Source organism: Thiothrix nivea DSM 5205 (assembly GCF_000260135.1).
GTDB classification, from domain to species: domain Bacteria; phylum Pseudomonadota; class Gammaproteobacteria; order Thiotrichales; family Thiotrichaceae; genus Thiothrix; species Thiothrix nivea.
Window position 1 is genome coordinate 2,347,709 of record NZ_JH651384.1, and the last position, 55,042, is coordinate 2,402,750.

The 55,042-nt window shown below is 56.1% G+C and carries 61 protein-coding genes and 1 riboswitch (2 of these 62 cut by a window edge); of the genes, 27 read left to right on the forward strand and 34 right to left on the reverse strand.

Translation table 11 applies throughout. The annotated features are described in order from the left end of the window. The 4 genes from THINI_RS11820 to THINI_RS25700 form a co-directional block, all read left to right on the forward strand. Positions 1-1,039, forward strand: the 3' portion of a protein-coding gene (locus THINI_RS11820) for a glycosyltransferase family protein (RefSeq protein ID WP_002708809.1). 41 nt of this gene lie to the left of the window's left edge; the window shows 1,039 of its 1,080 coding nt (coding positions 42-1,080); the start codon falls outside the window, past its left edge; the stop codon is at positions 1,037-1,039. Between the two features lie 96 nt (positions 1,040-1,135). Beyond that, positions 1,136-1,366, forward strand: coding sequence for a hypothetical protein (locus tag THINI_RS11825; protein WP_002708810.1), 231 nt, complete (start codon positions 1,136-1,138; stop codon positions 1,364-1,366). Positions 1,367-1,385: 19 nt separating this feature from the next. Further along, positions 1,386-2,294, forward strand: coding sequence for a hypothetical protein (locus tag THINI_RS11830; protein ID WP_002708811.1), 909 nt, complete (start codon positions 1,386-1,388; stop codon positions 2,292-2,294). Positions 2,295-2,445: 151 nt separating this feature from the next. Continuing rightward, positions 2,446-3,399 carry a lytic transglycosylase gene (locus THINI_RS25700; RefSeq protein ID WP_002708812.1) on the forward strand — a complete coding sequence of 318 codons (954 nt, stop codon included), beginning with the start codon at positions 2,446-2,448 and terminating at the stop codon, positions 3,397-3,399. A gap of 18 nt (positions 3,400-3,417) precedes the next feature. On the opposite strand, the gene ppk2 is transcribed toward THINI_RS25700, so the two are convergent. The 5 genes from ppk2 to gpmI all read right to left on the reverse strand — a co-directional run bounded on the left by ppk2 (position 3,418) and on the right by gpmI (position 7,952). Beyond that, positions 3,418-4,224: a polyphosphate kinase 2 gene (ppk2, locus tag THINI_RS11840; RefSeq protein ID WP_245536693.1), complete on the reverse strand. Its 807-nt coding sequence runs from the start codon at positions 4,222-4,224 to the stop codon at positions 3,418-3,420. A 394-nt stretch (positions 4,225-4,618) separates the two neighbouring features. Next, positions 4,619-5,302, reverse strand: a complete 684-nt coding sequence (gene trmB, locus THINI_RS11845; RefSeq protein WP_002708814.1) for a tRNA (guanosine(46)-N7)-methyltransferase TrmB — start codon at positions 5,300-5,302, stop codon at positions 4,619-4,621. Positions 5,303-5,371: 69 nt separating this feature from the next. Beyond that, positions 5,372-6,154: a thiazole synthase gene (locus THINI_RS11850; RefSeq protein WP_002708815.1), complete on the reverse strand. Its 783-nt coding sequence runs from the start codon at positions 6,152-6,154 to the stop codon at positions 5,372-5,374. A gap of 23 nt (positions 6,155-6,177) precedes the next feature. Continuing rightward, a complete protein-coding gene (thiS, locus tag THINI_RS11855) occupies positions 6,178-6,381 on the reverse strand; it encodes a sulfur carrier protein ThiS (protein WP_002708816.1) in 204 nt (67 codons plus the stop codon). Then, positions 6,381-7,952, reverse strand: a complete 1,572-nt coding sequence (gpmI, locus tag THINI_RS11860) for a 2,3-bisphosphoglycerate-independent phosphoglycerate mutase (protein WP_002708817.1) — start codon at positions 7,950-7,952, stop codon at positions 6,381-6,383. The genes thiS and gpmI overlap by 1 nt, the downstream gene beginning before the upstream one ends. A gap of 172 nt (positions 7,953-8,124) precedes the next feature. Between gpmI and THINI_RS11865 the strand changes: the two genes are divergently transcribed. Next, positions 8,125-8,898 carry a BPSS1780 family membrane protein gene (locus THINI_RS11865; RefSeq protein ID WP_002708818.1) on the forward strand — a complete coding sequence of 258 codons (774 nt, stop codon included), beginning with the start codon at positions 8,125-8,127 and terminating at the stop codon, positions 8,896-8,898. A gap of 66 nt (positions 8,899-8,964) precedes the next feature. Further along, positions 8,965-9,141 (forward strand): hypothetical protein, encoded by a 177-nt coding sequence (locus THINI_RS25225; protein WP_002708819.1) that lies wholly within the window; start codon positions 8,965-8,967, stop codon positions 9,139-9,141. A 42-nt stretch (positions 9,142-9,183) separates the two neighbouring features. Here THINI_RS25225 and tatC read toward each other — a convergent pair whose 3' ends face one another. From tatC to hisA, 8 genes are read right to left on the reverse strand one after another with little or no spacing between them, the layout of a single operon-like run. Next, on the reverse strand, positions 9,184-10,254 hold the full coding sequence (gene tatC, locus THINI_RS11870) for a twin-arginine translocase subunit TatC (RefSeq protein ID WP_002708820.1): 1,071 nt from the start codon (positions 10,252-10,254) through the stop codon (positions 9,184-9,186). After that, complete coding sequence (tatB, locus tag THINI_RS11875; RefSeq protein ID WP_002708821.1) at positions 10,238-10,543, reverse strand: Sec-independent protein translocase protein TatB; 306 nt, start codon at positions 10,541-10,543, stop codon at positions 10,238-10,240. Before tatB ends, tatC begins: the two co-directional genes overlap by 17 nt. Before the next feature lie 23 nt (positions 10,544-10,566). Next, the gene (gene tatA / locus THINI_RS11880) at positions 10,567-10,803 is read right to left on the reverse strand and encodes a twin-arginine translocase TatA/TatE family subunit (protein ID WP_002708822.1); all 237 of its coding nucleotides are present in this window, start codon (positions 10,801-10,803) and stop codon (positions 10,567-10,569) included. Positions 10,804-10,820: 17 nt separating this feature from the next. Further along, positions 10,821-11,141: a phosphoribosyl-ATP diphosphatase gene (locus THINI_RS11885; RefSeq protein WP_040840613.1), complete on the reverse strand. Its 321-nt coding sequence runs from the start codon at positions 11,139-11,141 to the stop codon at positions 10,821-10,823. Positions 11,142-11,191: 50 nt separating this feature from the next. Then, complete coding sequence (locus THINI_RS11890) at positions 11,192-13,105, reverse strand: AAA family ATPase (protein WP_002708824.1); 1,914 nt, start codon at positions 13,103-13,105, stop codon at positions 11,192-11,194. Positions 13,106-13,148: 43 nt separating this feature from the next. Continuing rightward, the gene (locus tag THINI_RS11895) at positions 13,149-13,670 is read right to left on the reverse strand and encodes a hypothetical protein (protein WP_002708825.1); all 522 of its coding nucleotides are present in this window, start codon (positions 13,668-13,670) and stop codon (positions 13,149-13,151) included. Beyond that, positions 13,670-14,443 (reverse strand): imidazole glycerol phosphate synthase subunit HisF, encoded by a 774-nt coding sequence (hisF, locus tag THINI_RS11900; protein ID WP_002708826.1) that lies wholly within the window; start codon positions 14,441-14,443, stop codon positions 13,670-13,672. The genes THINI_RS11895 and hisF overlap by 1 nt, the downstream gene beginning before the upstream one ends. 1 nt (position 14,444) lies before the next feature. Further along, on the reverse strand, positions 14,445-15,179 hold the full coding sequence (gene hisA, locus THINI_RS11905; RefSeq protein WP_002708827.1) for a 1-(5-phosphoribosyl)-5-[(5-phosphoribosylamino)methylideneamino]imidazole-4-carboxamide isomerase: 735 nt from the start codon (positions 15,177-15,179) through the stop codon (positions 14,445-14,447). Positions 15,180-15,258: 79 nt separating this feature from the next. On the opposite strand from hisA, the gene queG reads away from it, so the two are divergent. Further along, positions 15,259-16,368, forward strand: a complete 1,110-nt coding sequence (queG, locus tag THINI_RS11910; RefSeq protein WP_002708828.1) for a tRNA epoxyqueuosine(34) reductase QueG — start codon at positions 15,259-15,261, stop codon at positions 16,366-16,368. 49 nt (positions 16,369-16,417) lie between these two features. Next, entirely contained in the window at positions 16,418-16,993 is a 576-nt protein-coding gene (locus tag THINI_RS11915) for a hypothetical protein (RefSeq protein WP_002708829.1), read from the forward strand. A 22-nt stretch (positions 16,994-17,015) separates the two neighbouring features. Here THINI_RS11915 and THINI_RS11920 read toward each other — a convergent pair whose 3' ends face one another. The 3 genes from THINI_RS11920 to THINI_RS11930 form a co-directional block, all read right to left on the reverse strand. Then, positions 17,016-17,582 (reverse strand): hypothetical protein, encoded by a 567-nt coding sequence (locus tag THINI_RS11920; protein ID WP_002708830.1) that lies wholly within the window; start codon positions 17,580-17,582, stop codon positions 17,016-17,018. Positions 17,583-17,606: 24 nt separating this feature from the next. After that, positions 17,607-19,424 (reverse strand): TonB-dependent receptor domain-containing protein, encoded by a 1,818-nt coding sequence (locus THINI_RS11925; RefSeq protein ID WP_002708831.1) that lies wholly within the window; start codon positions 19,422-19,424, stop codon positions 17,607-17,609. Between the two features lie 53 nt (positions 19,425-19,477). Then, positions 19,478-19,672: riboswitch (cobalamin riboswitch) on the reverse strand. A 20-nt stretch (positions 19,673-19,692) separates the two neighbouring features. Further along, complete coding sequence (locus tag THINI_RS11930; protein ID WP_002708832.1) at positions 19,693-20,520, reverse strand: metallophosphoesterase; 828 nt, start codon at positions 20,518-20,520, stop codon at positions 19,693-19,695. 177 nt (positions 20,521-20,697) lie between these two features. On the opposite strand from THINI_RS11930, the gene THINI_RS11935 reads away from it, so the two are divergent. Continuing rightward, complete coding sequence (locus tag THINI_RS11935) at positions 20,698-21,474, forward strand: TatD family hydrolase (protein ID WP_002708833.1); 777 nt, start codon at positions 20,698-20,700, stop codon at positions 21,472-21,474. Continuing rightward, positions 21,471-21,965 (forward strand): hypothetical protein, encoded by a 495-nt coding sequence (locus tag THINI_RS11940; RefSeq protein ID WP_002708834.1) that lies wholly within the window; start codon positions 21,471-21,473, stop codon positions 21,963-21,965. Before THINI_RS11935 ends, THINI_RS11940 begins: the two co-directional genes overlap by 4 nt. 3 nt (positions 21,966-21,968) lie before the next feature. On the opposite strand, the gene THINI_RS11945 is transcribed toward THINI_RS11940, so the two are convergent. The 10 genes from THINI_RS11945 to THINI_RS11990 form a co-directional block, all read right to left on the reverse strand. Continuing rightward, positions 21,969-22,649: a hypothetical protein gene (locus tag THINI_RS11945; protein WP_002708835.1), complete on the reverse strand. Its 681-nt coding sequence runs from the start codon at positions 22,647-22,649 to the stop codon at positions 21,969-21,971. 2 nt (positions 22,650-22,651) lie between these two features. Next, positions 22,652-23,383: an OmpA family protein gene (locus THINI_RS23435; protein WP_002708836.1), complete on the reverse strand. Its 732-nt coding sequence runs from the start codon at positions 23,381-23,383 to the stop codon at positions 22,652-22,654. Positions 23,384-23,546: 163 nt separating this feature from the next. Beyond that, entirely contained in the window at positions 23,547-24,596 is a 1,050-nt protein-coding gene (locus THINI_RS11955; RefSeq protein ID WP_002708837.1) for a FimV/HubP family polar landmark protein, read from the reverse strand. Positions 24,597-24,598: 2 nt separating this feature from the next. Beyond that, positions 24,599-25,345, reverse strand: a complete 747-nt coding sequence (locus tag THINI_RS11960; protein ID WP_002708838.1) for a phosphate/phosphite/phosphonate ABC transporter substrate-binding protein — start codon at positions 25,343-25,345, stop codon at positions 24,599-24,601. Between the two features lie 4 nt (positions 25,346-25,349). Beyond that, positions 25,350-25,823 (reverse strand): PAS domain-containing protein, encoded by a 474-nt coding sequence (locus THINI_RS11965; protein ID WP_211206977.1) that lies wholly within the window; start codon positions 25,821-25,823, stop codon positions 25,350-25,352. Positions 25,824-25,970: 147 nt separating this feature from the next. After that, on the reverse strand, positions 25,971-26,333 hold the full coding sequence (locus tag THINI_RS11970; protein ID WP_002708840.1) for a roadblock/LC7 domain-containing protein: 363 nt from the start codon (positions 26,331-26,333) through the stop codon (positions 25,971-25,973). 44 nt (positions 26,334-26,377) lie between these two features. Continuing rightward, positions 26,378-27,025, reverse strand: a complete 648-nt coding sequence (locus THINI_RS11975) for a hypothetical protein (RefSeq protein ID WP_002708841.1) — start codon at positions 27,023-27,025, stop codon at positions 26,378-26,380. Continuing rightward, entirely contained in the window at positions 27,025-27,567 is a 543-nt protein-coding gene (locus THINI_RS11980) for a GTP-binding protein (protein ID WP_002708842.1), read from the reverse strand. Before THINI_RS11980 ends, THINI_RS11975 begins: the two co-directional genes overlap by 1 nt. A gap of 4 nt (positions 27,568-27,571) precedes the next feature. Continuing rightward, positions 27,572-28,957, reverse strand: coding sequence for a hypothetical protein (locus THINI_RS23440; protein ID WP_002708843.1), 1,386 nt, complete (start codon positions 28,955-28,957; stop codon positions 27,572-27,574). A gap of 21 nt (positions 28,958-28,978) precedes the next feature. After that, positions 28,979-29,680, reverse strand: coding sequence for a hypothetical protein (locus tag THINI_RS11990; RefSeq protein ID WP_040839415.1), 702 nt, complete (start codon positions 29,678-29,680; stop codon positions 28,979-28,981). Between the two features lie 197 nt (positions 29,681-29,877). On the opposite strand from THINI_RS11990, the gene THINI_RS11995 reads away from it, so the two are divergent. The 10 genes from THINI_RS11995 to THINI_RS12035 all read left to right on the forward strand — a co-directional run bounded on the left by THINI_RS11995 (position 29,878) and on the right by THINI_RS12035 (position 36,412). Next, positions 29,878-30,273, forward strand: a complete 396-nt coding sequence (locus THINI_RS11995; RefSeq protein ID WP_002708845.1) for a hypothetical protein — start codon at positions 29,878-29,880, stop codon at positions 30,271-30,273. A gap of 73 nt (positions 30,274-30,346) precedes the next feature. Then, positions 30,347-30,709 (forward strand): bactofilin family protein, encoded by a 363-nt coding sequence (locus THINI_RS12000; RefSeq protein WP_002708846.1) that lies wholly within the window; start codon positions 30,347-30,349, stop codon positions 30,707-30,709. Between the two features lie 220 nt (positions 30,710-30,929). Continuing rightward, positions 30,930-31,115, forward strand: a complete 186-nt coding sequence (locus THINI_RS24325) for a hypothetical protein (protein ID WP_081485836.1) — start codon at positions 30,930-30,932, stop codon at positions 31,113-31,115. Between the two features lie 112 nt (positions 31,116-31,227). Continuing rightward, the gene (locus tag THINI_RS12005) at positions 31,228-31,545 is read left to right on the forward strand and encodes a (2Fe-2S) ferredoxin domain-containing protein (RefSeq protein WP_002708847.1); all 318 of its coding nucleotides are present in this window, start codon (positions 31,228-31,230) and stop codon (positions 31,543-31,545) included. Beyond that, on the forward strand, positions 31,542-32,399 hold the full coding sequence (ubiA, locus tag THINI_RS12010; RefSeq protein WP_002708848.1) for a 4-hydroxybenzoate octaprenyltransferase: 858 nt from the start codon (positions 31,542-31,544) through the stop codon (positions 32,397-32,399). The genes THINI_RS12005 and ubiA overlap by 4 nt, the downstream gene beginning before the upstream one ends. 53 nt (positions 32,400-32,452) lie before the next feature. Next, the gene (fabA, locus tag THINI_RS12015; protein WP_002708849.1) at positions 32,453-32,968 is read left to right on the forward strand and encodes a 3-hydroxyacyl-[acyl-carrier-protein] dehydratase FabA; all 516 of its coding nucleotides are present in this window, start codon (positions 32,453-32,455) and stop codon (positions 32,966-32,968) included. A gap of 86 nt (positions 32,969-33,054) precedes the next feature. Further along, positions 33,055-33,750 (forward strand): SIMPL domain-containing protein, encoded by a 696-nt coding sequence (locus tag THINI_RS12020; RefSeq protein ID WP_002708850.1) that lies wholly within the window; start codon positions 33,055-33,057, stop codon positions 33,748-33,750. A 55-nt stretch (positions 33,751-33,805) separates the two neighbouring features. Beyond that, positions 33,806-34,054, forward strand: a complete 249-nt coding sequence (locus tag THINI_RS12025; protein WP_002708851.1) for a type B 50S ribosomal protein L31 — start codon at positions 33,806-33,808, stop codon at positions 34,052-34,054. Positions 34,055-34,137: 83 nt separating this feature from the next. Continuing rightward, positions 34,138-35,121 carry a M48 family metalloprotease gene (locus tag THINI_RS12030; protein WP_002708852.1) on the forward strand — a complete coding sequence of 328 codons (984 nt, stop codon included), beginning with the start codon at positions 34,138-34,140 and terminating at the stop codon, positions 35,119-35,121. Positions 35,122-35,188: 67 nt separating this feature from the next. Continuing rightward, on the forward strand, positions 35,189-36,412 hold the full coding sequence (locus THINI_RS12035; protein WP_002708853.1) for a malic enzyme-like NAD(P)-binding protein: 1,224 nt from the start codon (positions 35,189-35,191) through the stop codon (positions 36,410-36,412). Here THINI_RS12035 and THINI_RS12040 read toward each other — a convergent pair. The 5 genes from THINI_RS12040 to THINI_RS12060 form a co-directional block, all read right to left on the reverse strand. Continuing rightward, entirely contained in the window at positions 36,407-37,690 is a 1,284-nt protein-coding gene (locus THINI_RS12040) for a heme biosynthesis HemY N-terminal domain-containing protein (protein WP_002708854.1), read from the reverse strand. The two genes, THINI_RS12035 and THINI_RS12040, sit on opposite strands and share 6 nt — an antisense overlap. Further along, positions 37,687-38,943 carry a uroporphyrinogen-III C-methyltransferase gene (locus THINI_RS12045; protein WP_002708855.1) on the reverse strand — a complete coding sequence of 419 codons (1,257 nt, stop codon included), beginning with the start codon at positions 38,941-38,943 and terminating at the stop codon, positions 37,687-37,689. The genes THINI_RS12040 and THINI_RS12045 overlap by 4 nt, the downstream gene beginning before the upstream one ends. After that, complete coding sequence (locus tag THINI_RS12050; protein WP_002708856.1) at positions 38,940-39,719, reverse strand: uroporphyrinogen-III synthase; 780 nt, start codon at positions 39,717-39,719, stop codon at positions 38,940-38,942. The genes THINI_RS12045 and THINI_RS12050 overlap by 4 nt, the downstream gene beginning before the upstream one ends. Continuing rightward, positions 39,712-40,641 carry a hydroxymethylbilane synthase gene (gene hemC, locus THINI_RS12055; protein ID WP_002708857.1) on the reverse strand — a complete coding sequence of 310 codons (930 nt, stop codon included), beginning with the start codon at positions 40,639-40,641 and terminating at the stop codon, positions 39,712-39,714. Before hemC ends, THINI_RS12050 begins: the two co-directional genes overlap by 8 nt. Positions 40,642-41,431: 790 nt before the next feature. Beyond that, positions 41,432-43,435, reverse strand: coding sequence for a M1 family metallopeptidase (locus THINI_RS12060; RefSeq protein WP_154724406.1), 2,004 nt, complete (start codon positions 43,433-43,435; stop codon positions 41,432-41,434). On the opposite strand from THINI_RS12060, the gene THINI_RS12065 reads away from it, so the two are divergent. Next, entirely contained in the window at positions 43,418-44,605 is a 1,188-nt protein-coding gene (locus THINI_RS12065) for a ChaN family lipoprotein (protein ID WP_002708859.1), read from the forward strand. The two genes, THINI_RS12060 and THINI_RS12065, sit on opposite strands and share 18 nt — an antisense overlap. A 41-nt stretch (positions 44,606-44,646) precedes the next feature. Here THINI_RS12065 and THINI_RS12070 read toward each other — a convergent pair whose 3' ends face one another. Both THINI_RS12070 and THINI_RS12075 read right to left on the reverse strand, forming a co-directional pair. Next, positions 44,647-45,690 carry a tRNA (5-methylaminomethyl-2-thiouridylate)-methyltransferase gene (locus THINI_RS12070; RefSeq protein ID WP_002708860.1) on the reverse strand — a complete coding sequence of 348 codons (1,044 nt, stop codon included), beginning with the start codon at positions 45,688-45,690 and terminating at the stop codon, positions 44,647-44,649. Between the two features lie 82 nt (positions 45,691-45,772). Further along, a complete protein-coding gene (locus THINI_RS12075) occupies positions 45,773-46,240 on the reverse strand; it encodes a very short patch repair endonuclease (RefSeq protein WP_002708861.1) in 468 nt (155 codons plus the stop codon). A gap of 46 nt (positions 46,241-46,286) precedes the next feature. Here THINI_RS12075 and THINI_RS12080 point away from each other — a divergent pair, with 46 nt between their 5' ends. The 5 genes from THINI_RS12080 to glyS all read left to right on the forward strand — a co-directional run bounded on the left by THINI_RS12080 (position 46,287) and on the right by glyS (position 53,004). Continuing rightward, on the forward strand, positions 46,287-47,126 hold the full coding sequence (locus tag THINI_RS12080) for a TdeIII family type II restriction endonuclease (protein WP_002708862.1): 840 nt from the start codon (positions 46,287-46,289) through the stop codon (positions 47,124-47,126). Then, positions 47,123-48,628: a DNA (cytosine-5-)-methyltransferase gene (dcm, locus tag THINI_RS12085; RefSeq protein WP_002708863.1), complete on the forward strand. Its 1,506-nt coding sequence runs from the start codon at positions 47,123-47,125 to the stop codon at positions 48,626-48,628. The genes THINI_RS12080 and dcm (THINI_RS12085) overlap by 4 nt, the downstream gene beginning before the upstream one ends. Further along, positions 48,628-49,905, forward strand: a complete 1,278-nt coding sequence (gene dcm, locus THINI_RS12090) for a DNA (cytosine-5-)-methyltransferase (RefSeq protein ID WP_002708864.1) — start codon at positions 48,628-48,630, stop codon at positions 49,903-49,905. Before dcm (THINI_RS12085) ends, dcm (THINI_RS12090) begins: the two co-directional genes overlap by 1 nt. Positions 49,906-50,032: 127 nt before the next feature. Further along, positions 50,033-50,947: a glycine--tRNA ligase subunit alpha gene (gene glyQ / locus THINI_RS12095; RefSeq protein WP_002708865.1), complete on the forward strand. Its 915-nt coding sequence runs from the start codon at positions 50,033-50,035 to the stop codon at positions 50,945-50,947. 2 nt (positions 50,948-50,949) lie between these two features. Next, positions 50,950-53,004 (forward strand): glycine--tRNA ligase subunit beta, encoded by a 2,055-nt coding sequence (gene glyS / locus THINI_RS12100; RefSeq protein ID WP_002708866.1) that lies wholly within the window; start codon positions 50,950-50,952, stop codon positions 53,002-53,004. A 1-nt stretch (position 53,005) separates the two neighbouring features. On the opposite strand, the gene thiO is transcribed toward glyS, so the two are convergent. Beyond that, complete coding sequence (gene thiO, locus THINI_RS12105) at positions 53,006-54,118, reverse strand: glycine oxidase ThiO (RefSeq protein ID WP_002708867.1); 1,113 nt, start codon at positions 54,116-54,118, stop codon at positions 53,006-53,008. Between the two features lie 110 nt (positions 54,119-54,228). Between thiO and THINI_RS12110 the strand changes: the two genes are divergently transcribed. Beyond that, positions 54,229-55,042, forward strand: partial view of a chloride channel protein gene (locus THINI_RS12110; RefSeq protein ID WP_002708868.1) — the start only. The gene runs 929 nt beyond the window's last position; the window shows 814 of its 1,743 coding nt (coding positions 1-814); the start codon lies at positions 54,229-54,231; its stop codon lies beyond the right edge, outside the window.

Sequence of the window (55,042 nt, forward strand, 5' to 3'; positions counted from 1 at the left end):
CCATGTGGCGCAAACATCCGCAGTCCTGAACGCGCTGGATTGCCGTGACATTCGCCTGACCATCCGCTCACTGACACCGGAGGCTGTGCTGCGGCGGCGCATCCATCAGCCGTTCACCCTGATCCCCTACCAGCAGGACAATGGCATGGTGATGCACGATGCGTTGCGGGTGGATGTGGCCGCCAGTCTGCGCTGGTATGAGGTATTCCACGCTGGTTACGCGCGACACAAGGCACAGGCAGCAAGCGAACTGGAGCAACTCCAGCCCGACCTGTTGTTCAGCAATGTGCCGTATTTGGGTCTGGATGCAGCGGGGGAGGTGGGTGTTCCCGCTGTGGCTCTGTGTTCGTTGAACTGGGCGGATGTGTTCCGCGCTTATTGCGGCTCCCTGCCGGGGGCGGCCAGTATCCATGCGCAAATCCTGGCTGCCTATGCGCGCGCAGATGTGTTCCTGCAACCCGTGCCATCGATGGATATGCACCCCACCCTGCGTTCCCGAGCGATTGCGCCGATTGCCTCGCTGGGGCAGCGGAACCCGGCACAATTGCGGGAAAAGGCAAACCAGCCTGATGCCACCCGTTTCGTGCTGGTGGCACTGGGCGGTGTTGGCATGGAATACCCGCTGGCGACCTGGCCGCGCCTGCCCAATGTGTGCTGGATATTCCCGGATGCTGCCCTTGCGGCTTTCGCTCGGCCTGATTGCCTGCCCGAGTCGTTATTTGGCATGAGTTACGTGGACTTGCTCTCATCCTGCGACGCGGTGATCACCAAGACCGGCTACGGCACACAAACCGAGGCGGTGGTGAACCGGGTTCCGGTGCTGTGCATCCGGCGGCCTGACTGGCCGGAGGAACCCAACCTGCCAAGCTGGCATCAGCAGCATGGCGAAATTGCTTTCACCACCTGGCAGGAGGTGCAGGCAGGCAGCTTCGCTTCCAAACTCGCGGTCTTGCTGGAAACGCCGTGGCAGCAACCGCCGGTGCTCCCCACTGGTGCTGCCGAAGCGGCGGTGGAATTGCAGTGGCGCTTGCGGGCATAAGCGGTAATTACCCTAATCCCATCAACAGTAATTGCCGAAACTGCTATATTTGGCTATTCCATTATCTATCAAACACCCATTGAATGAGGAGACGATATGGACGGCATCATCAACGAAAACATGCAAGGCATTTCCCACATCGCTGATAACCCTTACGCGCATTTGCAGAAAATTTCCGCCGAAATCGACAAGTACGATACCCGTGACAAGATTGACAGGGTACTGGATGAGCTGGATTTCATCCACGAACTGTTCGAGCCGGGGATGCAGCCGATGGTATCACAGGTCAGGGATGTGCTGATGGAGCGTTACCGGGCGCTGGGTTGACAGTGGCAGGGCGGGCGGCATGGAGATTTACGCCAAACGCTTGAACAACCCTTTCCGTGGCCTGTTGCAGGTAGTGGCCAGTGAGCAATTGCGCGCGCTCAGCTTTGACGGCAGGCAGTGGGAACTCCAGTTCCAGTGCGACATGCGCAAACTTAAGCCTAACTACCCCGGTTTCACGCCACGTTACCAGTATGCGCGTATCGGGCGCTGGGATGCGGATAACGGTTTCAAGCCTTACCCGCTTGACCCTGCCATGGATCGGGCAGCGGTGGTTAGTGCCATCGGCGAGGTGCTGGAGGTGTTGGCCAGCGTACAGGTTCCACTGCCGCAGGATGATGCGTATGAGTTATGGTTGCTGGATGAGCAGAAACACTTGCCGCTGGCGCTGCTTGCCAGTTGCCGCCAGCCCACCGAAATGGAGGGGATGCAAATGCGTCACCCTGCATGGAAATCCATCAGCGCTGCCCAGCTTGAAGTGGAAAATACGCCAGAGGAAATCCGTCGGGGAATGCCGCCCCTCAATTACCGTATCGAGGCGCTAGTGAAAAAGCGTGCAGGGCAGAATCCGGTAGCCAAGTGGTTCCGCCGCTCCGGTCATGCTGACGGGTTGGAAGTGACGGCAAATAACCAGGCCGTCAGCGCTTTACCGGCAGTGGCATTCCCTGAATGCCTGTTGCGTGAGGATTGGAATGACGCCGCCGCGCAGGATGTATGCGCCCGCTATCTGCAACGGTTGGCTCCGCAACTGCTGGTGTTGCAGGGGCTTTCCCATGCTGGGCGCGACCGGTTGGAGCAAATGGCTTATCGCCATGTCACCGAGCTAGACCAATACTTCCACCTTTACCCTGCCGTCGCCGACCCACAGCGGATGACGGCTTTTCGTGTCGAGGCGCGCTTGCGGGCAGCTTGCACCATAGGGAAAGCATGAAAATCAATCTATTTGTTTTCTTATAAATTTATAAAATAAAAATCATAATCTATTTATCAATAGAAAAAATCTTCTTGATAATCAAATTAATTTTGCTTAAAAAGCGCCCTTCATTAAGCGTATATTCATTATTTCGAAGAGTTAAACCCCTATGAAACAGGTAATGCCTTATCTGACCGGCGCTTTGCTGGCTTTTATGCTGCTAGTGTTGATGGCTGCTGATTCCAACCTCGCTGAAGCTGCCGGCAAGAAAAAACGCGCTAGCGTTGGTGGTGGTTGTCAGACCCTAAGTTCCTCCAGCCTTCATACCAAAGCTAGCCCCTATCACGCCACTATCCGTTCCGCAGCCAACCAGTACGGCGTTAACCCTAATCTGGTCAAGGCTGTGATTACGGTGGAAAGCTGCTTCCGTTCCAAGGCGCGCGGCTCACTCGGCGAAAAAGGGCTGATGCAACTGATGCCGGGCACCGCCCGTCGTTTCGACATCCAAAACGGTTACAACGCTACCCAGAATATTCATGGCGGCGCTCGCTACCTGAGTTATCTTTTGAAGCGGTATAACGGCAACATGCAGCGTGCCGTGGCAGCTTATAATGCGGGTGAAGGCCGCATCAAGCCGGGCGGCAGGATTCCCAACAAGGGTTATGTCAACAAGGTGCTGAAAGCTTACGGAAAGTTTTCCGTTGGCTCTGGCGAGAAATGGGCGGCAAGCTCCTCCACCCAGCCACCGGTCAACTTGCCTGAATATAAGGCATCTGTGTTTGAGGCACGTGATAAAAAGGAAAAAGCGATACCGTCAACAGTGGTGAAGGGGACTAACGCCAAGGCTGTTACGCAGAAAGTGAAGTGGGGCGCTGTACCGTCACATAAAACCCTTGCGTCCGCTACCCCGGCTCCTGTTCCGGCAAAAGCAACCGTCAGCAGCCCGCAAGCCAAAACCGGTTTGCCATGGAGCGACCTACATGTCCATTATCGCGCAAAAGCGGGGGATACGGTTTATGAGGTCATGCGCCAGACCGGGACGCCAGTCAAAAGCCTTATCCGCATGAATGGCCTGAAAGCGCCTTATCACATCCAAGCGGGGCAAACGCTACGGGTAAAGTAGCGTTTGCTGCCAAAAGCCTCAGCTGCTCAGGTTGGCGCGCCCAACAATCAGCGGGTCTACCGGGGTAAGGTTTTTTACATCCTTACCCTTGTAAGGCAGTTTGCCCAGCACGTAGCGCATGGCGTTCAGGCGCGCGCGCTTCTTGCAGTCGGACTTGATGATAGTCCATGGGCATTCAGCCGTATCGGTGTGGAAAAACATGGCTTCCTTGGCCTTGGTGTATTCCTCCCACTTGTCGAGGGAGGCCAGGTCGATCGGGCTGAGTTTCCACTGCTTGAGTGGGTGGATTTCGCGTTCCTTGAAGCGGCGGCGCTGCTCCTTGCGGCTGACTGAGAACCAGAACTTGATGACGTGGATGCCGCTGTTGACCAAGTGGCGCTCGAAATCAGGCGTCTGCCGCAAGAATTCCAGGTATTCTTCATCGGTGCAGAAGCCCATTACGCGCTCAACGCCGGTACGATTGTACCAGGAGCGGTCAAACAGCACGATTTCCCCCGCCGTAGGCAGATGCTGGATGTAACGCTGGAAATACCACTGGCCGCGTTCAGTTTCAGTGGGCTTTTCCAGCGCGATAACGCGCGCGCCACGCGGGTTCAGGTGTTCCATGAAACGCTTGATGGTGCCGCCTTTACCCGCTGCGTCACGGCCTTCAAACAGGATCACCACGCGCTGGCCTGTTTCACGTACCCATGCCTGTAATTTCAGAAGTTCAACCTGCAAGTGGTATTTCTGCTTTTCATAGCTCTTGCGCGACATGCGGTTTTTGTAGGGGTAAACCGCCGTGCGCCAGTTTTCCACCAGCTCCTCGTCGGGGCTGATCGGCATTTTGGTTTCCGGTTCTTGCCAGCGCAGCAATGCGGTGCGTAAGGCTTCGGCATCATCCGGTGACGCGCCAGCAAGGATGGATTCCAGCGTCTTGATGACGGCGGCTGCATCTACCGGCGGCGGTTCGGTATGGGCGAGGATGTCTTCGGCAGCAGCAACCTTGGCATCTTGCGCTTCAGCAACGGATTGCAGGACTGCGAATGTTTCCACACTCATTTCTGTTACCAGGTCTACGGTTTTATTCGCTTTGATTTCTGCTTCGTCTTTGTCCATCATTTGCTCCACATGCATCGTTGTCATTAAATCTTAATTTATAAATATTAGTGGAAACGGAGGCAAACCGCGCTGACAAATGTCACCAGTCGCTTTGTGAGGGGCTGGGCGCGGCCAGTATCTAGCACTTTTGATAGCGCAAATCCCACACCCCATGCCCCAACTTGAGGCCACGGTTTTCAAACTTGGTGAGCGGGCGCTCAAGAGGGCGCGGGGAATAGGGTGGTTCGGCGGCAAGGTTACGGAACTCTGCGCTGGCTTCCAGCACTTGCGCCATGTGTTCGGCGTAGTTTTCCCAATCGGTTGCCAGGTGGAACACGCCACCCGTGCGCAGGCGTGAGGCAATCAGGCTGACGAAATCCGGCTGCACGATGCGGCGCTTGTGGTGCTTTTTCTTGTGCCACGGGTCGGGGAAAAACAGTTGCACCCGATCCAGCGAGCCAGGCGGAATACGTTTTTGCAGGATATCCACCGCATCGGTATTCATCGCCCGCACGTTTTTCAGCCCCTGTTCACCGACGGTTTTCAGCAGGTGGCCGACGCCGGGGGTATGCACTTCGATGCCGATGAAATCGCGTTCCGGTGCGGTTGCCGCCATTTGCGCCAAAGACTCGCCGTTGCCGAAGCCGATTTCCAGTGTAACCGGTGCGGTGCGGCCAAACAGTTGAACGAAATCCAGCGGCGGATCGGCAGTTTCAATGCCGAATACTGGCCACAGGTCTTCCATGGCCTGTTCCTGCCCCTTGGTCATACGGCCTTGGCGCAGGACGAAGCTTTTGATGGTGCGGGGGTGTTGGTTTTGCATGTATGTGTTTGCTTGTGAAGAAACCCCTCCTAACCTCCCCTTATCAGGGGAGGGCTGGGGAGGGGTTCCCTAAAAAAACGTCCCGTCAATCGGTGAAGACGCCGAGGCATAACGTTTACGTGGCATCCTCCCCGCCAGGAAGGCTTCCCGCCCGGCCATAATCGCGTGTTTCATGGCCGAAGCCATCAGTACCGGGTTTTTCGCGGCGGCAATCGCAGTGTTCATCAGCACGCCATCGCAACCCAGTTCCATCGCCACCGCTGCATCGGAAGCCGTTCCCACGCCTGCATCCACCAGCACCGGCACTTTGGCGTTGCTGATGATTTCGAGGATGTTGTAAGGGTCGCGGATGCCGAGGCCGGAGCCGATCGGGGCAGCTAACGGCATCACTGCCACGCAACCGATTTCTTCCAGCTGGCGGGCAATCAGCGGGTCGGAACTGGTGTAAACCATGACGTCAAAGCCATCTTTCACCAGAATCTCCGCCGCTTTCAGGGTCTGGATGGTGTCGGGGTAAAGGGTTTTTTCGTCACCCAGCACTTCCAGTTTCACCAGCTTGTGGCCGTCGAGCAGTTCGCGTGCCAGGCGGCAGGTGCGCACGGCATCCTCGACGTTGTAACAGCCTGCGGTGTTGGGCAGCAGGGTGTAACGATCGAGCGGGATGACATCCAGCAGGTTGGGTTCATCCTTGTGCTGGCCGATGTTGGTGCGGCGGATGGCGACCGTGATGATCTGCGCGCCGCTGGCTTCGGTAGCAGCTTTAGTTTCAGCGAGATCCTTGTATTTGCCAGTGCCGACCAATAGGCGGGAGCTGTATTCCTTGCCCGCAATGGTGAGGGTATCGTTTTGCATGTCTGAGTTCCTTTCTTTTACTTTTAACCGCCACCGATGGCGTGGACGATTTCAACGGTATCGTGGGGGTTGAGCATGGCACTGTCAAACTGGCTGCGGGGAACAAGCTCCTGATTGACTTCGACCGCCAAGCGCTTGCCCTGTATTTCCAGAATGGCCAGCAATTGAGTCACCGTGGTGTCGGTGGGTACGATGTGCGGGGTTCCGTTAACCAGTATTTCCATCATCAATAGCCCTCGCCCAGGCTTTGGCCTTTGGGGATTTCTTCCAGCAGCAGGGATTTACTCTTCATCCCATCCGGTTTCGGCAAACCCATCAGGTGCAAGACGGTTGGCGCAAGGTTACTCAAGCCGCCTTCATTCGACAGCCGCCAGTTGGATTTGTCCACAATCAGGCAGGGAACCGGGTATACCGTGTGCTGGGTGTTGGGTTCGCCGGTCAGTGGGTCGATGTATTCGTCGCAGTTGCCGTGGTCAGCCGTCAGGATGAGCGAGTAATGGTTGGCAGTGGCCACGTCCAGCAAACGGCCTACTTCGCGGTCGAGTGCTTCCACAGCATGGATCACAGCGCCGGGGACGGCGGTATGCCCCACCATGTCACCATTGGCGAAATTGACCACGATGAAACAGTATTTGTCATCTTCAACCGCCTTAATGACGGTATCCGCCACTTCCTTGGCGCTCATTTCTGGTTGCAGGTCGTAGGTTTCCACCTTGGGGGATGGAATGACGATACGCTCCTCACCCGCATACGTGCGTTCGCGGCCACCGTTGAAGAAGAAAGTGACGTGGGCGTATTTCTCGGTTTCCGCGCAATGCAGTTGCTTCAGGCCAGCCAGGCTGATGGTTTGTGCCAGATTGGTAGCTGGGCGTTCCGGCGAAAAAATGACTGGTGCGAGCAAGCGCTTGTCGTATTCGGTCATGGTTGTCATGGAAACCGGCACGAAATCGCCACGGTCGAAGCCATCAAAATTATCATCGGCCAGCGCCTTGGCGGTCTGGCGGGGGCGGTCGTTGCGGAAGTTGAAGAACAGCACGGTGTCGTTGCTTTGGATGCGTTCCGCGTTCGGCATAATGCGTGGCTTGATGAATTCGTCGGTTTCACCGGCAGCGTAGGCGTCATCAATGGCTTGCAGCGGGTTGCTGGCGGGTGTGCCGATGCCGCGCACCATGGCATCCCAGGCGATTTTGGTGCGTTCCCAGCGGTTGTCGCGATCCATGGCGTAGAAGCGCCCGGTCACGGTGGCGATTTCCCCGCCAGTCGTTTCCATCACTTTCAGGACTTGTTGGATAAATTGCTTGGCAATTTTGGGGGCAGTGTCGCGCCCGTCGGTAATGGCGTGCAGTACCGGCTTGACGCCGTGTTCCTTGCAGGCTGTTAGCAAGGCGGCCAGGTGCGTCATGTGGCTGTGTACGCCGCCGTCGGATACCAGCCCAAGCAAATGCAGTGGGCGGTTGTCGGCCTTGGCGTTTTCCAGCGCGTTCAGCAGGGAATGGTTCTTGAAGAAGCTGCCGTCGTCGATGGCATCCTCAATCCGCACCAGATCCTGACGCAGGATGGAGCCGCAACCAATGGTCATATGGCCAACTTCAGAGTTGCCCATTTGCCCGTCCGGCAGGCCGACCGCGCGCCCGGAGGCTTGCAGGGTAGTGTGTGGGTACTTGCCAAAATAGCGGTCAAAGTTGGGGGTGTCTGCTTCATGTACAGCGTTGAAGCGTTTGCTAGGGTTAACCCCAAAACCGTCAAGAATCACCAAGATGGTTTTACGGCGGGGAACACTTGGGTGTCTTGTTCTCACTGTTTGCCCTCTGTTGTCATGCAGTCCGTCGTGAAGTCGCGCATTGTAGCAGGTAATGCTGTAACTTGCTTTTGGATTTGACTTTCAAAAGGTTTTACGTTAGTAAGGAAATTGTCATAAAAATAGGGTAATCATAGTAATAACAACAACTTCAACGAAAAGGGGCTGCCTCATGAATATACAAACAGTTGAATTCCGGCGCTGCTTTGCCTGGCTGGGCGCGGGTTGGTATGCATTCAAAAGTAACCTGGGTGCATGGCTGGCGCTCTCCATCGTGTTCCTGTTGGCCGTCATGTTGTTGGGGATGTTGCCGTTTATTGGCATCCCGCTGATTATGCTGTTCGTTCCCCTGCTGCTGACCGGGTTGCTGGTGACAGCCCACAAATCCCTGACCGGCTCGCTGGCGCAGGTGGAAGACATCTTGTTGGGTTTTAATGATGAACGTTTCCGGCAGCCCTTGCTGCTGCTGGGTGGCGCGATGGTGGTGGGAACGCTGTTCTTGCTGGTGATGTTTTACCCGCTGAGTTGGGAGTTGCTCAAGGCATCCTACCTCCCTGGCAGTGATACGCAAGCGAACGCAGTCTTGCTGGAGGTGGCGGAAACCTCCCCCCTTGGCCTGCTGTTGCAGTTGGGTATGGCGGGCGTGATCCTGATGGCATTCTTTTACGCAACGCCACTACTGGTGTTCGAGGGGCTGGAGCCGCTGGATGCCATCATGACCAGTTTGCAAGCCTGTTTGAAAAATGCCGTGCCCCTGGGCTTGTTCGCTATTATGGTCGTGGGCTTGGCAATACTGGCTGCGTTTGCGTTCGGGTTGGGCTATCTGGTGCTGATCCCGGTGCTGACGGGAGCCAGTTATGCCAGCTTCCGTGATGTGTTCGACCCTGTGGAAAATGCCAACCCACCCCAAGAGCACAGGGGGCAAGCACGCGTCATTGGCGAGTAGCTTGTCTTGCCTTCTCGTCCTGCTGAGCTGCTACACTGTCAGCATGAAGGTTAGGAACAGGCTTCCATGAAAATTCCCTACGGCGAGAGCAATGGTGAAGCCGGGTGGGGAGCGAAAAAGCAGGAGGGCGTGGGGCAGGTTCAGGGCTATTTGCAGTTGCCTGCCATTGCCGCCTTACCCAAGCTCAGTGCGTGGCTGATGCTGACCGATAGCGAGCGGGTAGAGGTGCTCTGCGTCGGCTAAAGTGTGTAGGAGGGGGCGTAATTCCCCCCCCCCCTGAAATACCTATTCATCATTGTGCTTGTCCTCTTCCCCTTTGCGGAAGTTCTCTTCCATCTTCTTGAACTCTTTATCCATGCGCTCAAGCTCTGCCTCCATTTCCTCGTCGGTCAGGGGGCGGAACGCTTCATCATCGGAGGATTGGGTTGCAACCGTTTCTTCGTAAGTGTAATGCTCGTCTTCCCAAACGGTGGCTGTAGCTGCCGCAGCACCTGCCGCGCTTGCCCCAGCAGCCACAGCCCCGGAGGCTTGGGCCGGATCGGATGGCGGTCTGATTTCACGCTGATATTCCGCCAACTCACGCGCTTCCTTTTCCGCACCCGCTTTTTGTATCTGCTTGTCAAACAGTCGGCTGGCCAGTAAACCAACCTCAAACAACAGCCACATCGGCACTGCCAGCATCACCTGTGACAGAACATCCGGCGGCGTCAGCAACATGCCAACGATGAAAGCGACTACCACGACGTAAGGGCGGGATTTTTCCAGTGCTTCACGGCTGGCAATGCCGGTGCTGATCAGCAGGATGGTGGCCACCGGCATTTCAAAGCCAATGCCAAACGCCATGAACATCATCATGACAAAATCGAGGTATTCGGCAATATCCGGCGTGACCGCGACATTGCTGGGCGCAAAGCCGGGCAGGATGCTGAAAATCATCGGCAGCACAGCGAAATAGGCAAACGCCATGCCGAGGTAGAACAGCACCACGCTGGACAACAACAGCGGCGTCACCAGTTTCTTTTCGTGCTGGTAAAGCCCCGGCGCGACAAACCCCCACACCTGATACAGCACGTAGGGCAGTGCCAACACAAATGCCACCATCAGCGCCAGCTTGTAGGGGATGAAAAACGGTGAAGCTACCCCAACCGCAATCAGTTTCTGCCCTTCCGGCAGTTGTCGCACCAACGGGTCAGACAGCAGGTTGTAAAGATCCTGCGCAAACGGCATCAGGATCAGGAACACGATGCCAATCGCCATCACCATGCGCAGCAAACGGTCGCGCAACTCAATCAGGTGTGCGAGGAAACCGAGTTCCTCACCGTCTTCGGCGGCTGGTGGCTTAGCGTTTTTGCTCATCGTTGGCGGGGGTAGTCGTGTCTTCGATGGAATGGCGGATGTCGTCGGTTTTTTGCTGCATCAGGTTGCGCAGTTCGCGGATTTCTTCTTCCTGCTTGTTCAGCATGGAACGCATTTCCTCGGTGCGCAATTCGCGCTCGATGTCAGCACGGGTGGTAGCGATGAAGGCGCGCGCTTTGCCAACCAAGCGACCAGCCTTACGCGCCAGTCCCGGCAGACGCTCGGGGCCAATCACCAGCAGGGCGATGACACCCACCAGCAGCATTTCGAGGAAACTGGATTCAAACATGGTTTGTACCTGTCAGTAAGGCATCAAACCTTGTCTTTTTCCTTCGCTTCCGAGTCGAACACCCGGCCACCGCCTTGCTGTGTCACTTGGTCAGCAGGTTTGTCAGTCTCTTCTTCACCATCCTTCATGGATTTCTTGAAGTTCTTGAAGGTTTCACCCAGGTCGCTGCCCATGTTGCGCAGGCGCTTGGTGCCGAACAGCAGCAGGATGATGACCAGAATCAGTAACAATGACCAAGGGCTGATACCACCTAAACCCATTTCCTTATCTCCTTGCGTTAATCTTTACGGCTGGCTTTTTCCACCAGACCCGACATGCCAAAGCGGCGTGCGAGTTCGTTCAGCACGTCGTCGGGGTGCAGGTTCTGCTGCGCCAGTAACACCAACGTATGAAACCACAAATCCGCGACCTCATACACAATCTTTTCTTTGTCGCCGTCTTTGGCTGCCATCACCGTCTCGGTGGCTTCCTCGCCAACCTTTTTCAGGATGGCATCCAGCCCCTTGTGGTAGAGCTTGGCGACGTAGGAACTGTCTGGTTGCGCGTGTTTGCGCTCTTCCAACACAGCAGCCAGTTGTGAGAGTACGGAGTGATTCATCATAGGGGGCATTATATAGGGGAATCCGTATAAAAACAGTTAACGTTGTTTCATTCTGCCGTCGAGCCGCGACCAGGGCGGCGGAGAGATTCTCCAGCCAGCCCCTGCAATAGCTTGTCATAGGCGGGCACATGCAGGTAGCCTTCTTCCTTGACCGCGACAGCCAGGCCATGCTGGGTGGCAATTTCCGCGACGGCTGCGGTTTCCAGCCCGCCGTTTGCTGCCAGTGCGTCAGCCAGATCCAGCATCAGTGCGCGGTGTTGCGCCAACAATTCGCGGGTTTCACTGGCCAGGCGCATCATCATTTTTTCCACGTCGGTGTCGGTAATGTTCTGATCCATCTTGTAGGCATGGTCTTCGAGGATGTAGCACGCCTGGAATTCAGCATCGAAACCGTAGCGGCGCACATAATCCAGCGCCAGGGTAGTGGCCTGTTCGCGGTCATTTTCGCGCCCGGTGGAAGCATTCAGCACCCCAAACACGATGTCTTCCGCAATTCCGCCCGCCAAGTAGACCTTGATCATGTCGAGCATGGAACGGTGGGTGCGATGGATCTGGTGCGGGAAGGTGAACCCGCCCGCGTAGGCGTTGGCAATGCGGCTTTTCAGTTGCAGCGGTGCCAGCCCGAACAGCAGCATGTAAACCACCGCATGGCCAGCTTCATGAACGCTGATGTTGGCGACAGTAGCCTGCTCATTGCTGGCGCGGATGGTGTCGATGCGCCCCACGTAGGGGTAATGCAAGGTTTCGTTGCCCACTTGCGCCACAATCTGTTTGGCTGCTTCATCGTAAGCGACCCGGATGCTGTCGGCATCCACCGACAGGGCGTGCAGCAATAATTTCGACAGGTTCACTTCCAGAATGTCGGTGACGCTGGAAAATACCGGGCGTACCCCCTGAACCGGGAACACGCCGTTGCGGTAAATCAGGCGGGCGATACTGGTATCCACCACCAGTTGTATGCCGGTACGTTCTTGCGTTTCCTGTTGCACGCGCTCGATTTCGCGCGCGATCAGGGCGCTGAAATCCTGTTTGCGCAAGCTGGGGTAAATCAGGTGGATATTACCAAAACGAGCCACCTGTTCCGGACGGAACTTGCGCATCAGTGCGGCCTTCACGTCCATCAGGGTCACTTTGGTGGTGAAGGCGTGGAAAATGTCCGCGTCTACTTCGGTTTCCGCCGCTTGTGTCGCCATGTGAAAAGCGTCATCGAGGTTGCCGGAAATCAGGATCAGGGTCTTGGCGTGGTTGATTGGCTCGTAAATGGTCTTTTGCCGCTTGGCCTGCATGATCAGGTCTACCATGTCGTCTTCCGACAGGTTGAGCAGTTCCTCCATGTCGAGGCTGAGGTTAAGCGCTTTTTTCAGCGAAATCGCTTCCCACGAACTCAGGAAATAGGCGGAATCCGCCACGCTTTCCCCGCTCTGGCGCTTGCGCTGGAGATCCTGACGGCGCTGGTAGTAGCTGAACAGGAAGCTATCCAGATCGTCGCGCTGCTTTTTCGACAAATGCCCGTCAGAGAGCAATTCCCAGAAATCCATAAACTTGGTTTGCGGCAGCGGTTTGCCATCCACTTCCAGGGTGTTGAAGCGCTGGATTTCGTCAAACAGCACTACACAGGGCTGGCCGTCGTGGAATTCGTAGTTTTCCAGCACCGCCGACACTGAAGAGTTCCATGAAGTCTGGTCGACGTTGGAGAGTTCGATTTCGGTGAAACGATCCTGAAAGTGCAGGTGCTTGACCAGTTGGCGCACCAGGTCGGTTTTGCCTACCCCAGTCATGCCCCACAGGTTGACGATCACCGGACGCTTGAGCAGTTCCGGTAGCAGATACCAGACCTGGATGTAATCAATCAGGTCGTCAATGATCTTGTCAATGCCGATGAAATGGTGTTTCAACGCCTGTTTGGCCGCTTCCAGCGTGGCCTTGCGCTCCTGGATCAGGTGCTTGTCGAATGTCAGCATCAGTATTACCTGCCGTTAGGCAGTCGGTTTGTTATGAATATCGCTAATTCAGCCGATGGGCGGCGACTGGTGCGCTGGTTTCGGTGACGCCCTGCAACAGTTCCGGCATGTTCCAGTCGGATTTCTGCGCCGCATCGTCCAGCAACTTGCACAGTAAGTGTAACAGATCGTGGGTCAGGGTCAGGTCAATACCTTTGCCGTCGTTGTCTTTCAGGGCAAACGCAAAACTGCCGTTCTCCTTATTGCGGAAGCCGACCCGCACAATCAGCAGCGGGTCTTGCCCTAATGGCAGGTTTTCGGTTTCCCGGAACGGGTTGTTGAATTCGGCTTTGCTTTGCGCGCGTTCGTGCTCAAAAGCCATAATGGCCTGACGGGAACTGTAATCCAGTTGTTGCCGGGCAGCCGGGGACGACACCAGCCCTTCCTGCAATACCGGCCACAGGCGCAGCAGCAAACGGCGGGTAAACCAGAAGCGGAATTCCTCCCCCGCGACTGTGTTCATGCGCAGCAGGATGCGGTCTTCTTCCTCGATATAACGGATTTGTAACTGGGAAGGGGCAGCCATTACAACCTCATCTCAATGCCTTGCGCGGCCATGAACTGCTTGGCTTCGCCAACGGTGTATTCGCCGAAGTGGAAAATACTGGCCGCCAGCACGGCATCCGCCCCGCCTTGCAACACGCCGTCGGCCAGATGTTGCAGGTTGCCCACGCCACCGGAGGCGATCAGCGGAATGTTGACCCGTTCGGTAATCGCCTTGGTCAGGCCAAGGTCGAAACCGATCTTGGTGCCGTCACGATCCATGCTGGTGACGAGCAGTTCGCCTGCGCCGTATTGGGCCATCTTTTCCGCCCATTCGACCGCATCAATGCCGGTACGTTTGCGCCCGCCATGGGTGAAAACTTCCCAGCGGTCAGGTTCGCCCGGCTCATTGACGCGTTTGGCGTCGATGGCGACCACAATGCATTGGGAGCCGAAATAGTCGGTGCATTCGCGCACCAGTTCCGGGTTGAAGACGGCAGCGGTGTTGATGCCGACTTTATCCGCCCCGGCATTTAACATGCGGCGCACGTCTTCCGGCTTGCGGATGCCACCACCCACAGTCAGCGGAATGAATACCTGCGAAGCGACAGCTTCCACCACATGCACGATGGTATCGCGGTTGTCGGAACTGGCGGTGATGTCGAGGAAGGTGATTTCGTCCGCGCCCTCACGGTTGTAGCGGGCGGCAATTTCCACCGGGTCACCGGCATCGCGGATGTCGACGAAATTTACGCCTTTGACGACGCGGCCATTGTCCACGTCGAGGCAGGGGATGATGCGTTTGGCTAAACCCATGTCAGTTCACCGAGTCCACGTATTGCTGGGCTTCCTTGAGGTCGATCGCGCCTTCGTAAATCGAACGCCCCAAGATTGCGCCCATGATGCCTTTATCTTCCACCTTGCACAGCGCCTTGATGTCATCCATGTTGGTGATGCCGCCGGAGGCGACCACGGGGATGGAAATGCTTGCCGCCAGATGCGCGGTTTCTTCCACATTTACGCCCTTCATCATGCCGTCGCGGGCAATGTCGGTGTAAACGATGGCGCTGACGCCTGCCTGTTCAAACTGTTTCGCCAGTTCTACGGCGGAGACGGAGGAAACTTCCGCCCAGCCATCGGTCGCCACCATGCCGTTCTTGGCATCGATACCGACGATGATGTGGCCGGGAAATTGCTTGCATAGGTCAATCACGAACTGCGGTTCCTGCACGGCTTTGGTGCCGATGATGCAATATTGTACGCCTGCATCCAGATAGGCCGCCACCGTCGCCGCATCGCGGATACCGCCGCCAATCTGTACCGGGATGTGGGGGAAACGCGCCGCCACCGCCCGCACCACCTCACCATTCACCGGCTTGCCTTCAAACGCGCCGTTCAAATCCACCAGATGCAGGCGGCGCGCGCCTTCATCCACCCAGCGTTGCGCCATGCTGGTCGGGTCATTGGCGAACACGGTGGTGTCTTCCATCCGGCCCTGACGCAGGCGCACGCATTGGCCATCTTTCAAATCAATTGCGGGAATCAACAGCATAATCACATCCTTGACACAGAGGTTTGCATCCTACCGCAAAACCGGCGTATAAGCACACTCTTGAAGGAGGATTCAACCCATGCCGCTCCCGCCAGGACATAACGCCATCACCGACCAAATTGTCTCCTGGGGCAAAGCGCTGGGGTTCAATGCCGTCGGCGTCAGCAACATCGACCTGTCGGTGGAGGAACAGCGTTTGCTGGATTGGTTGGGGCAAGGTTTCCACGGTGACATGGAATGGATGCAGCGGCATGGAACCAAACGCAGCCGCCCGGTGGAACTGGTACCGGGAACCCTCAGCATCATCAGCGTGCGTATGGACTATTACCCGCCGGATAGTGTTGATGCCGAAACCATCCTCCAGCAGCCGGAACTGGCTTATATTTCCCGTTATGCTTTGGGGCGTGACTACCACAAGCTCATGCGCCAACGGTTGGAGAAACTGGCGCAGCAGTTGCAGTCTGAGATTGGTACATTTAGCTACCGGGTATTTACCGACAGCGCGCCTGTGTTGGAAAAACCGCTTGCCGTCAAGGCGGGGCTGGGCTGGATGGGCAAACACACCAATATCCTCAGTCGTGACGCTGGTTCATGGTTCTTTCTGGGCGAAATTTATACGGATTTGCCGTTGTCGGAAACTGGCGCGGTATCTAGCCATTGTGGCAACTGTACGGCTTGTCTGGATATATGCCCGACCCAAGCGTTTGTTGCCCCTTACCAACTGGATGCACGCCGCTGCATTTCCTATCTCACCATTGAGCACCAAGGCAGCATTCCGGAAGACTTGAGGGCATTGATAGGCAACCGCATCTATGGCTGCGATGATTGTCAGTTGGTATGCCCGTGGAACCGTTTCGCCCAAATTTCGCCCGAGGCTGATTTTGCTGTGCGCAATGGCCTTGATAGCGCCCACTTGTGTGAGCTATTCCAATGGAGCGAGGAAGATTTCCTGCGCAAGCTGGAAGGTTCGGCCATCCGTCGCATCGGCTATGAGCGCTGGTTGCGGAATATTGCAGTTGCGCTAGGAAATGCGCCTGCCAGCCCCGAAATTCTGGCCTTGCTGCACAAACGAAGAGGGGAAACAGCCAGCAAGATGGTGCAGGAGCATATTGACTGGGCAATAACCCAACATCAAATGCGGGGCAAACAGGGCGGTAGCACCTCTGGTCTGGCGCAGCTTCCCCCGTAAGCTATTTTCAGGTTATGGATGGTTTCCTAAGAACTGAACCGCGTGAACCATGCAAACTATTACCCTGCCCATGCTGCCATTCTGTTGCCTGCTGCTGGCGGGCAGCGCCATTGCGGCGGAGTTAACCCCTGCGCAACAGCAAGCGTTGGCCAACCCTCCGGCCAGCGTTACTGAGGAAATTGAACGTTACATTCCCCGCCTGCTGGCCTGGTACGACAAGGCTGAAGCCGAACTGTTGCCGCAAGGGCGTCCGCTGAACCCTGCGGAACTTACCATTGCCCGCACCCTCAAGATCCAGCATCCGGACAGGGTGCGTATCGTGGTGCTCGAAACCTTTCTACTGCCGGATGACGCTGAACTGCATGCTGAGGCTGAACAGGGTGGCATGGGCAGCGAAGATGCCCGCACCATGGGTGACGCTGTCCTGCTCAAGCCCTACCTGCATGAAAACCCCACTGTTATTGCCCACGAGCTGGTGCATATCGCCCAACACGACCGGCTGGGGCGCGCGGCTTTTATGCGCCGCTACCTGACGGAACTGGAAGTTGTGGGGTATGACGCCGCCCCGCTGGAAGCAGAAGCCTATGAACGGCAGGATGCTTTGGCCGCCGGTCAGGCAAACTGACGCCTGACCGGGGCTGAGTATGTCAAACGCCGACATGCCCTTGGGGGCGGCGCATGTGTAGCATACCAATGTGCACAAGCGCGGCAACGCCCACGTAGAAACCGGTGATGGCTAGGCTATGCGGCAGGTATTTCACCAAATCCTGAGCAAACCCGCTGATACCAGCTTCTGCAAAGCGCGGGGAGAGCAAATAAAAACTGCCGCTGGAAATCACTTCGCACGCCACAACCCCCACCAGCAAACTGGCCGCCAACGGCAGCAGCGCGGACAGGCTTTCGCGGTACAGGCCGCCAAACCAGCGCCCCGCCGCATACAACGCGCCATACGCCGGCACCAGCGCCACGTAAGCATCGGTCACGCAGAAACTGCTCACGCCCATCTGGCTGATGGCGATGTAATCAATCAGCACCGCCGCCGCCATGAACACACCAAAGCTGAGCCAGTGGCGCAGGTAAAAGCCTGCCAGAAAAAAGATGGCCCACGAGGCATCCTGCAAATGGTTACTGACGTGGATGCGGGTGGCCAGCATCACCAGCAGCAGGATGCCACCGACCAGCCATTGTTGTTTGGTTGAAAGTAGTGCGGACATAGCCGTCTCCTTGTCTGTATGTGGTTATTGCGGGGCGTAAGTGACCGTCACCAGCCCGTTGATGCCATCCTGACGGTAACCGAGGTTGGTTTCGTATTGCTTGTCCAGTACGTTGCCGAGTTTTGCCCCGATTGTCCAGTCTTTTGCAGGTTTGTAGCTGGCGCGCAAATCCAGCGTGCCATAGCCGGGGAGTTTGGTGGCGTTGGCGGCGTCATCGTAGCGGGTGCTTTCTGCGTGTATGCTTGCGCCGACCCCGAGTTTGCCAAATTTGCGGTCAGCATCCATATTCAGGATTTGCTCTGGTCGGTAGCGGAGTTGTTTGCCCGTCGTACTGTCTTGCGCATCCTGCAAGGTCAGGTTTGTGCTGACATCCCAGTTGGCTACGCGACTGGTGGCAATGGCTTCCACGCCCTGAATGCTGGCTTTGTCGGTATTCAGGGCTGGCCAGCCGGAAATCATGTCGTTGATCTGGTTGTCAAAGACATTGACTTCCCAGGTTCCAGCCGAATATTTGCCTTGGAGGCCGATTTCCTGGTTCTGGCTGGCTTCCGGTTTCAGATCAGGGTTGCCACCCCCAAACGGGTAATAAAGCTCGTTAAAGCTGGGTGCGCGGAAGGCTTTGCCGTAGGAAGCTTTGACGCGCATGTTGTTAGGCAACTCATGGCCAACGGCCAGCCCGCCACTGGTGTGTTTGCCGAATTGCCCGTTGTCATCCTGGCGCAGGGATGCCTCAATATCCGTTGCACCCAGGCTATGTTGGTAGTTGGCAAAAATACCGGTGTTCTGACGGGAGGTTTGCGTGTAGGCAGTATCACTGCTGATTTTGTCCGTTTGCTTGTCGGCACCAAGGGTCAGGTTACCGTCAGGGCTGGTTTGGATGTCAGCCTGCACGGATGCCGTGTCTCGCCGGGTATTAAAGTTGCTGGAAGCAACACCCCCCTTGAAACTGTCCAGATTGTCTTTGGACTGGCCAAGCCGGGCGGTCAGCAGGGCACGGTCGCCAAGCTGCTGTTGCAGGCGGAGGCTATTGGCCTGTTGCAGAAAATCGCTTTGATCCTGGAAACTGCCGTCATATTCCACATTACCTTTTGCTTGCAGCGCGGCGATTTCCACTTCCGTCTTGCTGGCGAAGCGATGCCCAAAGCGCAGTGAAGTTGAGGTGCGTTGGTAGCCGTCCGGGTCGGTTTCAGTCGGGGCAGCGAAACAGATGCTGGTGTTGCTACAGGCATTGATGCCGTCTGTTTCCTCCCTGTCCAGATTCAGGTTGTACCAGGTGGTTTGGTCGCCTCCGGCCAGATTGATGTCGGCCTTTTTCTGGTTGTGGCTACCTACACCAAGGTTGATTTCCGGCTGAAAACCTTTGCCGCCTTTGCGGGTGAAAATCTGGATGACACCGCCGATCGCCTCTGACCCATACAGGCTGGAGCGCGGGCCGCGGACTATCTCAATGCGTTCTACCTGACCCAGCGGCAGGTGTTCAAAGGATGTTAGCCCGGCAGTGGCAGAGCCAACCTTTACCCCGTCAATCAGCACCAAGATATGGGTTGAATTGGTGCCGCGCAAGGAAAGGCTGGTTATCTGGCCTGTGCCGCCGCTGTTACGGATATTGATGCCCGGAACCCGGCGTAGCACGTCGGCCATGTCGCTGGCCTGGTATCTCTCAATGTCCTGGCGGGTGATGATGGTGACGGGGGCAAGCGTTTCATCCACTGTGCGCGCCTTGCGGTCAGCGGTGACTACAATGTCATCGAGCGTATCGGTTTCTTCCGCGAACAGGGCGGTGGCATTAAAAAGACAAATGACGCTGATGCCGCCAACAGCGGCTAAAGGGAGTTTTTTCATGGGGAATTTCCTGGTTGTGCGCCCACCGCGCACATTTTTAACAAGGTGAGGCTTAATCACCGCCTGTCCGGGCCGGTATCCGGGCTTGCAAGTGGAAATCCTTCCGTCGCCACGCCTTCCCATGCTTCTGCACAGTGGCCTGATGTGGCGGTCTGGCTTGCTTACCGTTGCGGGGGCAGCGCTGGCTTTGCACCAGCTTCCCGTTTAACACCCGCTTGGGCGGGAGCACCTGGACGGGTCAGGAAATTACGGGATTCATGCGGGCGTGTCAAATGGAGGCTGTGATAATGTCGGTGAACAGGATTCCCGGCAAATAATGGACGGAGGTTTCCACGCTACCATCCGCCAGCAGCGTGATGTCGCGCCAGGCCGGACGGTTGTGGTCGAATTCGATATTTTTGCGCAATGGTTTCATCTGCACACAGGTGGCGGGTGTGCCGTACACGGCGACCTTGCGCCCATCGGCATATTCATATCTGCCGCTGAATTCCTGGTGGATATGCCCATTGAATACCACCTTGACCTGTGGAAAATGCTCCAGCAGGCTCCAGAAGTAGCGTTGTTCGCGCAATCCCATCACATCCATCCACGCACTGTCGATGGGGATGGGGTGATGGTGCATAAACACGGCGGCAAAGCAGTCTGCGGGCAGCTGGGTCAGCAGCTCTTCAAAACGTGCGAACTGCCCGTCAGTCAAACGGCCACCTGGCTTGCCATCCGCGTGGGTGTCCAGCAGCAGCAGATGCCAGTTGCCCAGTGCCACCTGTTCGGGCATTTGCACATTGCCGCTGAGGTTTTCCTGCATCATGTGCGGAATATCGTGGTTACCGGGAATGGTGAAAACGGGCAAGGGAAAAGCGTTCAGCATCTGGTTGACGCGCTGGTAAGTGGCGGGAGTTTCTTCCTGGGCCAAATCGCCGGTCAGCAACAGTGCGCTGTAGCCTTCCTGCCGCTCCTGCAAATGGTCGAGCACCGCCTGCAAGGAACGGTTGGGGTAAATTGGCATGTCTGTCCACGTCAGCCGGGCATCATCATTGGCGTAGCAATGGCTATCGCTTACCTGGAACAGACGCACGCTGTCAGAAATTGTTTTCATAAACCTGATAGCCCCTCATGAGCCTAATTTTAAACTATAACTGGCCATATAACTACATTTTATAGTTTTTTTACTTGACTTGGCTAGTGCCTTTATTTTGATTAAAAACAAGGTTTTCATTCAAAATCATAATTAAACTCCCACCGGGTCGCCATTGGTGCCATAATCCAGCCGTAAATGAAACTGATTGATACACACTGCCACTTTGATGAACCTGACTTTGATGATGACCGGTCGTTACTGGCTGATGAGATGCAGAAAGCGGGCGTAACTGATTTAATTTTGCCTGCCGTTACAGCTAAAAATTGGTCGCGCATGCGGGATGTGTGTGCCAGTGCAGCGCATTTCCACGCAACTTATGGCCTTCATCCGGTTTATCTTAATTATCATCAACCTGACGATATTCTGGCGTTAACTGGCTGGCTGGAACATGAACAGGCTGTGGCGGTCGGGGAGTGTGGGCTTGACTTTTACTTGCCACAGTTGGATGTAGTGAGGCAGGAAGCGCTGTTCATTGCCCAGCTGAAACTGGCGCGTGAGTTTGAGCTGCCCCTGATCATCCATGCCCGCCGCTCGGTCGACAGTATTATCAAGCTGGTGCGCCGTTTCCCGGGGGTGAGTGGCGTCATCCACAGTTTCGCGGGTAGCCAGCAACAGGCTGACACGCTAATCAAGCTGGGTTTTTACTTGGGGGTAGGCGGCACTGCAACCTATCCACGCGCCCAACGCCTGCGCGCGGTGCTGGCAACCGTGCCGTTGGAATGCCTGCTGCTGGAAACCGACGCCCCCGACCAACCCGACAGCGGCTGGCGTGGTAAACGCAATGACCCGACCCGGCTTCCCGTTATTGCCGCCAATCTGGCAGAATTGCGCCACGAAAGCCTCGGGCGCATTGCCGAAGTGACCACCGCCAACGCAGTGCGATTGTTCAACCTGAAAACTGAGTCTGCATGAAATATTTCTTTCCGGCCTTGATGGCGCTTGTAATCCTGGCAGGCATTAGCTTGGTGGCGACCCCGTATGTCGCGGAAATGCTATTTCCCGCCCAGAAAACGACCTTGCGCACTGCCACCCCCCAACAAGTGTCGGCGGCACTGGCCAGCTGGTTGGGTGTGGAGTCGGGCAGGGTGAAGGAAGCCCAGGGCACCAGCCAGATGTCGGCGCAAGGTAAAACCTCGTGGTTCACGTTTACGGTAGACCGCCAGCCGGTCGAACATTTTATCCGTGCCAACCGGATGCGTCAGCAGGACTTGACCCCGGAAATCCTGCAACGGGTATTCGTGGCGCAAACGCCGTCGGCAGACTGGTGGCAGCCTGCCTCGCTGGAACGCCAAACCTGTTTCATCAGCACGGATGAGGGGCAGGAGCTTGGCTTGATTTATGACGCTGAACAGCAAAAAGGTTTTTTGGTGGCAAGGACACGCGCCAAAGCGGGTAGTTTTTGAGCATCAAGCCTGTAGGTATTTCTGTTGCAATAGGGATTGGGCGGTTTTTGCCCAGTTTTCTGATACCTGCGGAATGTCGGCACCGATAAGCCGCTGAATGCCTTGCAGCTCATCCAGAGTAAACTCGGCCAATTGCCGGTAACTGAAAATGCCTAAAGCCTGCAGTTTGCCCGCTAAACCTTGGTTGATGCCCTGTATACGGGTCAGGTCATCTGCTTCATTGTCCGGCGAAGTTGGCCAAGCATCTTTTTCCCCGGCTGCGCCGCCTGCTGCTTGCTGGCCAATTTCATCCTTGAGGCTGGTTAATTGCCGTTTGCTGTCTTGTAGCTCAGTTTTCAGGTGGGCCAGGCTTTTTTCCTGTTGATGGAAGTGCCCCAGCAGTTCCTGATACTGGCTGCGGGTTTTCTCCAGCGCTTTGCGCAGTTGCAGGAAACGGCCATAGTCGCAGTCAGAGGGTGGAATGCTAGCCTTGCGCACGACCTTTTCCAGTTGGCGCAGTTTGAGTCGCAAACTGGCGTTTTCCAGCGCAGCATCGTCATAATTGCGGCGCAAACCGGCCAATTCAGCGCGGCATTCCGCTTCCTGCTGCAAGTAAATGAACCTTGCTACCCACCAGCCGACCATGGCCCCCGCGATAATAGCAATGGTCAGGTACATGGCAATCTGGATGGCAAGATAACCCATGGTTACTCCTGGAGTACGGTGATTTCGATGCGGCGGTTTTGCTGCATCCCTTCGTCGCTATCGTTACTGGCAACCGGGCGTGTGGAGCCGTAACCCTTGGCTTTCACTTGTCTGGCTTCCACCCCTTGGGACAGCAAGTAGTTGCGGATGACTTCAGCCCGTGCCTGGGTGACTGCCATATTGCCCAGTGCGGTACCCTGGTTGTCGGTGTGGGCTGATACCTCGATTCTCATGGAAGGGTGTTTCTGCAGCTCAGCCGTAATGCCTTGCAGTGCAGTGATGGCGACAGCATCCAGCTCGGCTTTGGAGTAGTCAAACTGGATGGCGCTGAGGTCGACCTGTTCAATCGGATATTGCCGGGATGGTTTGTACAGGCCGCTGCTAGGGGTAGGTGGGGGGTCAGCTGGTTCCTGCTGGCCGGTGGTGCTGGCGGGAATCAAGCGGTTTTTGACAGCCCGCACGCCATAAACACTGGCGACTACGGCTTGCAGGCGCTGGGCTTCGGCCTCGCTGGCAATGGAACCGATCAGGATGCCATCGCGCCCGTTAAAGCGGATCATGTCTGCGGGCAAGCCAGCCTCTGCCAGTGCCTGACGGCTGCGTTGCAACAAATCGGTTTCAATCGCCGGTTGTCGTAACAGCAAGCTCAGCAGGGTCAACACGGTAACCACCACTAGCGTCATCAGTGTGGACAGTGGTAACAGTTGCTGTTTGTTAAAGGGGGAGATGGCCATTCAAAACTCCAGATTTCGTTGCTCGAACCATTGAATATAGTTCAATGGCTCAGCACCAAGATTAGGAACTTTGCTGTTTATCAGCCAGCGATGGGCAGATAGAGGGGGATAATGACCTGATCAGTAGGACAACTCGCTAATTACTAACGATTAGCGGAGGCAATCAGGTAATGAAGGATAAAATCTCGCGTGCTTCCCGCCGTTGCTGCTCGCCGCCTTCCATCAGTACGTCTTGTAAAATGTCGGCGGCGGCTTCGGAGTCACGTAAATCCAGGTAGGCGCGGGCAATATCCAGCTTAAGGCCGGCATCCGGACTGTCGGGGCTTGCCGCTGGCGCTGCAACCGTTTCTGGTTGGGGCGCTGGGATGACGGCAAGTGGGGCTTCCGCGACCGGGGCAGCAGCTGGCGGCTCGACGCTGGCGGGCAACGGCGCGGGAGGGACGTTGCTGCCCTGCTTGCGCCGCAACAGCCAGATCAGTGGCACTGTTAGCAGTGCCAACAGCCCCAGTAAAACCCATGGTAGGCTGCTGGAGCCGGAATCCTTGCTTTCAGCGATGGTTGCCGCTGCCTGGATTTGTTGCAGATCGTTGTGCAGCGTTTCATTTTCACGTTTGAGGCTGGCCAGTTGCGCATCGAGGGATTTGACCTTGTCCTGGCTGGCCTGTAATTCCTGTTTGGTGCTATCCAGTTGCTGCTGCAAGCCTTCAGTGTCTGCGCCGGTGTCGGTTACCGGTTTGGTTTCAGTGAAACCGGTAACCATCTCCTGAAGGCCAGCGTTTTCCTCTTCCAGCATGCTGATGATGTCTTTTTGCTCGGCGAGCTGGGCTTCCAGGGCTTTCAGTTTTGCCTGGGTAGCTTCATCAATGCTGGCTTGTTTGTTGGTTTCTTTGGGTTGGGGCGGCGGTTCAAGATCTGGGATTTCACTGGCAGCGGGCAGCTTGAGGGTTTTACCAACGACCAGGCGGTTGAAGTCATTGCTGATGAAAGCCTCAGGGTTGCGCTTGAGAATTTCCTGCATGATGGCTTTCCGGTTGCCATAGTCAGGGTATTCGGAAGCGATAATTTTGCCCAGTGAGTTGCCGCTCTGGATTTCCCATGTTTTGTCTTCGGCCAAGGCGACACCACCAAGGCTGATGCCCAACACGGAAGCGGAAATCAGCACATGAATAAGTTTCATGCGTGCCGGTTTGTTGAATGGGGTTGGTTTTTTCATGGTCAGCTAACCAGTGTATCCATCAGATCAATCATAAACTCGGTGTCTTCCTGATCCTGTATTTGCCAGCCTTGCAAGCCAAGGCTGGCGAGTACGTTATTGCCTTTGGCGTCTGCGCTCATGGCGGGCAAGATGCGACGTAAATCATTATGCCTTGCCCGCAGCTGCGGCCCGGCCAGCAAAACATGGCGGATGACATGTATTTCACTGTGCACCAGTTCCCGCAGCTGCCGCTGGATCATGCCGGAAAGGCTGGTGAAGGCGTCACGCAGGAAAAAGCCCACATCCGCCTCCCCCTGTAGTAACTGCTTGGCCACCAGGACATAGGTGTCAACCGTATGTATCTGAACATTTTGGGCAGACAAGTCCGCAGGCTCCAGCATGATCATGGAAATCAGGTTGACATCCGGGTCATCAGTTGCCGCAACCCGGGTTCCTGGGCGCAAGTCTTCTACATGATGCACGCTTGAATCGTGGGTCACTGCAATCACGGCTTCATCCGACTTGTGCTGGGGGGTTGCAATCGCGGTGAAACCTTTTTCCCGCACCAGCATGGCCGCATCAAACGGATTGGCGTAAATCAAGTCAATTTCGTCACTCTGGATGGCAGCACGTTGGCTGGCGAAATCAGGGAACAGTTCCACATGGATATGCTCTTCCAGCTGGCGTTGCAACCAAGTATTAAAAATATACCAGCCTGCAATCTGGGCGGGAGGGAAATCCGGGCTGACTGTCATCACATAACGCATGGCCTTATTCCTCCTGTTTCATGCGGGCGTAAAGTTCCGCATGGGCTTCCACTTGGGCACGGGAAGGCTTGCGCCGCACCGAGGTACAACTGATGGGCTTGCCATCACGCACATTGAGGATAATGGTGGCGTATACCCAGTAATAAAGGCCATCCTTGCGCAGGTTCTTGACATAGCCGTGCCATTTTTCACCCCGTGCAACCGTTTCCCAGGCATCCTTGAACGCGGCTTTGGGCATGTCGGGATGCCGCAGGATATAGTGCGGTTTCCCAATCAAATCCTCTTCCACATAACCCGACATTTCTACAAATGCTTGGTTGCAGTGGGTAATGACCCCTTGCAAATCTGTGCGGGAAACAATCAGTTTGCCTTCCGGAAAAGGGACTTCTTCGTCTTTGACAAGGACACGCCGCGACGTGCCATCGTAGTAATGCAGCAGGTGTTCCGAGTAAGGTGCCTGCACATCTCTGCTTGTCATGTCTTCCATCGCATCTCTCCGCAATGACCGCAGCCTGATAGCGAGGCAACATACCACGCTGGCTGACGCTTCACCGATCAGTCATTTATTGTTATCCGGGCTATTGGAGCCATTATTGTTTGCCCGGGCGTTTTCCGGATCAGCAGGTCAGATGATTTTGGCAATGTTTTCCGCAGCGCGTTTGACATCCAGAAAAATCAGGCCAAGGCGGGCATTAGGTTTTGCCAGCACGGTTACCACGGCTTCCTTGCCCGCATGGGTCATCAGGATATAGCCACGGTCACCCTTGATCAGTACCTGTTCCAGTGCGCCACGCGCCAGTTCTTCGGCAGTGCGGTCGCCCAGTGACAACATGGCGGCGCTCATTGCGCCAACGCGGTCTTCGTCCATCCCACCGGGTAGCAGGGAGGCCATCATTAGCCCGTCGGTGGACAGGACAGCAGATGCTTCAATATCTGCCGATGAGCCGTTCAGGTCACTCAGGATGGAGTTAAGCATTTCAGAGCGCATCTTGTTTTCTCTCCTTGGTTATCGTTTGTCGTTGCATGTCATGTTTATACAGGTATTTCGGTATTGCCGTAACGCATTTCCAGTGCCCATACCAGACGCTTGAAGCCCGGCTGATTGAATTGGGGAACCCCACCGATGATCAGGGTAAAACGGTTCTGCCCAATGTACAGCGGCCAGAAGCCAACCTCGCTGTTGCCGCTGGCATCAATTAGCCCCCAGGCGCGCTGGCGGTAGCCAAGATTGCCATGCAGCAATTCCTTGTGGCGTGCGTAAACGGCTGTCAGGTTGGCGCTCAGCGCCGCCAGTTCCTCGGCTGCCTCGTGGGTAAAACCGGCGCTGCCCAGATACAAGCCACGGCTTTCCGCGAGGATGGCGCGGCCTTCATCCGACATGGTGCGTAACAATTGTGGCAGTAACCGTTCCAGGGTTTCCTCGGGTGCGGATTCGCTTTGCTCCAGCCCTTGTAGCAGACCCGCTTCCTGCATCCAGTGGACAAATTCCAGGGCGCGCTTTTTCTTGTAACCGCTCAGTTCACAAGCGACATCCACCGTGAACAGGGGGGTGACAGGCTCTTGCAGCAGCCGGTGCAGAAACAAGCGGCCAGGCTCCTCGGCGTTGTCCTGTACCGCGTAGTAAGTGCCGCCAGGCGTAATCCCAAGGTGTAGGTTCTCGGTGAGTATGTATTCGCTCATCAGTTGGTTGCTCCCGGATCCAGTGAGAACAGCAGTGCCTGAATCAGCATGGTGACATCGCGGTGGCTACGGGCATCCACCTCGAATACCGGCGCTTGCAGGGAAAGTGATTCCAGATAGTGCCGGTAATCGGTCAGCCCCGGTTTGCGCTGCAAATCCATCCTGGTCACGCCCACCACCAACTGCTGCTTTTCGATAAAGTCACGGAAAGCGTTGGTGTAGAAGCGGATGTCCTGAAACGGATCCTTGCGGGTGTTGTCCAGCAGCAGGATCAGGCCGATGCCACCCTTGGTGAGGATGTCCCACATGAAGTCGAAGCGTTCCTGCCCTGGTGTGCCATAGAGGTGGACGCGCTCGTTTTCACTCAGGCGGATCAGGCCATAATCCATTGCTACCGTGGTCTGCGGCTTGCGGCTTTTGGTCATGTCCGAAGCGTATTCATCAGTGGCTATCGGCTTGATGTCACTGATGGAAGCAATAGCCGTCGTTTTGCCTGCGCCAACAGGGCCGGTAAAGATGATTTTGCGGTTGATCATGCTCATAAAACTATTTCGCGCCCCCTCCCAGCAAACGCTTCAGCAAACGGGAGAAGAAGCCACGGTTCTCTTTCGGCTTTTCCTTTTCCCGGCTCTTGAATTTGCTCTGATCCATTTCAAACAGGTTAAGTGCATTGGCTGCCGTGTGGAAAGAAAATACGTAACGCTGTGGCACGCCCAGCGCCGTGGCGATTTCCAGCGGACTGGCCGGACGCTGATGCCATAGCGCAGCGATACGCATGATATGTGGGAACTGTTCCAGACGTGTCAGGTTAGGCCAGTGCTTGAGGGAAATTTTCCGCTCGATTTCGACACCGCGCCCCAGTCGCCCCCGGGCAGTCAGCAAGCTGCTGACCCATACAAACGCCTCCAGATCCAGCAAGGCGTCGGCATCCTCGCCAGCCTGCTGCTCCAGCTGTTCCAGTTCCGTGCTACTGGGTATATGTAGCGTAATCTGACCTGTTTGCACGGGATTGCTGCACAAGGTGGTGAATTCATCAGACCGGGTGTCAAGCGTGCAGTAGGCCAACCCCTGTTGCGGCATCAACAGTGCGTGGTCACGGGCCGAAAACCTGACTTGGACAGTTTGTTGGGAATCCCGTGATAGCCTCATGCCATCCAGCAGGGTGGCCAACAGGTAGTTTTCCGGCGTGAACAGGATGATTTCAGTAGCCGTATGGCTGTCTTCCTGTTCGCCGCACAGGGTTTTCCAGCGTTGTTCGGCTGCTTCCTGCGACAGGGTGGTCTCGACCGGGCGGTCAACTTCTTCCAGTGGAATGTCAGTTTCAGCAGGGTCAAATACCGCTTCAGTGGCGGGTGCGGCCTCGGCTACGCTGGCGTGCACCACGTTGCTGGGTGGAGGCACGGCTTCCATGTCCTCCTCGTCATCCTCCGGTAGGCTGATGACCAGTGACCGCAGTTTGCGTTCTGGGCGGGTGGGCATCCCAAATGGCTGGGGTAAGTCCTGCACATGCTGCTCGGCATGTTTGACCAAGGTCTTTTCCGGCGTTGGGGCGGCCTGCGTAGGTGTGATTGGCGGGCGGTAAGCGGTAGGTGTTGGGGGCTCTTGCTTGTCCAGCAGCTCATTCACTTGCCCAACAGCATCAGCCAGTGCCCGGGAGGTCAGCGGTTTGGGAATCCAGACACAGTTCGCCAGATTCGCCTGGTGGACGGATAAAATAATGCCAGGTTTGTGCTGGTTTGCGTGTTTGGCCCAGTCATCCCGGGCATCGGGATGGTCATAATCCAGAATGAAGGCGTCTGCTTCTGCGGCCTGCACAACCTTGAACAAATTACGCCCGGCTCCCGAGAAGAAAAACTCAAGAATAGCCCGGTTATGCGGGCTGATGGCTAGTAGCGCAACCTTCAAGAACCCTGATTTGGAATGTTTCAGCATAAATCCACGTCTCGTTATTTTTTACCATTGCTCAGATTCTTGCTGCTTTTCCTGCCATAAGGCAGAAATTTCGCGGCCTGCTTCCTGCATGTGCCTGACCATGCCGTTCAGCCCCTCTTTATTGCGGGTATACTGATAAATGTTCACAAGTTCCTGCTCCATGGCTTCATCTGCCCGGTCAGCCAGCACCTCTGTCTCCAGCAATTCCCTTGCTGTGTCGATCTGGCCATATTCCAGGCAGGCAATGACTTCTTCCATGACATTGGAGTATTCGGCGTTTGCCTGGGTTCGCTCCATATCCAACAATCTGGTGGCGGCGGCTTCCTGCCCACTGGCCAAGACGGAGCCTTCACGCCAGCGCTGTTTCATGCCGTTGTCGGCGGGTTCCCGTAGCCATTGCTGGAAAATTGCTTGGTCTGCCTCGCTCAAATCATCCTGTACCAGACCAAACAAATGTTCCCGCAACAAGCTCCCCGAGCTGCCCAGGGCGATGAAAACGTCCTGTAGGCTGCCGCCCAAACGGTTACGCAGCGGCTCCTGTTGCGCCAACAGGATACGTTGGGTATGGGCGCGCAAATCCTGGGGATAACGGCGTATGTGATGGGAAAGAAACCGCCATGCCGCGACCGGCTCGTAGTTTTGGTGGATACGTAATTGCCTGTCCGCTGCAAGACGGAAAACCAATGGCAAATCAGGTGGCGGATATTTAGTCCCGCTGCGCAATAAATTTCCTAACATGATTTTAGGACCATCAACACTCAACTGCTGTTTATAGTATATTCTTCCGAGATACTAGAAGACTTTTTAATCATAGTCTATAAGGCCGTAGTAAAAATATTTTTCTGATGAAAGGTTGCATTCTCTATTTGCCGCAGAATGCGTACAATAAGTAACTCTTTGAATTAGGCGGGAGGGGCCTAATGTTTTATCTGACCCTACAAATTGCTTTTCTTTTGGCAGTGGCGGTGGTTATTGGTTTGGCGATGGGTTGGTGGGTGCGCGGAAAAATGCTTCAACCCTCCTTGCCGGGCAACGACCTTGGGGAGAACCCGTTTGATGCGCGCTTCCGGCTGGAGCAGTGTCACAGGGACAATGCTGCCTTGCGCCGCGACCTGAAAGAAACAGAGGAGCGTGCGGAAAAACTGAATGCCCGTCTGGAGCATGGTTCCAAGCAGGATAGCGATGTGCTGGAGCGCCTGGAAACCTATGAGATCCGTGTGCAGGCGTTGATGGAAGACCTGCAAATGCGTGATGACACCATTGCCGTGCTGGAGCAGGAGCTGGAAGAGTTTCGCATAAACAACAATAAGGCATGATGTTTTCCCTGACTCCTGCTACTATCCTCGCAGCCCATCGACCCTTTAACAACCCGCAAATCAAGACAGATTCATGGCCACCAGAAACACATCATCCGCCTCACTGCTTGAAAACGATCTGGAAATCGTTGGCGACATATCCTTTCAGAATAATTTGTATATTCATGGCAAGGTCAATGGCAACATCGTTGCACCACCGTCTTCCCAGGCCACCTTGTATATTCAGGAGGACAGTGAAGTCAGCGGGGAAGTCCGCTCCCCGGTCGTCATTATTGCCGGAAAAATATCCGGAGACATTTTTGCGTCCCGGCGTATATCCCTGAAATCCACGGCTCAGGTCAGTGGCAATATCCACTATGTACAGATGCAGATAGATGAAGGTGCTGAAATTAATGGCTCACTTACCTATCTTAATGGCAATAACCCCCAAGCATAAATCTATATTAAGGTTTGCTTAAAAACTTATACACAAATCCGAAAAGAGTGCTAGGATTAGGTGCGAAGGAATCCCCCTAATAAGGGAAGCATGGATTGCTCAAACAAAACCCACGGTTTTCAAGGAAACTGGAAGATCGTTTAAGTCTGGTTATTAGGCAATAAATAATTTTTGCCCATAGCTTGACGCCTAAAAGTCAATATTTTGTGGAGATGAAACAATGACTCAATATCGTCTGCTGATTGCTGCCCTGCTGGCTGCCTTCGCCCTGACTGCTTGTGGCGAGAAAGCTGCTGAAGCACCTGCCGCGGAACAAGCTGCACCAGCTCAAGCCGCACCTGCTGACCAAGCTGCTCCAGCACCTGCTGAGCAAGCAGCGCCAGCTGACCAAGCTGCTCCAAAGTGATCATTTGACCCAGCGTTAAATGATATAAAGACAGGGCGGATTTCCGCCCTGTTTCTTTTGAGGTTATGCACTCTCTGGCATAATCAGCTCATGTCCCTAATCTGGCAAGCTCATGAGTTACTATCAATACCACGTCTTTTTCTGCACCAACCAGCGCAAGGATGGCGAAGCCTGCTGCGCCAATTTTGACGCCCATGCCATGCGCGACTACGCCAAAAAACGCAGCAAGACACTTGGCCTGCACAAAGAAGGCAAATGCCGCATCAACTCCGCAGGTTGCCTGAACCGCTGCGCCGAAGGCCCGGTGGTGGTGGTCTACCCTGAAGCCATTTGGTACACATGGGTGGACAAGGAAGACATTGACGAAATCATCGAAAGCCATTTGCAAAACGGCCAACCTGTCAAACGCCTGATGCTCGACCCGTCATGATGGAAAAGCTGCGCCACTATGCCCGGCTCGTGCGGCTCGACCGACCGATCGGCATATACCTGCTGTTGTGGCCAACCTTGTGGGCGCTGTGGATCGCGGCGCAAGGCGTGCCGGATTTCACCATCCTGTTCGTGTTCGTTGTCGGTGTGGTGCTGATGCGTTCAGCAGGTTGTGCCATCAATGATTACGCCGACCGTGATTTCGACCCGCATGTGGCGCGCACCAAAACCCGCCCGTTGGTGACTGGCGACATCAGCCCCAAAGAGGCGCTAGGGGTATTCGCAGTGCTGGGGTTGGGCGCTTTCTTGCTGGAATGGCAATTGAATGGCTTGACCATCGCCCTGTCGGTGGTGGCAGTGCTGTTGGCTGCGACCTACCCGTTCATGAAGCGTCTCCATCACTTGCCGCAGGTGCATCTGGGGGCAGCGTTTTCCTGGGCTATCCCGATGGCGTTCACCGCTGTGACTGGCGTCATGCCGCCGCTGTCAGCCTGGTTGCTGTTTGTCGCCGCGTTGTTGTGGACGACGGCTTACGACACCATGTATGCCATGTGCGACCGTGATGATGACCTGAAAATAGGTGTGAAATCGACCGCTATCCTGTTTGGCCAGCATGACCGGCTGATCATTGGCGTATTGCAGGCGCTCACCCTGCTGCTGCTGGCGATAGTCGGGCTTCTCAACGGTTTGGGTGGGTGGTACTGGCTAGGTTTGCTGCTGGCTGCCGGTTTCTCGGTTTACCAGCAATGGCTGATCCGCCACCGCGAACCCACGCCTAGCCTGCGTGCCTTCCTCAATAACCATTGGTTAGGGATGGCTGTCTTTGCCGGGCTGGCATTGGATTATGCTTTATGACCGCTATTCCGTTACAATCCGCCTTTCGTCCATTAACCCCCTGAGCTTTGAGTATGTCCAGACAATCCAGTTTTACTCGTGAAGAACTCCTGCAATGCGGCCATGGTGAAATGTTTGGCCCTGGCAATGCGCAGTTGCCTATCCCCAACATGCTGATGATGGATCGCATTGTTGAAATCAGTGCAGATGGTGGCACGCATGGCAAGGGGCATATTCTGGCGGAACTGGATATTACCCCAAGCCTGTGGTTCTTCGATTGCCACTTCCCCGGTGACCCGGTCATGCCGGGCTGTCTGGGTCTGGACGCCATGTGGCAGATCATCGGTTTCTACCTTGCGTGGCTGGGTAACCCCGGTCACGGGCGCGCCCTGGGTGTGGGTGAGGTTAAATTTTTCGGCCAAGTGCTGCCGAAAGCCAAGAAAGTCACCTACAAGGTTGAGCTGAGCCGGGTAATTACCCGCAAGCTGGTGATGGGTATCGGTGACGCCAGCATGGAAGTCGATGGGCGCGAAATTTACACTGCCAAAGACCTGCGCGTTGGCCTGTTCACCTCCACCGACAATTTCTGATACGCCTACGCTCAAGGCCTGAACTTCCTGCCTGTTGGCTGTCCAATCAGGCAGGAAGTTAAAACCGATGTATGAGGAGTATTGCCATGAAAAAGCAACTTGCCGCCCTGCTGCTAGGTCTGTCTGCCTTGGGGGCTGCCCATGCCGAAGATAAACCTGTGTACGATCGTGTCAGTTTTTCCGTCAGTGCTGCCAAGGAAGTGCCGAATGACCAGCTCAGCGCCGTCCTCTACGCTGAACAACAAGGGCAGGATACGGTCGGCATGGCTGATGCGGTCAATAAGGCCATTACCTGGGCGATGGATACCGCCAAGCAGGAAAGTGCGGTGGAAAGCCGTACCCTCGATTACACCACCAGCCCGATCTACACCGACGGGCGCGTGACTGGTTGGCAGGTACGCCAAAGCATCCAGCTCAAAAGCAAGGACAGCAAAATCCTCAGCACCCTGTTAGGGAAGTTACAGGAAAAACTGCGTATCCAGGGTATCAGCTACAACGTTTCCCCGGAACTCCAGAACAGCACCGAAGATGAGCTGATCACCACCGCCCTGGCCAATTTCAAGAAACGCGCCGACCAGGTTAAAACCAATATGGGGCGGGCGGAATACCGGGTGGTGCGGCTGGATGTGCAATCCGTCGGCGGTGACTATCCGCAAGCACCCATGTACCGCATGGCCGCAATGGAAGCCGCAGCACCTGCCCCTGCCGCCCCCTCGCTGGAGGGCGGCAAACAGGACTTGCAAGTAAACGTACAAGCCGAGATTGAACTTTCCATCAATTAAGGTTAGAATGCCGCCCTTTTCGCACATACCGAATACATTTTGAGGATTTCACAACATGAAGCCCGGCATTCATCCAAATTACAGAGAAGTCGTATTTCAGGATCTGACTAGCGGCTTCGCGTTCCTGACCCGTTCCACGGCTGCCACCAAGGAAAGCATCGACTGGGAAGATGGCAATCAATATCCCCTGATCAAGGTGGAAATTTCCAGCCAGTCCCACCCGTTTTATACTGGCAAGCAAGCCATGGCCACCACGGCGGGTCGGGTCGAAAAGTTCAAGAACCGTTACGCCCGCGGCAAGTAAGCGCTGGCAAACGTTTACGGAACATTGCATTATGGAAAGGCGTCCCACAGGGCGCCTTTTTTGTTGTTTTACGGAGAGTTAAAATGCGGCTAACCAACTTTTTCCCCCGCTTGTTACTGGCCAGTGTTGCCGTCGTGGCTGGCTGTTCAGCCAATCCCGTCACTGGTGAAAAACAACTGGCGCTGATGTCGGAAAGCGAAGAAGTGCAGGCTGGGCAACAGGCGCACCAGGAAATTCTGGCGCAAAACCCGCCTTACCGTGATGCCGCGTTGCAAGCCTATGTCAGCCGGGTTGGGCAGATGATGGCAGCGCAAAGTCCGCGCCAAAACTTGCGTTATACCTTTACCGTACTGGATGACCCTGGCGTGAATGCCTTCGCCCTGCCGGGCGGTTATGTCTATATTACCACTGGCCTGATGGCTTACCTGAATTCAGAGGCGGAACTGGCTGGCGTACTGGGGCATGAAATCGGCCACGTTTCCGCCCGTCACAATGTCAGCCAAGCCTCTTGGAGTGCGGTCGGTGGCATCCTGGCTTCCGTTGCAAGTGACAAGCTAGGCAATAAGGAACTGTTCAATACCATTGGCGAACTGGGTCTGACCCATTATAGCCGTAACCAGGAATTGGATGCTGACGGGTTGGGCGCGCAATTTCTTGCCCGTGCCGGTTACGACCCGGTTTATATGGCCAACGTGATTGCCACCCTGCAAGCCTACGATCAGTTTACCGGCGGCAGTTCCGACCCTTACCGTGACCTGTTTTCTACCCACCCGAATAATGACGTGCGTCTGCAACAGCTGATCAATCAAGCACGCCAGTACCAGCGCGGTGGGCGCGATCCTGGCCACGAATCCTATCTGCGCCAGACCGATGGCTTGCGCCTGCCGCTTGGCAATGGCGAAACCGTACAGGTACGCCTGATCACTACCCGCCCCGGTGACACTTTCGAGACAGTGGCGCAATCCAGCCGTTTGCGCAACAATGCGGCAATGCATCTGCGCGTATTCAATGGCATGTACCCCAATGGCGAGCCGCGCCCAGGGCAATTGATCAAGACCATCCAATAGAACAAACCAGCGCACCACAGTTCGCAAGCACTTTTTTAATCAAAGTTACCCAGCCGGAGGAGAAACCATGTCCACATTAAAAGAAGATGCGCTGAAATATCATGCGGAACCGCGCCCTGGCAAGATTGCCACCGAAATCACCAAACCGACCGTTACCCAGCGTGATTTGTCATTGGCCTACACACCGGGCGTAGCCGAACCGGTACGGGAAATCCACAAGGATCCGGAAGCTGCGTACCGCTACACCGGCAAGGGCAATCTGGTCGCGGTCATTTCCGACGGTTCCGCCGTGCTCGGCCTGGGCAATGTCGGCGCACTGGCGGGCAAACCGGTGATGGAAGGCAAGGGCGTATTGTTCAAGCGTTTCGCGGATGTGGACGTGTTCGACATCGAAGTCGCCACCCAGGACGTGGAAGAATTCATCACGGTCGTGAAGAACATCGCTGGCACCTTCGGCGGCATCAATCTGGAAGACATTTCCGCCCCCCGTTGTTTCGAGATCGAAAAGCGCCTACAGGAAATGCTCGACATCCCGGTTTTCCACGATGACCAGCACGGCACTGCCGTCATTATCGCTGCTGGCCTGATGAATGCGCTGGAAATCCAGGGCAAGCAACTGGCTGACGTGAACATTGTGTGCGTCGGCGCGGGCGCGGCGGGCATTGCCTCCATGAACCTGCTGGCTGCACTGGGGGCCAACCAGCAGAAACTGCTGATGGTGGATAGCAAGGGTGTACTGCATACCGGGCGCAGCGACCTGAACAGTTTCAAGCGCGATTATGCGGTGGAAACCGACAAACACACCTTGGCGGATGCTTGCCAGGGTGCGGATGTATTCATTGGCCTTTCCGGCCCTAATGTCATGAGCGTGGATATGCTCAACAGTATGGCGGCCAACCCGATTGTGTTTGCGCTGTCCAACCCAGATCCGGAAATTGCCCCGGCCACGGCACTGGCGGAGCGGGATGACTTGCTAATGGCAACAGGGCGCAGCGATTACCCCAACCAGATCAACAATGTGTTGGGTTTCCCGTTCCTGTTCCGTGGGGCGCTGGATGTCCGCGCCCGTTGCATCAATACTGACATGCTGAAGGCCGCCGTGTATGCACTGGCGGAACTGGCACGTGAACCTGTCCCGCCAGAAGTATTGGCTGCCTACAGCCTCGACAGTCTGGCTTTTGGCAAAGATTACATCATCCCCAAACCGTTTGACCCGCGCCTGCGTGAGCGCGTGCCGACAGCAGTAGCAAAAGCGGCTGTTGACAGTGGTGTGGCGCGTTTGCCTTTATAAACCGTTGTAAGGCGTTAGTTCCGGCGCTTTCGCCGCCTGCGGGTTAACCTGCGGGCGTTGTGTCGGCGTCAGGCTAAGTTTTTCGCCTTCACTGCGGATGCAGTAACGCAAGCCCAGCCGGTAACAGCGCTGGGCGTTTTCCGGCTCTTTCATGGTTTCCAGCAATTCCGCCAGCTCCAGATAGCCTTCGGCGTTTGGGGCCTGGTTGAGGCTGGATTCATAGTAGCTCTTCGCCATACCCCACAGTTTCTGCTGGTTGTAAAGGCGCGCCAGCAGCAACAGCAGTGCCGGGTTGTTGTCGGGTTGGGAAAGTTGCCATTTTTCCGCTTGCTGGATGGCGTTGCCCAGGCTGTGGTGCTGGATGCGTCCATACAGCCCCGCCAAGCCATCATCCCAGCGCTTGTTGAGGATGCTGCCAATCAGGCTGGCGCAGGCGAGATCATCGCCTGCTGCGTGCAGGGCTTCGCCGTACAGCAGGATGGCTTCGGGGTTGTCACGGATCGGCGCAGGCAGTTTCTTCCACATGGCTTGCAGCTTGCCGGTCTGCTTATCCTTGGCGTAATGCTGGAACATGGCTTTCAGGGTCGCACCCTGTACCTTGTTCATGTCTTCGGTTTTCAGCAGGTTTTGCTTGACCAAATCGGGCAGCAATTCCAGTAGGGCATCCCAGTTTTCCTGCCTGTAAAGTACTTTTGTCAGCAACTTCAGCACGTAAGGGTGCTTGGGGGCGAGTTCACGCAGCCGTAGCAGGGTGGCATGTGCCTGTTCCAGCTGGCCGCTGCCGTATTGCATATCGGCCTGGGAGACGCCAACGGCAACATTGGCCTTGCCGTCGCTTTCGATTGCCTGTTTGAGCAGTTCGTCGCGGCGTTCGTAGGCTTCGCGCATGTGGGCGGCGCGCGCTGCTGCCAGGTAGTTAAGCAGGGGGGTGTCGCTGTGGGGGGCATGGTCGACCAGCAGTTTTTCCGCCTTTTCCCAATGCCCCTCGGTCAACTGGATTAAGCCCTGGGTAAGGGCACGGTTGGCTTTGCTGCCCAGTTTGGCGGCGCGGTAGCGGCTGAAATTCCGGCGCATCCCCAGCACATGGCGCAGCAGGCTCACCAGTAGGTAAAAGGCAACGCAGGCCAGCACCACCATGGCAACCAGGGTGGCTGTTTTCATTTCCACGCTCCACGCGCCCCAAGTGATGGTGGCGACGCCTGGGTTTGCCAGCACCAATTGCCCCAGCCATAGCACAGCAGCAATCAGGAGCAGCAGGATGATAATGTAGAAAATCATTTGTGCTTGCCTCCTTCCGTTTTGCCGTCGGTGGTTGCCTCAACCTTGTCATCAGTGGGTTGTGCTGGTTGTTCATGCTGGCGGACAGATTCCGTGTGGCGGGCGCTTTCCAGCTGCTTGAGGCTGCCGGAAATGTCTGGCAGCTTGGGTTGCAGATCCTGTCGGGCAAAGTCTTCCAGAGCCTTTAACAAGGGTTGTTGCTGACCTTGCGGGTAATAGGCGTTGATGCTTTCCCGGATCAGTTCCAGCTGGGCGTGGAAACCGGCATTGTCCCGCTGGAGTGCCAGCAGGCGCAGGTTTTCCAGCCGCAAGTGCAGTAGCTGGAAAAGGTTTTGGCGGGCTTCGGCATCCAGCTCCATCTGGATGGGCTTGTCATGCTGGCGGATGATGATGGCGTCGTTCAGGCCAGCTGCGAATTTGCGTTTGTAATCCGCCCACAGGGAGTTTCCGGTCACTGCGGTGTCAGCATCCCCCACCAATGGCTCCCGCTTGCCATCATCGGCAACGGTATCGAGCGCGGGCAGGGGGTTCAGCTCCAGCATCAGGGCGTTGATGCGTTGGGAAAGCCCGGCAATGTCAGGGGTTGGGGTGGCTTCCAGGGCGGAAATGTCGCGTGACACCTGTTGGCGCACCGGCAGGTAAGCAACGGAACCGATTTTTGCCAGCAGGCTGTCAGCCTCTTTCAGCGCGCTGATGGCAGTGCGGGTATCCTGACCCAGGTGCAGGGCACGGTTGGCCAGTTGCAGCAGGAATTCGACTTCCGCCACCTGCCATTCCTCGGCGGTGGCCGGGGCAGCGTTTTGCTGTGCCTTGGACTGGAGGAAGGTGACCTGTTCCACTTGCGACGCCACGGTATCGGCAAACTGGCGGGTTTGGTTCAGCATCCGTGCCACTTCCTGGGTAGCCTGGGTATTATCAGATCCGAGCTGGGCGGTTTTGTCGGCCAGCTCCTTGCGCAATTTGTCCAGGGAGTCAGTGGCGGGTGCGGCCTCTAACTGCTGGCGCAACTCGGCAATTTCGGCTGCATTGGTGCGCGCCTTGTCATTCATGCGTTGCCAGTGCTTGTAACCGGCGGCGATGCCAATCAGGGTGAACAGCAACGCCAGCCCGGCCAGGAACAGGGCAAACCGCGCCCCCGCGGCTTTGGGGCGTTCTTCCCTGTCACTGTCATTATCCAGGCTGTCGACAGCATCTACTGCGGTGTCGAATGCCGGTGCGTCTTCAGCTTCGTGTGTCGCTGGTTTGTCGATCATTGTCGGGATTCCTGTGCCCAGTGCGTGAGCGCCTGTAACATGGCCTCGTCACCGGGATTGTCTGCAATCGCTATGGTTCCACTGAAACCGGCTTGCCGCGCCGCTTCCACCATGCGCTGGCTACCGGCCAGCAAGGGAACCGTTTTTATCCAGTCAGGATTATCCAGCATGGCAAGCAGGTTCAAAAGCCCCTCGCTGCTGGTGATGGCAATTATATCAAGCTGTTGGCGTTCGTGGCGCAGTTTCAGGCCACTGGTGTCGATTTCCGGGCAGATGCGCCGGTAAACTTCCACATAATCCACGCTCGCGCCCCGGCTGCGCAAGGCATCTGCCAGCCATTCGCGCCCACCTGCGCCGCGGAAGATCAGGATGCGCTTACCCACAAGCCGCTGCACCGCAGGCAAGGCCAGAAAGTCTTCGCTGGTGTAACCGCTGGCTGGCACCAGTTGCACCCCGAAACCGTGTTGTTGCAGCACGCCCGCTGTCTGTTTGCCGACTGCGCCCAGCGTCAGTTTTCGTAGGGTCTGGCGCTGGTTTTCATCCAGCTGCTCCAGCCCGAACCTGACGGCGTTGGCGCTGATGAAAATGGCGGCGTCGTAACTGTCCAAGCTCGCCAGCATGGTTTGCGCCAGCGCTGGCTGTTCTGGTGGGGCGATAACGATAACGGGGAACAATACAGCGTTTGCGCCCGCCTGTTCCAGCATCTGCTGGAAACGGGCCGCCTGATGGGCGGGGCGGGTCACGACAACGTTCAGGCCACGCAATGTTTCAGGCATGGATGCCCAGGGAAGCCAGCACTTTATCACCCCCCTGCGCCAGCAGGTTTTCCGCCACCTCGATCCCGAGCGCATTCGGGTCGACCACGCAACCGGTTTTCTCGCAGCTGTACAGGGCGGAACCATCCGGAAAGCCGATCAGGCCACGCAGGCGCAAGTTGCCGTCAACCAGCTCGGCGAAACCGGCCACCGGAATCTGGCAACCGCCGTTGAGGCGGTGGTTCATGGCGCGTTCGGCACGTACCCTGACGGCTGTTTCCGGGTGCAACAGTGGAGCCAGCAGGTTTTCCACCCGCGGGTCGTTACGGCGGCATTCGATGCCAACGGCGCCTTGGCCAATTGCGGGCAGGCTTTGCTCGGTAGACAGGTAGGCGGTGATGCGTGACTGGAATTCCAACCGGATCAGGCCGGCGGCAGCCAGGATGATGGCGTCGTATTCGCCGTTGTCCAGCTTGGCGAGGCGGGTATTGACGTTGCCCCGCAAATCCTTGATCTGCAAATGCGGGTAACGGGCACGAATCTGGGTTTGGCGACGCAGGCTGGAAGTGCCAACAATGGCATCTTCCGGCAGTTCATCCAGATTGCCGTACCGGTTGGAAACGAAGGCGTCGCGCGGGTCTTCACGTTCCATGATGATGGGCAGGTGCAGACCCTCGGGGAATTCCATCGGCACATCTTTCATCGAGTGCACCGCGATGTCGGCGCTGCCTTCCAGCATCCCCAGCTCCAGTTCCTTGACGAACAGACCCTTGCCGCCAATTTTGGAGAGCGGGCTGTCGAGAATCTTGTCACCGCGCGTGACCATGCCGACCATTTCGATCTGGAGGCCGGGGTGGATTTGCTGCAAACGGTGGGCGACGTGTTCGGCTTGCCACATGGCGAGGGGGCTGGTGCGGGTTGCAATGCGGATGGTGTCGGACATCAATTCCTCTGCGTGCCTAATCCTACGGAACGGCTCACTTTACGGCAAACCCGCCATAACTTCCATCGTTGCAAAATATTTATGAAGAAACTTTGCCCCTAGCCCTTGAAATTTTTGATATTCAGGCTACATTAAGGATACGGCCAACGGAATGAAAAAATAACACGGAAGTTATCCCTATTTCTTCCTCTTAACGTGGTTGTTCGGGGACAGGCGGAATGATCAGCCCCCATAATGTTTCGCTTGCAAACGCGCCGGATCTTTAGCCCGGATCCGGCGCATCCCTGATTATCTTTCAAAGCTATCCCGACATTAATCAGTCACATGTTCCTTTAACAATATAGATGTTGTCGAAGTAATTTATAGCTTTCATGACATTTATCACAAAAAAATGTTAACTGTCGCGTCCCGTATGATCGTATGGGACGCGACAGTATGGGTTGTTCAAGGAAGGGGTTTTTCATCCGTAATATTCCTGCCCTACCCAGTTAATGCTGGGTAGGGTATTACGTCGAAAAAACGGAAATTGCACGTTACTTGAACAAGTGCTGGGAAGACAAAAAGAAAGCCGGACAAAAGTCCGGCTAAATCCATCTACAAAGAGAGTCGAGAAAATAAGTTTCAGCACCAAACCAAAGCATTCCTGATTTGTTAAAAGTAGTTTCTCATAAAATTGTTAAATCACAATCCTAGTGGGTGACATACGTAAGATTAGTAGCGACGAGCGTAACAACCGGTTAGCCAGCCCGGACGACCGGTATAAAAATGCCGGTTTTCCGCAGACAAACGGTCAAGGCGCAGCAGACAAATCCAGCACCAACGGCGAATCCGTCACTTCCCACTGCCCCTTCGCCACGTTTTCTCCCGTCGCGCTATTGAACACCAGGTAGCTGTACTTGCCGTAATGCGGCAGTTTCACCAGCATCTTGTCCAGCCCGTCGGGGGAGGATGCATCCAGCAGCACGATGTTCTGCCTGCCTGCCCGCAAGGCCAACGCCAGCGTATGCAAGCCACAGGTGTAATTGATGCTGTTGAGGGTGAAAGCGGCGTCAGTCATACGGAATGGCTCTTTCGCCCGCTCCAGCAAGCCTTGCAGCGCGGCATTGTCGCCGCCGAGCAATATCACCGTGCCGGTATCAGGCAAGGCTTCGTCGTCATATTGCACGCGCAGGTTATTGTCGCGGGCTTTGAGGGCATCCAGCCAGCTTTCCCACGCCACCTGCATGGCCTCATCGGTTTTGCGCGACAATACGTAGGTTTTGTCGCCCTTGCCATATAGCACGCTGATGGAGGCAGGCATTTCCGCCACATCCGGCAGCCGGAACAGGTCGAAATCGGGGTCGATGGCGACTTGCACCGGTTTGGCGGGCAGCGTCAGTTCAAAGGTTTGGCTGGTTTGTACCATCGTCAGGGTTTCACGTTGCTCCTGCGGTTTGTCGGCAGCGAAACGGATGCGGACAGGAACCTGCAATGGGAACACTGCCCCCGCTTGTGTTTGTTGCAGCATCAGTTGCAGGTGGTAGCCGGAGCCTTCCTGTTTAAGCTTATGCGACTGAATGGCAAGGCTGGGCGCGCCAGTCCCCTCCAGCCAGCGTTTCCGGAATGCCTGATCCACGGCTAGGTTGTCCAGCAGGTTGCCGAAGGTAGCGGGGCGGAGACGGAAATCGCGGTAGAAAGCCTTCAACCCGGCGAAAAACTTCTCATCCCCCATCTGCTGATGCAGCATGTGGAACAACATCATGGACTTGTCATAGCCAACCGCTTGGGTAGCTTCATCGTGGCGGCTGCGGAACTGGCTGAGCGGGAAATCATCGTGTTCGCCAACAAAGGTGGCGTATTTCTGCAAGGCCGAACGCCGGTATTCCACGCCTTCACCCTTCATTTCCTTGATGCGCTGGTCGGCTAGGTAGGCAGTCAGACCTTCCGACCAGTTGCCTTGGCTGGCGTCCACATACACGCCGTTGCCCCACCAGTTGTGCAGAATTTCATGCGGAAACGAGGAGTGCAGGATGAACGGCAGACGCAACACCTTTGGCCCCAGTAGGGTAAAGGAGGGCATCCCCCAGCCGGTTTCCCAGAAACTTTCCACGGTGGTGAACTTGGCGTAGGGGTAGTTGCCCAGCAAGCCGGAATACTCATCCAAATATTGTTGCGCGGTTTGCAGGTAGCGTTTGGCCAGTTCCGGGTCATCCTGCTGCAAATACACCATGGCGGTGGCGTGTTTGCCGGGTTGCTGGTAGACGTGGAATTTGCCTGCCAGCAGGTAGAGGCTGTCCTGCGGCTGGGTTTCGCGCCAGCCGTTGGTGGTTTGTTCCCCCTGGCTGAGGCTGACCCAGCCTTCCGGCAGTTTCACCTGCAACTCGAAAGTGTGCAGCGCGTTGCCTGCTTGCGCATACCATTGGCTGCTGCCATCCAGATAGATGCCGCGCTCGCTGAGCAGCACGCAAGCTTGCGTCAGCCATGCGCAATCCGGGGTGGAAGCCAGCCTACCCCGGTATTTGAGGGTGATTTCCTGTTCCTCCGCCGGAAGTGGAATACTATACCCGCCCGTTCCCTGAGCGGAGTCTAAGGGAACATCGGCGCTTAAGATGAAGTGAGGGTTCAGCCTAAACTCAAATCGCCCGTCAACATGCAAACTATCCGGCACGCGCAGGCTATCCTCCACCTGCAAGTTGCCGGTAGTAACATCCGGCGTTACCCGCAGCACATGGTGTAACACCGGCAAGCCTTCGGCCAGCACGCTGGCGGGCAGCAGTAACACAAGCAGGACAACAAAATGGTTCAACAGTCGCATAACAATCTTTCCCGTTGGTTTGGTGTCATCATGGTGGCGGCCTGTTGCACAGTGGCTAGCCTGCCAACAACCGGCCACGCCGCCACGGTGGCCGATCATGCTGGTCTGGCGGATGCATTGCGCCATATTGGGGAGCATCCACCCACGGCTGTCAACCAGGATAAGCACATGGATTTCCCCACCCTGATGGAAACACTGGCGCAAAACCGCGTGGTGTTCGTCGGCGAAACGCATGACCGTTACGGCGACCACCTCAACCAGCTTGCCGTATTGCAGGCGCTCCAGCAAAGAAACCCCAATCTGGCCATAGGTGTGGAATGGTTCCAGCAGCCATTCCAGGGTGTGCTGAATGACTATCTGGCGGGCAAGATCAGCGAAAGCGACATGCTCAGCCGCAGCGGCTATTACGAACGTTGGCGCTACGACTACCGCCTGTTGCGCCCGATCGTGGAGTTCGCCAAGGCCAATCATTTGCCGGTCATCGCCCTGAACGCGCAGGTCGAGCTGACCCGCAAGGTGTCGCAAGGCGGGTTGGAAGCACTGACCCCGGCGGAAAGGGCGCAGTTACCCGCAATCATCAACCCGCCCGACGCCAGTTACCGTGAGCGGCTAGAAAAGGTGTTCGCCCAGCATTCCAAAGACAAGCGTGAATTCGACAATTTCTTGCTGGTGCAGCGCATCTGGGATGAAACCATGGCGCACAACATCGCCCGTTACCTGCAAGCGCACCCACAGCATCAGATGGTGGTGTTCTCGGGAAGTGGGCATATCAGCTACGACGTGGGTATTCCGCAGGATTTGGCACGGCAGATGCCCGGTATCAAACTGGCTACTGTCACCAGCAGCGCAGCAAAGGAGGTGGAACCCGGCATGGCAGATTATTTCCTGCTCAGCGAGGCACTGGACTTACCACCCACCGGCAAACTGGGTGTGATGCTGGATGAAAAGGATGGTGTCGTGAAAATTATTGGCATTGACCCTGGTAGTGCGGCAGAGAAAGCGGGTTTGCGCAAAGGCGACCGACTTACCGATGCCAATGGTATTGCCATACACGATATTACTAGCCTAAAGCTGGCTTTGGCGGCGTACAAGCCTGGGAACAAGTTGAATGTGCTGGTACAACACAGAGATGAAAAAGCCACGCATAGTTATACGATTACGCTTCAGTAATGGTGTGTTTCACAATTTGGCATTGCGGCTGCCTGTTAGGGTCACAGCACCCAATCAGGAGGAATTTCCCCCGCAAGCGGTGCAACGCTGATTTCGCGGAATGCTTCGCCTGGCTTTGCCACCTTGCACACAACCGTTTCGGCACTTTTCCCCTTGCTGTAGCGGGCGGAAATCTGTGCAGCCAGATCAAGGTCATCATCCGTCATGCCATCGCCATCCAGAATGGTTAGCGGCCCGGCGTGGCTGGCGGTTTTGATCCAGGTGAACTGGCTCTTGTAACCTTCGAGGAAATTGGTTTCACCCTCTTCGCGCGAGATGATCATTTTGAAATGCGGGCGCGGGCGCAGATGCCGCCCGATTTTCAGCAGCATGATGTCATCGAGTTCGTAATCACGGCTGGGGCGGTGCGCCCACAGGTCTTTCAGCTTGTGGGTGTAATTGGCATCGGTGAGGAAGCAGCAGCCGCCCGCAGGCTGGGCGTATTCCTCAATTCCCCAGCGTGCCGCCAGCGCCATCTGCGGCTTGCGGCCACGCCCACTGAAACCGAACAGCTGTTCGCGGTCGACCCAGCCCTCTCGCTCTGGCAGGCTGGGCGGCAAGTTGTGGGCGGAAAGGGGGCGTAACAGCAGGTCTTCGGCCCCCGATTCCCGCGCCACGATCGGCATGGTTTTGGCACGCTGTGACATCGGGCGCTGCCCCACCACTTCACCGGTGATGATGAAATCGAAATCCTTTTGCTGAATCCACTCGTGAGCCTTTTTCACCATGAAAATCTTGCAATCCAGGCAGGGGTTCATGTTCGCGCCGTAACCGTGTTTCGGGTTCAGCACCACATCCTTGTATTCCTCCACGATGTCGACGATGTGCAGCTTGATACCAAGCTGTTCCGCCACCCACAGCGAATTGTTGCGTTTCGGTTTGTCTTTGGCCTGCTTGCGGATGGCGTGGGTGTGGCCTTCCACGCAGAAGCCGGTGAAAAAGTTGATGCCTTCCACATGGATGCCCTGTTCCAGCACGGCTTTGGTGGCAAGCATCGAATCGAGGCCGCCGGAAATGAGCGAAACGGCGCGGTATTGTCGGGTCATGGGGGTCACTATGCCTGTTGAGGAGGCGATATTATGCCAGAAAGGCCAACGGAACTGCGCCTATCTGCCAAATCCCGATAGATCATATTTCACTGAACTCATCGTAGACGGGCATTTCAAAATATTCATCTGCCTTATTTTTCAGCCACGCAACCAAATGGTGCAGGGTATCGTCGCGGCTGCGCTTCCCCAGCCCACACTCCCACACCACTGCCGCCCGCCAACCCAGCATCTTGAGCTGGCACAACACCTTCTGGTCACGCGCCACATTACGGGCAAATTTCTTTTCCCAAAATTCCCGCCGTGTTGCGGGGATATGTCCCGCCTTACAGTGTGGGTGCTGATGCCAGAAACAACCATTGATGAAAATGACCGCATGATACTTGTGCAACACAAGGTCAGGCGAACCGGGCAACTGTTTGTTGTGCAGGCGGAAACGGAAGCCCTGCCGGTGCAATGCCGAGCGCACCCACTTCTCCGGTTTGGTGTCTTGGCTACGGATCGCCGCCATCGTGCGTGAACGGGTTTCCTTGTCGATACGGTCAACCATATAATGATAACCCTGTGTAAGGTTGATGAAGGTATGTTAGGGAAAAATGGACAATAAAGCCAAGGTTGCCGCCGCCATCCAAGGGGCTGTCAGCACCATGATGGATCGGGTGATGCACAAGGTGCTGGTGGAAGACCCATTCATCAAGGAAAAGCACCATTCCCTCAAACCCTTGTATGCTGCGCTCGTGCCGGATGAAATCTTTAAAGGCTCCCATTTTGAACGGCGTTTTGTCACCCCGTTTGGTGGTGTATGGGAGAAACTTGCCCAAGTGGTTGCCAAGGAGGCTCACGGGGAGTGCCTGATGAGCCATGCCATCACTGGCAATGTCGGTACAGAAAGCCTGCGCCGCATCCAAGAAACACTGAACCGGCTGGAACACACACCCAAAGGGAAAAACAGGACACTACCCAACTGGCAGGAAGAACTGGATTACATTAAAGCGGGAAAAGGCAACCCCATCCCAGTTTCCGTTGTTTGCGACATTTACGTCCACAATCAGTCAACCGGCAAACGCTATGCCTGTGAGCTAAAAGGTCCTTTACCCAACAGCGACCAGACCAAAGTCAGCAAGGAAAAAATGTTCAAGCTGCTGGCGATGGATGGATCACCCGTCGACAGTGCTTATTACGCGCTACCCTACAACCCTTATGGCTCACGCAAGGAAGACTACCAATGGTCATTCCCAAAGCGTTGGTTCGATATGTGCAACGACCCTTGTGTGCTGATTGGTAACGAGTTTTGGGATTTCATCGGCGGTGAGGGGGCTTATGCCAACTTTATCCACGAAGTGAACCAGTTGGGCAAAGAATACCGCGAGCGGATTTACCGGGAGTTTCTCGGCATTGAACCACCAACCGATCATGGGGAGTACCTGCTGAAATGAGCAACGGCTTCACCTTCATTGACCTGTTTGCCGGTATTGGTGGCTTTCGGTTGGCACTGGATCATCTGGGTGGCAAGTGCCTCAATTTCAGCGAAATCCACAGCGATGCCATCAATACTTACTGCACCAACTTCCGGGAAGATGGCGGCTTGAACCTCGGTGACATCACCAAAGTAAAACGCCTGCCAGCCCATGACATCCTGACCGCAGGCGTGCCCTGTCAAAGCTGGTCGATTGCAGGCAAGAATTTGGGGTTTGATGATGACCGGGGGCAGTTATGGAATGACACCATTTACCTGCTCAACCAGTCACGCCCCAAAGCCTTCATTTTTGAGAACGTCAAAGGGTTGGCAGACCCACGCAACCAGAGCGCACTTGCCTATATCCTTGCCCGCATCCGCCAAGCAGGGTATTTCGCCAAACATTTTGTGCTGAACTCCTCCGACTACGGTGTGCCACAGGATCGGGTAAGGGTGTATATCGTCGGTTTCTTGCACGAAGCCCATCTGCGCAAATTCAGCCTGCCAGCCCCCCATAAAAGTACCCTAAAACTGGCAGATGTGCTGCAAGGTGGCATCGGCAAACCGCCCAGCGCACCGGCAAGCGGTATCACCGACCTGTTCGGCAAACCGGTGGGAGACAAGCGCCGTTACCGCAAGCTCAGCGGCATGAATGACTTTTTCCTATTCAATGACATCCGCAACGGTCCAACCACGATTCATTCATGGGATTTGCTCCCGACAACGGATCGGCAAAAACAAATTTGCCTGCTGCTGTTACGCAACCGCCGCAAACGCACCTATGGCAAGCTGGACGGCAACCCCTTGTCACTTGCCCATTTGCAGGGTTTGGATAGTTCCATCCGGCAGGAAGAACTGGAAACCCTAGTGGCAATGGGCATCCTGAAAACCGTGGATTATGCCTATGCCGTCAACCCACATGGGGAGATTCCGCTCACCCACGGGGAAAAACTGGTGTTGCGCCATGTCGAGGTCGGGGAAATTACCTTGGATTCCCTGAAAGAGTGCCGCGAACTGAAAAAAGCCAAAGTTGCGCTGGACAAAACCATCCCGGCTTTGGTTGCCAAAGGGGTGTTGGCGCGCAGCGAAGTGCGTTACGAATTCCGTTACACCAAAATCAGCACTGGTATTGAGGGCATCAACCGCATTTTCCTGCCCAAATCGGAAGCCTTCCCCACTTTAGTAGCGAGCGATACCAATGATTTTGTGGCATTCAACGACATTGAGGCAGATACCGAGGAGGCATACAAACAAACCTTCTTGCGCGACATATTCCAACCCGGTCTCTTCAGGAAAATTTCCCGCGCAGAAGCCTGCCTGATACAGGGTTTCCCGCCCGACTTCCTGTTACCGGAATCACGTAGCCGCTGGATGAAACTGGTGGGCAACAGCGTTTCTGTCCCCGTTATCCAGATGCTGGGGCAAGCCATCATCGCAACAGGCTGTTTTGGGGACGTTGCGCCCTGCCAGGCGGCGGCCTGATGAACAAGCTGTATTCGGTTGCCCAAGTCGCCGACATGCTGGGCGTTTCCAAAGAAACCCTGCGCCGTTGGGACAATAGCGGAAAACTGCGCTCCATCCGCAACCCCATGAACAATTACCGCTTTTACAGCAAGGAACAACTGCGGCAATTTGAGGAACTCAGCTTCATCTTCGATGATTCCAAGCGCCCCCAAATCATCCCTGACCACGCCTACAAAACCATCGAACTGTTCGCTGGTGCGGGTGGCTTGGCTATCGGGCTGGAACGGGCAGGACTGGAAACCATCTTGCTCAACGAGCTTGACAAGGATGCCTGCGCCACCCTCAAAGCCAACCGTCCCCACTGGAATGTGCAATGTGGCGACATCGGCGCATTGGGTTTCAGCCCTTACCGTGACCAGATTGACGTAGTGACGGGCGGTTTCCCCTGTCAGGCGTTCAGTTACATTGGCAAAAAAATGGGCTTCGAGGATGCCCGTGGCACACTGTTTTTCGAGTTTGCCCGCGCTGTTAAGGAAGCCAACCCCAAGCTGTTCATGGCGGAAAACGTGCGTGGCCTGCTCAACCACGACGGCGGCAAGACATTGGAAAACATCCGTTCCGTGATTGATGAACTCGGTTATACCCTGCTCGAACCACACCTGATGAAGGCCATTTTCTACCGCGTGCCACAAAAGCGTGAGCGCCTGCTATTGGTCGGCATCCGCAACGACCTTGCCGGGAAGGTGCAATTCTGCTGGCCTCGTCCCTACCAGAAAATCTACACCCTCAAGGATGCGTTGAAGGCAGGCGAGTTGTTCCCCAATGATACGCCGGTATCAGCCGGACAAACCTACCCCGCCAAAAAAGCAGCGGTCATGGCGCAAGTCCCACCGGGTGGCTACTGGCGTGACCTGCCAGAAGACGTGCAAAAGGCTTACATGCTGCAAAGTTTCTATCTGGGCGGCGGCAAGACCGGCATGGCGCGGCGGATGCACTGGGACGAACCTTGCCTGACCCTGACCTGCGCCCCTGCCCAGAAACAGACCGAACGCTGCCACCCGGAGGCAACCCGCCCCTTCACCGTGCGCGAATACGCCCGAATCCAGACGTTCCCCGATGACTGGCAATTCAGGGGGGCGCTGACCTCGCAATACAAACAGATCGGCAATGCTGTGCCTGCCAACATGGCCTACGAACTGGGTTTGTCAGTGGTGGATTTCCTGAACCGATTGTGTGGGGAAACCGATGTGCTACCAGCCGGGATACCGTTACAGCAAGAATTCAAGTTTACCTGACGCCATTTCGGCTGGGGATGCTGTGCCAGAAAACCCCGATTTCCTACCGTGTATTCATCGTGACTGCTGAATGCATCAGCGGCTTGCAGTATACTCGGCGGCTTTCAGGCATTATTCCAGATAAACCATGGCCAATTACGACTTATCCACCTTTCAGGGGCTGATCCAGGCACTGCAAGACTATTGGGCGCAGCAAGGCTGCGTCATCATGCAACCGTATGATATGGAAATGGGTGCGGGTACTTTTCACCCTGCCACATTCCTGCGCTCTATCGGCCCGGAGCCGTGGCGTGCGGCTTACGTGCAGCCTTCTCGCCGCCCTACCGATGGCCGCTACGGCGAAAACCCCAACCGTCTGCAACATTATTACCAGTTTCAGGTCTTGCTGAAACCATCGCCAGATAATATCCAGGATTTGTACCTCGGCTCGCTGAAAATGCTCGGTTTCGACCCGCTAGTGCATGACATCCGCTTCGTCGAAGACAATTGGGAATCACCCACGCTCGGTGCCTGGGGTCTGGGTTGGGAAGTGTGGCTAAACGGCATGGAAGTCACCCAGTTCACCTATTTCCAGCAAGTCGGTGGCCTGGATTGCCGCCCGGTCAGCGGTGAAATCACCTACGGCTTGGAGCGTCTGGCCATGTATATGCAGGGCGTGGAAAGTGTGTATGACCTCGTGTGGACAAAAGGCCCGCAAGGCGTTGTTACCTACGGCAACGTATACCACCAGAATGAAGTGGAACAATCCACCTACAACTTCGAGCACGCCAACGTGGAAGACCTGTTCCACACCTTCGACGTATGCGAACGTGAAAGCCAGCGCCTGATCGAAGCCGGTTTGCCATTGCCTGCTTATGAGCAGATGCTGAAGGCTTCGCATACTTTCAACCTGCTGGATGCGCGTAAAGCGATTTCCGTCACCGAACGTCAGCGCTTCATCCTGCGCGTGCGCACCCTATCGCGCGCCATTGCCGAAGCCTATTACAACGTGCGCGAAGCCCTCGGCTTCCCAATGCTGCAAACAGAAGACAAGGTGGCCTGATCATGATCGACTTACTGGTAGAAATTGGCACCGAAGAACTGCCACCCAAAGCCCTGAAAAAACTTTCCGACGCCTTCACTGACGGTATCGTCTCTGGTTTGAAAGATGCAGGTTTGCAAGCCGCTGAAGTGTACCCCTACGCCGCGCCCCGCCGTCTCGCTGTGTGGCTGAAAGGCGTACCGGCACAGCAGAAAGACCAGATCATCGAACGCCGTGGGCCAGCAGTCGCTGCCGCGTTTGACAAGGATGGCAACCCTTCCAAAGCGGCGGAAGGTTTCGCCCGTTCTTGCGGCGTGGAATTCTCCGCCCTGCAACAGGTTGAAACCGACAAAGGCGCATGGCTGGTATTCCGCCAGCAACAACAAGGTCAGAACACTGCCGACTTGTTCCCAGCCATTGTGGAAAAATCCCTCTCCGCGCTGCCTATCCCCAAACGGATGCGCTGGGGTAGCGGCACGGCTGAATTCGTGCGCCCGGTACATTGGATCGTGATGCTGGCGAACGATACTGTCATCGATGCTGAAATCCTCGGTATTAAAACAGACCGCGAAACCCGTGGCCACCGTTTCCACGCACCAGCGGCAGTCAGCATCAGCAAACCGGAAGACTACGCCGTGCAACTGGGGCAGGCATTCGTGGTCGCCCGCTTTGAAGCCCGCCGCGACATGATCAAGGCAAAAGTGGAAGCACTCGCAGCCGAACTCGGCGGTACTGCCATCATGCCAGAAGAATTGCTGGATGAAGTCACCGCACTGGTGGAATGGCCAGTGCCGGTCGCAGGTCGCTTCGAGGAACGTTTCCTCGACGTGCCGCAGGAAGCGCTGATTTCTACCATGCAGGACAACCAGAAGTACTTCGCGCTGGTCGATGCCAACGGCAAACTGATGCCGAACTTCATCACCATCACCAATATCGAAAGCAGCGATGTGGCGCAGATTTCCTCCGGCAACGAGCGCGTGATCCGCCCGCGTTTCAGCGACGCCGAATTCTTCTGGAATCAGGATAAAAAGCAACCACTGGAAAGCCGCCGCGAACAACTCAAGAGCATGGTGTTCCAGCAAAAACTGGGCACGCTCTACAACAAATCCGGGCGCGTGGCACAACTGGCCGCTTACACCGCCAAACAGCTTGGCGCAGATGAAGCACTGGCTGTGCGCGCAGCCGAACTCGGCAAGTGCGACCTTGTGACCAACATGGTATTCGAGTTCACCGAACTGCAAGGCACAATGGGGCGTTACTACGCGCAACATGACAACGAACCTGCCGAAGTCGCCACCGCGATGGAAGAGCAATACATGCCACGCTTTGCCGGTGATGAACTCCCTTCCACTGCCACAGGCCGTATCCTGGCGCTGGCGGAACGCCTCGACACGCTGGCGGGTATTTTCGGCATCGGCCAGAAACCGACCGGCGCGAAAGACCCGTTCGCCCTGCGCCGCGCCGCCCTCGGTGTGTTGCGCATTCTGATCGAACAGCAACTACCGTTGGATCTGGCTGACCTGCTCGACAAAGCCGCAGATGGCCTTACCACCCAACTGGGCAGCAAGCCGGATACGCAGGAAGCGCTGGATTATATTCTCGACCGCCTGAAAGCCTACTATCAGGAGCAAGGCATCGGCGCGAATCTGGTGGAAGCGGTTGCTTCCCTCAAGCCGACCCAGCCGCTGGATTTCGACCGCCGCGTGAAAGCGGTAGCCGCTTTCCGTGCATTGCCTGCCGCCGAAAGTCTGGCCGCCGCCAACAAGCGTATCAGCAATATCCTGAAGAAAATCGACAATCCGCCGGAAACCATCGACGCTGGTTTGTTGCAGGTAGATGCGGAAAAAACACTGGCCACAGCCGTACAGGTACAGCAGGAGAAGGTTGTACCATTGTTTGCTGCGGGTGAGTACGAAGATGCGCTGCTGTCACTGGCCGAACTGCGCGAACCGGTGGACAAGTTCTTCGATGACGTGATGGTCATGGCCGATGACGAAGCATTGAAAAACAACCGCCTCGCCATGCTGAACCAGATGCGCGGACTATTCCTGCGCGTCGCGGATTTGTCGGTGCTGTAATTTACCGGAACTCTGCTGTCGGGGTGCGTACCGCATCCAGACGGTAGGGAGCCGGATCAAGGTAGGGTTCATTCCCCAGAATCCGGTCGACCAGCAACTGCACCGACGCCAGCCCCAGCACCACACCATTGCGGTAATGTCCCGCATTCACATACAGCCCGGCGATGTCGGGGTGTTCGTCGATATACGGTACGCCGTTCGGTGAGCCGGGGCGTAGGCCACACCAGTGGTTGGTAACGGGTAAATCACGCAGCGCCGGCATGATGGCGCAAGCCGCTTCCTGCAATTCCGCGCGCGCTGCATCGGTGGTGTGTTTGTCAAAGCCACGCATTTCCAGGGTGGAACCGCACAGGATACGCCCATCCTGACGTGGGATCAGGTAACGCCCTGCCGACAGCACGATGCGTTGCAGCAGGCCGCGCGGCCCGCGGAACAGGATCATCTGCCCCAGCACCGGACGCACATCCACCTTCATCGCCTGCATTTGCGGGAACAAGCCTGTCCAGGCACCTGTGTTGAGGATGACTTTATCCGCATGGAACACCTCATCCCCCAGGCGCACGCCGGTTACGCGCCCATTGGCAGTTTCCAGCCCGGTAACCGGGTAATGTTCGGCAATGGTCAGGGGCAACAGACGCAGGCTGGTGCGCAGAGCGTGGGCAATGCGTGGGTTGCGTACCTGCCCCAGTTCCGGCAGGAACAGGCCGCGCTGGAAACCTTCCGCCAGTTGCGGTTCGCAGGCCGCGAGGGCAGCCGAACCGGTGAGGTGTTGCAGGCCGTAGCCCCAGGTTTGCGCCCATTCACGCGCAGCAGTGTATTCATGATCCTCGGTGAACAGCAGGCCAGAACGTATCCACTGCGGGTCGACGCCGGTTTCCTCACGCAAGGTTTCACACAGCGCCGGGTAGCGTTGCTGGCCATAACGTGCGAGCTGCGAGACAGCCGCCGGGTAGCGCCACGGGTAGAGGGGGGAGACGATACCGCCGCCAGCCCAGGTGGATTCGCTTCCCAGTTCGCCCTGGTCAATGATCATGACCTTCAGGCCAGCTTGATGCAGGGAACGGGCGGTTAACATGCCCATCAGGCCACCACCGACAATAATTGCGTCTTTCATGCGACATCTCAACAACAGGGGGGCTTAAAGTATACGGAGACGCGGCGGGAGCATCCAGCCACCGCATGGTTTATACTGGATGAAAATCATAAAACCGGAATATTCCTTCAGTGATTGCCAACAAATTGTCACAAGGTCTACTGGCGTGGCTGGATCATTTACGCCTGCGCCTGGCCAGCCCGGAAGCCATTTTATTACTGTCAATACTGGCCGTGCTGACCGGCCTGCTGACCGGGCTGGTGATTGTGCTGTTCCGTTTCCTGCTGGAATTTGTGCAGATTTACCTGCTGCCCAGCAAGACGCCGGATGATTATGAATCCTTGCACTACTTGTACCGGCTGGCCTTGCCATTGGGTGGGGCGTTGTTACTGGCTGTGTTGTTCCAGCCGATGCTGCACCGTTACCGGCAGGTAGGCATCCTGCATGTGTTTGAGCGCCTGCAATACCATCAGGGCAGGATGCCGTGGGTCAATATGGTGATGCAGTTTTTCGGCGCGGGCATTGCCATCCTCAGTGGGCATTCGGTGGGGCGCGAAGGCCCCGGCATTCATATGGGGGCGTATAGCGGCAGCTGGGTGGCACAACGCCTGCAATTGCCCAACAACAGTACCCGCACCCTGGTGGCGGGGGGTGCGGCAGCGGCGATTGGCGCCTCGTTTAACACCCCGCTGGCAGGCATCATTTTCGCCATGGAGGTGGTGATGCAGCAGTACAGCGTGCAGGGTTTCGTGCCGGTGATCCTGGCAGCGGTGTCGGGCACTTATCTGGCGCAGTCGCTGCTGGGCAAGGAGTCATTTTTCGAGGTGACGCTGGATGCGGTGAACACCAGTCAGGACTGGTGGCTGGCAGTATTGCTGGGCATGGGGATCGGGGTATTGTCGGCGGTGTTCAATTTCCTGCTGATCCAGATCACCCGCTTGAGTA

Bases quoted from the DNA above. Each gene is read 5' to 3' on its own strand.
- THINI_RS12075 (WP_002708861.1), bottom strand. From the start codon at position 46,240: ATGGTTGACCGTATCGACAAGGAAACCCGTTCACGCACGATGGCGGCG.
- THINI_RS12020 (WP_002708850.1), top strand. From the start codon at position 33,055: ATGAAAAAGCAACTTGCCGCCCTGCTGCTAGGTCTGTCTGCCTTGGGG.
- fabA (WP_002708849.1), top strand. From the start codon at position 32,453: ATGTCCAGACAATCCAGTTTTACTCGTGAAGAACTCCTGCAATGCGGC.
- tatA (WP_002708822.1), bottom strand. From the start codon at position 10,803: ATGGGTTTAGGTGGTATCAGCCCTTGGTCATTGTTACTGATTCTGGTC.
- THINI_RS12050 (WP_002708856.1), bottom strand. From the start codon at position 39,719: ATGCCTGAAACATTGCGTGGCCTGAACGTTGTCGTGACCCGCCCCGCC.
- THINI_RS11965 (WP_211206977.1), bottom strand. From the start codon at position 25,823: ATGACAAGCAGAGATGTGCAGGCACCTTACTCGGAACACCTGCTGCAT.
- queG (WP_002708828.1), top strand. From the start codon at position 15,259: ATGCCGCTCCCGCCAGGACATAACGCCATCACCGACCAAATTGTCTCC.
- THINI_RS24325 (WP_081485836.1), top strand. From the start codon at position 30,930: ATGACTCAATATCGTCTGCTGATTGCTGCCCTGCTGGCTGCCTTCGCC.
- tatB (WP_002708821.1), bottom strand. From the start codon at position 10,543: ATGTTTGAATCCAGTTTCCTCGAAATGCTGCTGGTGGGTGTCATCGCC.
- THINI_RS11830 (WP_002708811.1), top strand. From the start codon at position 1,386: ATGGAGATTTACGCCAAACGCTTGAACAACCCTTTCCGTGGCCTGTTG.
- THINI_RS12030 (WP_002708852.1), top strand. From the start codon at position 34,138: ATGCGGCTAACCAACTTTTTCCCCCGCTTGTTACTGGCCAGTGTTGCC.
- THINI_RS11940 (WP_002708834.1), top strand. From the start codon at position 21,471: ATGAAATATTTCTTTCCGGCCTTGATGGCGCTTGTAATCCTGGCAGGC.
- ubiA (WP_002708848.1), top strand. From the start codon at position 31,542: ATGATGGAAAAGCTGCGCCACTATGCCCGGCTCGTGCGGCTCGACCGA.
- trmB (WP_002708814.1), bottom strand. From the start codon at position 5,302: ATGCAAAACCAACACCCCCGCACCATCAAAAGCTTCGTCCTGCGCCAA.
- thiO (WP_002708867.1), bottom strand. From the start codon at position 54,118: ATGAAAGACGCAATTATTGTCGGTGGTGGCCTGATGGGCATGTTAACC.
- thiS (WP_002708816.1), bottom strand. From the start codon at position 6,381: ATGATGGAAATACTGGTTAACGGAACCCCGCACATCGTACCCACCGAC.
- THINI_RS25700 (WP_002708812.1), top strand. From the start codon at position 2,446: ATGAAACAGGTAATGCCTTATCTGACCGGCGCTTTGCTGGCTTTTATG.
- THINI_RS12065 (WP_002708859.1), top strand. From the start codon at position 43,418: ATGGTTCAACAGTCGCATAACAATCTTTCCCGTTGGTTTGGTGTCATC.
- THINI_RS11925 (WP_002708831.1), bottom strand. From the start codon at position 19,424: ATGAAAAAACTCCCTTTAGCCGCTGTTGGCGGCATCAGCGTCATTTGT.
- THINI_RS11890 (WP_002708824.1), bottom strand. From the start codon at position 13,105: ATGCTGACATTCGACAAGCACCTGATCCAGGAGCGCAAGGCCACGCTG.
- THINI_RS12000 (WP_002708846.1), top strand. From the start codon at position 30,347: ATGGCCACCAGAAACACATCATCCGCCTCACTGCTTGAAAACGATCTG.
- THINI_RS11850 (WP_002708815.1), bottom strand. From the start codon at position 6,154: ATGCAAAACGATACCCTCACCATTGCGGGCAAGGAATACAGCTCCCGC.
- dcm (WP_002708863.1), top strand. From the start codon at position 47,123: ATGAGCAACGGCTTCACCTTCATTGACCTGTTTGCCGGTATTGGTGGC.
- glyQ (WP_002708865.1), top strand. From the start codon at position 50,033: ATGGCCAATTACGACTTATCCACCTTTCAGGGGCTGATCCAGGCACTG.
- THINI_RS11930 (WP_002708832.1), bottom strand. From the start codon at position 20,520: ATGAAAACAATTTCTGACAGCGTGCGTCTGTTCCAGGTAAGCGATAGC.
- THINI_RS23440 (WP_002708843.1), bottom strand. From the start codon at position 28,957: ATGCTGAAACATTCCAAATCAGGGTTCTTGAAGGTTGCGCTACTAGCC.
- THINI_RS11825 (WP_002708810.1), top strand. From the start codon at position 1,136: ATGGACGGCATCATCAACGAAAACATGCAAGGCATTTCCCACATCGCT.
- THINI_RS12040 (WP_002708854.1), bottom strand. From the start codon at position 37,690: ATGATTTTCTACATTATCATCCTGCTGCTCCTGATTGCTGCTGTGCTA.
- THINI_RS12025 (WP_002708851.1), top strand. From the start codon at position 33,806: ATGAAGCCCGGCATTCATCCAAATTACAGAGAAGTCGTATTTCAGGAT.
- THINI_RS11960 (WP_002708838.1), bottom strand. From the start codon at position 25,345: ATGCGTTATGTGATGACAGTCAGCCCGGATTTCCCTCCCGCCCAGATT.
- THINI_RS12005 (WP_002708847.1), top strand. From the start codon at position 31,228: ATGAGTTACTATCAATACCACGTCTTTTTCTGCACCAACCAGCGCAAG.
- tatC (WP_002708820.1), bottom strand. From the start codon at position 10,254: ATGAGCAAAAACGCTAAGCCACCAGCCGCCGAAGACGGTGAGGAACTC.
- THINI_RS11970 (WP_002708840.1), bottom strand. From the start codon at position 26,333: ATGCGCTCTGAAATGCTTAACTCCATCCTGAGTGACCTGAACGGCTCA.
- THINI_RS11865 (WP_002708818.1), top strand. From the start codon at position 8,125: ATGAATATACAAACAGTTGAATTCCGGCGCTGCTTTGCCTGGCTGGGC.
- THINI_RS11915 (WP_002708829.1), top strand. From the start codon at position 16,418: ATGCAAACTATTACCCTGCCCATGCTGCCATTCTGTTGCCTGCTGCTG.
- THINI_RS12035 (WP_002708853.1), top strand. From the start codon at position 35,189: ATGTCCACATTAAAAGAAGATGCGCTGAAATATCATGCGGAACCGCGC.
- glyS (WP_002708866.1), top strand. From the start codon at position 50,950: ATGATCGACTTACTGGTAGAAATTGGCACCGAAGAACTGCCACCCAAA.
- THINI_RS11955 (WP_002708837.1), bottom strand. From the start codon at position 24,596: ATGAAAAAACCAACCCCATTCAACAAACCGGCACGCATGAAACTTATT.
- ppk2 (WP_245536693.1), bottom strand. From the start codon at position 4,224: ATGCCGATCAGCCCCGACGAGGAGCTGGTGGAAAACTGGCGCACGGCG.
- THINI_RS11980 (WP_002708842.1), bottom strand. From the start codon at position 27,567: ATGAGCATGATCAACCGCAAAATCATCTTTACCGGCCCTGTTGGCGCA.
- THINI_RS23435 (WP_002708836.1), bottom strand. From the start codon at position 23,383: ATGGCCATCTCCCCCTTTAACAAACAGCAACTGTTACCACTGTCCACA.
- THINI_RS11995 (WP_002708845.1), top strand. From the start codon at position 29,878: ATGTTTTATCTGACCCTACAAATTGCTTTTCTTTTGGCAGTGGCGGTG.
- hisA (WP_002708827.1), bottom strand. From the start codon at position 15,179: ATGCTGTTGATTCCCGCAATTGATTTGAAAGATGGCCAATGCGTGCGC.
- THINI_RS12070 (WP_002708860.1), bottom strand. From the start codon at position 45,690: ATGACCCGACAATACCGCGCCGTTTCGCTCATTTCCGGCGGCCTCGAT.
- THINI_RS11885 (WP_040840613.1), bottom strand. From the start codon at position 11,141: ATGAATCACTCCGTACTCTCACAACTGGCTGCTGTGTTGGAAGAGCGC.
- THINI_RS12080 (WP_002708862.1), top strand. From the start codon at position 46,287: ATGGACAATAAAGCCAAGGTTGCCGCCGCCATCCAAGGGGCTGTCAGC.
- hisF (WP_002708826.1), bottom strand. From the start codon at position 14,443: ATGGGTTTAGCCAAACGCATCATCCCCTGCCTCGACGTGGACAATGGC.
- THINI_RS12045 (WP_002708855.1), bottom strand. From the start codon at position 38,943: ATGATCGACAAACCAGCGACACACGAAGCTGAAGACGCACCGGCATTC.
- THINI_RS11920 (WP_002708830.1), bottom strand. From the start codon at position 17,582: ATGTCCGCACTACTTTCAACCAAACAACAATGGCTGGTCGGTGGCATC.
- THINI_RS11975 (WP_002708841.1), bottom strand. From the start codon at position 27,025: ATGAGCGAATACATACTCACCGAGAACCTACACCTTGGGATTACGCCT.
- hemC (WP_002708857.1), bottom strand. From the start codon at position 40,641: ATGTCCGACACCATCCGCATTGCAACCCGCACCAGCCCCCTCGCCATG.
- THINI_RS25225 (WP_002708819.1), top strand. From the start codon at position 8,965: ATGAAAATTCCCTACGGCGAGAGCAATGGTGAAGCCGGGTGGGGAGCG.
- THINI_RS11945 (WP_002708835.1), bottom strand. From the start codon at position 22,649: ATGGGTTATCTTGCCATCCAGATTGCCATGTACCTGACCATTGCTATT.
- THINI_RS11895 (WP_002708825.1), bottom strand. From the start codon at position 13,670: ATGGCTGCCCCTTCCCAGTTACAAATCCGTTATATCGAGGAAGAAGAC.
- dcm (WP_002708864.1), top strand. From the start codon at position 48,628: ATGAACAAGCTGTATTCGGTTGCCCAAGTCGCCGACATGCTGGGCGTT.
- THINI_RS12060 (WP_154724406.1), bottom strand. From the start codon at position 43,435: ATGCGACTGTTGAACCATTTTGTTGTCCTGCTTGTGTTACTGCTGCCC.
- THINI_RS11935 (WP_002708833.1), top strand. From the start codon at position 20,698: ATGAAACTGATTGATACACACTGCCACTTTGATGAACCTGACTTTGAT.